33 protein-coding genes and 2 pseudogenes (1 of these 35 running past the window's edge) are annotated in these 57671 nt (G+C 45.9%); 19 read left to right on the top strand and 16 right to left on the bottom strand.

The annotated features are described in order from the left end of the window. Both map and NC994_RS15925 read right to left on the bottom strand, forming a co-directional pair. Window positions 1-102: the start of a type I methionyl aminopeptidase gene (gene map, locus NC994_RS15930; protein ID WP_190438996.1), read on the bottom strand. 660 nt of this gene lie to the left of the window's left edge; the window shows 102 of its 762 coding nt (coding positions 1-102); its start codon is at window positions 100-102; its stop codon lies beyond the left edge, outside the window. Window positions 103-252: 150 nt separating this feature from the next. After that, window positions 253-703 (bottom strand): annotated as a pseudogene (locus NC994_RS15925) (methyltransferase domain-containing protein). Between the two features lie 90 nt (window positions 704-793). Between NC994_RS15925 and hemH the strand changes: the two are divergent. Continuing rightward, on the top strand, window positions 794-1957 hold the full coding sequence (gene hemH / locus NC994_RS15920; protein WP_190439105.1) for a ferrochelatase: 1164 nt from the start codon (window positions 794-796) through the stop codon (window positions 1955-1957). Window positions 1958-2040: 83 nt separating this feature from the next. Here the strand turns inward: hemH and NC994_RS15915 are convergent, their stop codons facing one another. Beyond that, the gene (locus NC994_RS15915) at window positions 2041-2619 is read right to left on the bottom strand and encodes a DUF4126 domain-containing protein (RefSeq protein ID WP_190438995.1); all 579 of its coding nucleotides are present in this window, start codon (window positions 2617-2619) and stop codon (window positions 2041-2043) included. A gap of 660 nt (window positions 2620-3279) precedes the next feature. Here NC994_RS15915 and NC994_RS15910 point away from each other — a divergent pair. From NC994_RS15910 to NC994_RS15890, 5 genes are all read left to right on the top strand, one after another. Next, window positions 3280-4578: a Glu/Leu/Phe/Val dehydrogenase gene (locus NC994_RS15910; RefSeq protein WP_190410109.1), complete on the top strand. Its 1299-nt coding sequence runs from the start codon at window positions 3280-3282 to the stop codon at window positions 4576-4578. A 288-nt stretch (window positions 4579-4866) separates the two neighbouring features. Then, window positions 4867-5874, top strand: coding sequence for an ATP-binding cassette domain-containing protein (locus NC994_RS15905; protein WP_190410110.1), 1008 nt, complete (start codon window positions 4867-4869; stop codon window positions 5872-5874). After that, window positions 5871-6662 carry an ABC-2 family transporter protein gene (locus NC994_RS15900; RefSeq protein WP_190438992.1) on the top strand — a complete coding sequence of 264 codons (792 nt, stop codon included), beginning with the start codon at window positions 5871-5873 and terminating at the stop codon, window positions 6660-6662. Before NC994_RS15905 ends, NC994_RS15900 begins: the two co-directional genes overlap by 4 nt. Window positions 6663-6755: 93 nt before the next feature. Beyond that, on the top strand, window positions 6756-7538 hold the full coding sequence (locus NC994_RS15895) for an ABC transporter permease (protein ID WP_190410112.1): 783 nt from the start codon (window positions 6756-6758) through the stop codon (window positions 7536-7538). 163 nt (window positions 7539-7701) lie between these two features. Then, complete coding sequence (locus NC994_RS15890) at window positions 7702-8571, top strand: aldo/keto reductase (protein WP_190438989.1); 870 nt, start codon at window positions 7702-7704, stop codon at window positions 8569-8571. A 185-nt stretch (window positions 8572-8756) separates the two neighbouring features. Here NC994_RS15890 and NC994_RS15885 read toward each other — a convergent pair whose 3' ends face one another. Beyond that, window positions 8757-9512 carry a ferritin-like domain-containing protein gene (locus NC994_RS15885; protein ID WP_190410114.1) on the bottom strand — a complete coding sequence of 252 codons (756 nt, stop codon included), beginning with the start codon at window positions 9510-9512 and terminating at the stop codon, window positions 8757-8759. 337 nt (window positions 9513-9849) lie between these two features. Here NC994_RS15885 and NC994_RS15880 point away from each other — a divergent pair, with 337 nt between their 5' ends. The 4 genes from NC994_RS15880 to NC994_RS15865 all read left to right on the top strand — a co-directional run bounded on the left by NC994_RS15880 (window position 9850) and on the right by NC994_RS15865 (window position 14172). After that, a complete protein-coding gene (locus NC994_RS15880; RefSeq protein WP_190438987.1) occupies window positions 9850-10560 on the top strand; it encodes a DUF2259 domain-containing protein in 711 nt (236 codons plus the stop codon). Window positions 10561-10592: 32 nt separating this feature from the next. Beyond that, window positions 10593-12188 (top strand): gamma-glutamyltransferase family protein, encoded by a 1596-nt coding sequence (locus NC994_RS15875; protein WP_190438985.1) that lies wholly within the window; start codon window positions 10593-10595, stop codon window positions 12186-12188. Window positions 12189-12311: 123 nt separating this feature from the next. Further along, window positions 12312-13007 carry a fasciclin domain-containing protein gene (locus NC994_RS15870; protein ID WP_190438982.1) on the top strand — a complete coding sequence of 232 codons (696 nt, stop codon included), beginning with the start codon at window positions 12312-12314 and terminating at the stop codon, window positions 13005-13007. 448 nt (window positions 13008-13455) lie between these two features. Further along, entirely contained in the window at window positions 13456-14172 is a 717-nt protein-coding gene (locus tag NC994_RS15865) for a heme oxygenase (biliverdin-producing) (RefSeq protein WP_190429697.1), read from the top strand. A 142-nt stretch (window positions 14173-14314) separates the two neighbouring features. On the opposite strand, the gene NC994_RS15860 is transcribed toward NC994_RS15865, so the two are convergent. Next, window positions 14315-14776, bottom strand: a complete 462-nt coding sequence (locus tag NC994_RS15860) for a DUF4332 domain-containing protein (RefSeq protein WP_190438980.1) — start codon at window positions 14774-14776, stop codon at window positions 14315-14317. A gap of 312 nt (window positions 14777-15088) precedes the next feature. Here NC994_RS15860 and NC994_RS15855 point away from each other — a divergent pair, with 312 nt between their 5' ends. Then, window positions 15089-15508 carry a DUF2267 domain-containing protein gene (locus tag NC994_RS15855; protein WP_190429698.1) on the top strand — a complete coding sequence of 140 codons (420 nt, stop codon included), beginning with the start codon at window positions 15089-15091 and terminating at the stop codon, window positions 15506-15508. Between the two features lie 881 nt (window positions 15509-16389). On the opposite strand, the gene NC994_RS15850 is transcribed toward NC994_RS15855, so the two are convergent. After that, window positions 16390-19596 carry a DUF4157 domain-containing protein gene (locus NC994_RS15850; protein ID WP_199299748.1) on the bottom strand — a complete coding sequence of 1069 codons (3207 nt, stop codon included), beginning with the start codon at window positions 19594-19596 and terminating at the stop codon, window positions 16390-16392. Between the two features lie 757 nt (window positions 19597-20353). On the opposite strand from NC994_RS15850, the gene cobW reads away from it, so the two are divergent. After that, on the top strand, window positions 20354-21403 hold the full coding sequence (gene cobW / locus NC994_RS15845; protein ID WP_190438979.1) for a cobalamin biosynthesis protein CobW: 1050 nt from the start codon (window positions 20354-20356) through the stop codon (window positions 21401-21403). Between the two features lie 294 nt (window positions 21404-21697). Here the strand turns inward: cobW and NC994_RS15840 are convergent, their stop codons facing one another. Continuing rightward, entirely contained in the window at window positions 21698-22060 is a 363-nt protein-coding gene (locus NC994_RS15840; protein WP_190410141.1) for a Mo-dependent nitrogenase C-terminal domain-containing protein, read from the bottom strand. Window positions 22061-22649: 589 nt separating this feature from the next. Next, on the bottom strand, window positions 22650-26147 hold the full coding sequence (gene mfd / locus NC994_RS15835) for a transcription-repair coupling factor (RefSeq protein ID WP_190438977.1): 3498 nt from the start codon (window positions 26145-26147) through the stop codon (window positions 22650-22652). 281 nt (window positions 26148-26428) lie between these two features. Here mfd and NC994_RS15830 point away from each other — a divergent pair, with 281 nt between their 5' ends. Then, the gene (locus NC994_RS15830) at window positions 26429-27751 is read left to right on the top strand and encodes a hemolysin family protein (protein ID WP_190438974.1); all 1323 of its coding nucleotides are present in this window, start codon (window positions 26429-26431) and stop codon (window positions 27749-27751) included. 177 nt (window positions 27752-27928) lie between these two features. Further along, the gene (locus tag NC994_RS15825; RefSeq protein WP_190438971.1) at window positions 27929-28693 is read left to right on the top strand and encodes a class I SAM-dependent methyltransferase; all 765 of its coding nucleotides are present in this window, start codon (window positions 27929-27931) and stop codon (window positions 28691-28693) included. Between the two features lie 26 nt (window positions 28694-28719). Here the strand turns inward: NC994_RS15825 and NC994_RS15820 are convergent, their stop codons facing one another. Continuing rightward, the gene (locus tag NC994_RS15820; RefSeq protein ID WP_190410125.1) at window positions 28720-29793 is read right to left on the bottom strand and encodes a low specificity L-threonine aldolase; all 1074 of its coding nucleotides are present in this window, start codon (window positions 29791-29793) and stop codon (window positions 28720-28722) included. A gap of 79 nt (window positions 29794-29872) precedes the next feature. Then, window positions 29873-31876, bottom strand: coding sequence for an ATP-binding protein (locus NC994_RS15815; protein ID WP_242032581.1), 2004 nt, complete (start codon window positions 31874-31876; stop codon window positions 29873-29875). Between the two features lie 266 nt (window positions 31877-32142). Between NC994_RS15815 and treZ the strand changes: the two genes are divergently transcribed. The 3 genes from treZ (at window position 32143) to NC994_RS15800 (ending at window position 38536) form a co-directional block, all read left to right on the top strand. Then, window positions 32143-33969, top strand: a complete 1827-nt coding sequence (gene treZ / locus NC994_RS15810; RefSeq protein ID WP_190438968.1) for a malto-oligosyltrehalose trehalohydrolase — start codon at window positions 32143-32145, stop codon at window positions 33967-33969. Window positions 33970-34113: 144 nt separating this feature from the next. Next, a complete protein-coding gene (treY, locus tag NC994_RS15805) occupies window positions 34114-36912 on the top strand; it encodes a malto-oligosyltrehalose synthase (RefSeq protein ID WP_190438966.1) in 2799 nt (932 codons plus the stop codon). A 100-nt stretch (window positions 36913-37012) separates the two neighbouring features. Next, window positions 37013-38536 carry a trehalase family glycosidase gene (locus NC994_RS15800; protein ID WP_190439096.1) on the top strand — a complete coding sequence of 508 codons (1524 nt, stop codon included), beginning with the start codon at window positions 37013-37015 and terminating at the stop codon, window positions 38534-38536. 110 nt (window positions 38537-38646) lie between these two features. Here NC994_RS15800 and NC994_RS15795 read toward each other — a convergent pair whose 3' ends face one another. From NC994_RS15795 to NC994_RS15775, 5 genes are all read right to left on the bottom strand, one after another. Beyond that, the gene (locus NC994_RS15795) at window positions 38647-40575 is read right to left on the bottom strand and encodes an alpha-amylase family glycosyl hydrolase (protein ID WP_190438964.1); all 1929 of its coding nucleotides are present in this window, start codon (window positions 40573-40575) and stop codon (window positions 38647-38649) included. 586 nt (window positions 40576-41161) lie between these two features. Then, a complete protein-coding gene (locus NC994_RS15790) occupies window positions 41162-43021 on the bottom strand; it encodes a GGDEF domain-containing response regulator (protein WP_190438962.1) in 1860 nt (619 codons plus the stop codon). Then, window positions 43021-49482 carry a PAS domain-containing protein gene (locus NC994_RS15785; RefSeq protein WP_190438961.1) on the bottom strand — a complete coding sequence of 2154 codons (6462 nt, stop codon included), beginning with the start codon at window positions 49480-49482 and terminating at the stop codon, window positions 43021-43023. Before NC994_RS15785 ends, NC994_RS15790 begins: the two co-directional genes overlap by 1 nt. Before the next feature lie 565 nt (window positions 49483-50047). Next, window positions 50048-50215, bottom strand: coding sequence for a hypothetical protein (locus NC994_RS15780; protein ID WP_190438949.1), 168 nt, complete (start codon window positions 50213-50215; stop codon window positions 50048-50050). Between the two features lie 555 nt (window positions 50216-50770). Next, a complete protein-coding gene (locus NC994_RS15775) occupies window positions 50771-53377 on the bottom strand; it encodes a CHASE2 domain-containing protein (RefSeq protein WP_190438947.1) in 2607 nt (868 codons plus the stop codon). A gap of 201 nt (window positions 53378-53578) precedes the next feature. Between NC994_RS15775 and NC994_RS15770 the strand changes: the two genes are divergently transcribed. Then, window positions 53579-54448 carry a shikimate dehydrogenase gene (locus NC994_RS15770; RefSeq protein ID WP_190439094.1) on the top strand — a complete coding sequence of 290 codons (870 nt, stop codon included), beginning with the start codon at window positions 53579-53581 and terminating at the stop codon, window positions 54446-54448. Between the two features lie 629 nt (window positions 54449-55077). Then, entirely contained in the window at window positions 55078-56373 is a 1296-nt protein-coding gene (locus tag NC994_RS15765; protein WP_190438944.1) for a glycosyltransferase, read from the top strand. A gap of 32 nt (window positions 56374-56405) precedes the next feature. Here NC994_RS15765 and NC994_RS15760 read toward each other — a convergent pair. Beyond that, window positions 56406-57236, bottom strand: a pseudogene (locus tag NC994_RS15760) (IS5 family transposase). Window positions 57237-57671: the final 435 nt, after the last annotated feature.

Below are 57671 nucleotides of genomic sequence, written 5' to 3'. Positions count from 1 at the left end.
CATCGGTTCTAGATGGTTGAGGAGTTCAGCCGCCAAGCGTCCAGCCTGGCGCATTTTATCTAACTCCCGGTTTGACAACAGCTCAATTGTTTCGCTTTTCATCTGTAATATATTTCCTTGATTTTCTAGTGGCGATTAGCTGCTTGTGAGGCAAGAGAAGGCGTCTCATTTGCAGCTAATTCGTGTATCTGGGAATGCAGAGTAGAGGCGCTGCTTCCCCCTGGCTCTGTTTCTGGTGCGTTCTGGAGTAGTTTATTTCTGGGCGTGAATCACCTGCAAACTTCCACCTGCATGGAGAGTCGGTTCTTCCACCAGATTAAACCCAATCTCCTGCAACAACCCAGCCAAATCCGTCTTTAACAGCTGCCAAGCGGTTTCTGTTTCAAACAGCCACAAAAATAGGGAGATTGGAGGCCAAAATAGCGGATTTGTGGGACGATGAAAATCGACCAAGGCAAAGATACCTCCCGGTTTTAGTACCCGGTAAACTTCTTGGAGAATTTGCCGCAATCGATCGGGTTCCATTTCATGCATAGCAGCACGTTTCTGAATCGATCGTTAACCCTTGCAAAGGTAGTTGACGAAATCTTGCTTCCCCGCCTACACTCACAGCAGCTAAACGAGCGATCGCATCATACAGCCACTGGTGTTGATAACTCCAAGTCCTTAAAATAGTAGCCCCTACTCCACCCGTAGTTAAAATCTGTATCTCTTATTGCAGACCCGAACCTTTAAAAGAATATTATTGTTAAAATCAGTAACGAAAATGAAAGATTTGGAAACTGTAACCGCTATGGGTCGTGTAGGAGTTTTGCTACTAAATCTGGGTGGGCCGGATGATTTAGAGGATGTTGGGCCTTTTCTGTTTAATCTGTTTTCCGACCCAGAGATTATTCGCATACCCTTTTCTGGGCTACAGAAACCCTTAGCGTGGCTGATTTCCACCTTAAGAACCAAAAAATCCCAAGAAAACTATCGGGAAATCGGGGGCGGCTCCCCACTGCGGCGGATTACAGAAGCCCAAGCAGAAGCGCTTCAGGCAAAATTGCAGCAACAAGGACAAGAAGCGAATATTTACATCGGGATGCGTTACTGGTATCCCTTTACAGAAGAAGCGATCGCCCGCATCAAACGCGACGCCATAGAACACCTGGTAATTCTCCCCCTCTATCCTCAATTTTCCATCAGTACCAGCGGTTCCAGCTTCCGCCTTTTAGAAAGACTGTGGCAGGAAGACCCAGCACTGAGCCGAATCGAATACACCGTCATTCCCTCCTGGTATCACCAACCCAGCTACCTGCAAGCAATGGCTGAGTTGATTTCCCAAGAACTGGGCCAATTTCCCAATCCCGACCAAGTTCATCTCTTTTTTAGCGCTCACGGTGTTCCTGTCAGCTACGTTGAAGAAGCCGGAGATCCCTATCAAAGAGAAATTGAGGACTGCACCGCTCTAATTATGCAGACCCTCAATCGACCCAATTCCCACACCTTGGCTTATCAAAGCCGAGTCGGGCCAGTCGAGTGGCTTAAACCCTATACCGAAGACGCCCTAAAAGAACTGGGGGCCAAGGGAGTCGAAAATTTGTTAGTTGTACCGATTAGCTTTGTCTCCGAGCATATCGAAACCTTACAAGAAATTGACATCGAGTACCGCGAACTGGCAGAAGAATCTGGCATCCACGACTTCCGCCGCGTGCCAGCATTAGATACTCATCCCCGCTTTATTGAAGCAATGGCGACTTTGGTGATTGATGCTCTCGACGCCCCCAGCTTGAAGCTATCCCAAGTCACACAGCTCAAAAAGAAAGTCAAAATGTATCCCCAAGAGCGCTGGGAGTGGGGCATGACCACAGCAGCAGAAGTCTGGAACGGACGTCTGGCAATGCTGGGCTTTCTTGCCTTGGTAATCGAGTTAATTAGCGGTCGCGGGCCTCTACACTTTGTTGGGCTAATGTAAAAACTAAAAATAAAATAAAAAAGTAAAAAAGCCAAACTAAAAACAAACAATCCTTTCTTTTGCCTTTTTACTTTTGCTTTCCTTTAATCGGGTTGCTGATAGTGCCCCTTAGAGCGTTTTTGTCCTCGATACCAGCGATACCATTCCTTGGAGCTGCGAATAGCTAGCCACAACAAGAGTAAGGCGATGAGTCCTCCATGTTTGGGCGCATCGAAAGCGAAGACGACCAAGACAACGCACAGAACATCTTGCAAAAAGACGACCCACAGCGGTAAACGCCGCAAGCGATAGAACCAGCCGACCTGAACTAGCTGGAGGACGAACGCTAATAAGCTGCCCACCACAGCAACTATCCAGAGAAGCCCAGTGGAAGCGCCAGCAATTTGGGCAACGGCAACGCCCATAATCGCTCCGACAATTGGGCTGAAAAGTAGCTGGATCAGTTGCAGTACGCGCTGACCCAACAGCTTTTTCGAGGCGAACAGCTCAAATAACGACCAGCTGGTTAGCACTCCTAAAACCACAGGAGGAGGAAAGCGCGACAGTAGGGGCACGCTTGACCAGAGATTGGTACTATGCAATAGACCAATCACCAGCAAGGGAAGAGCTACTCTCATTCCTGCCGCCGCAGATGCAGAGAGTGCGGCTAAGATTTCAATCATAAGAATTCAGCCGACACAAGAACTGATTGCTTGACATCAGGGCAGACGAGAATTATTTCCTCTGTTTACAGTTTCACACTGCTTTAGAGAGCTTGCCACTAATTTCCAAGATATTTCATAAACAGCGATCGCGCTGATGGGTCATCCCCCCTCATCCGCTGTCCCAAACTCCACTTAAACCGGAATTGTGTCGCTTATTCTTAAAATGTTACATATAATACAGTTTTTTTTATGTTTTAATGTTGGTAGGGAAAGTTAAGCGTCTTCCAAGAAAGAAAATTAATTGCAATACGTGCGACGCGCACACTTATTAAGTCGGTAAAAATAAACAAAAAATCCTCACTTTGCTGAGAAACTCGACGATGAGCAACTCGCAAAATTCCCTATTGAAAAATAGGTTTAGAGGGGGTTCGGTTTTTGCCTACTTAATTAAGAACCCTAGCCAAAGCAATCGTTTTCTATTGCGAGAATCTACTGAAGCAGGTGGTGTAATTAAACATTACTTGTAGGGTTTGTAATGGGTAATTGGTTATGCTTCATACCAGTTAACTTTTTACTTTCAGTCCTCAAGAGTTATCTTAATTTGCACCATTCTGCTTTTCTTAAAGTGAAATTTGTATTTGCATACCAGCTTGATCGTGCAACAGGAGGAATCGTGGGATGTCAGACTCATTATTTGCTGATGCTAGCCAAAGATTAGAACAAGCCCTAAAATTTGTTTCTATTTCCGACGATGCAGCCGAACACTTAAAATATCCAAAAGCCAGTTTAGCCGTTTCAATTCCTGTCCGGATGGATAACGGCACTTTGAGGATTTTTCAGGGCTATCGTGTCCGTTACGATGATACCAGAGGGCCGACTAAAGGAGGGGTACGCTATCACCCCAATGTTTCAATGGATGAAGTGCAATCCTTAGCCTTTTGGATGACTTTTAAGTGTGCGGTATTAAATTTACCGTTTGGCGGAGCGAAAGGGGGAATTACGCTGAATCCGAAAGAACTCTCGAAGATGGAGTTAGAACGGTTGAGTCGGGGTTATGTGGATGCGATCGCAGACTTTATTGGCCCTGACGTGGATATTCCAGCACCCGACGTATACACCAATCCCATGATTATGGGTTGGATGATGGATCAATACAGTATTATCCGCCGTCAAATTACTCCAGCCGTTGTCACCGGCAAACCGTTAACGATGGGGGGTAGTTTAGGTAGAGATACTGCTACTGCTATGGGTGCTTTCTTTGTGATTGAAAGCATCATGAGCAAAGTTGACCGACTCCCTCAAGAGACAACCGTAGCCGTTCAGGGATTTGGGAATGCTGGTGCAGAGATAGCAGAATTACTCTACAAAGCTGGATATAAAGTTGTTGCGGTTAGCGATTCCCAAGGTGGTGTCTATTCCAAAAAAGGTTTAGATATTCCCAGTATTCGGCAATATAAAGTCTCCAGCAGAGGTATTAAAGCCCTCTACTGCCAAGACACCGTTTGCCACATGGATGAACACGAAGTCATCAGCAATGAGGAACTTTTAGCTTTAGATGTGGATGTCTTGATTCCCGCCGCCTTAGAAAATCAAATTAATGAGGCGAATGTCAAGGATATCAAAGCAAAGTATATCTTTGAAGTTGCTAACGGCCCGGTTAGTTCAGCCGCTGACAGAATTTTGGAAGAACGGGGAATTTACGTCTTTCCCGATATTTTAGTTAATGCGGGCGGCGTTACAGTCAGCTACTTTGAATGGGTACAAAATCGCAGCGGACTTTATTGGACGCTCAAAGAAGTCAATCAACGCTTAATGGAAAAAATGGTCGAAGAAACTGAGAAAATTTGGGCAATTTCTCAGGAACTAGCCATTCCAATGCGAACAGCAGCTTACGTCCATGCTTTAAATCGGTTGGGAGAAGCTATCAACGCCAAGGGTACGCGAGACTATTATCTCAACGGTCGAGTTTATGCATAGTCCGTAAGTTAATGAGAGGCGGCGCTATCTAGGGCAGGGGATACCTCTGCCCTATTTCGTTGATATCATCCATCTGAAACCCCCAGTCATCTGCAAATCCTAGACCTGTGCAACTCCCAGTTGCAGTTTATGAGGCAGATAGACAAAAACGTAAATACCTTGGTATTGGAAAAGCTCAGGCTGGAATTGAGAGTCATGTTGGATACCCATTAAAGTCTTGCCATTGGATAGGGACATCCAGCCGCTTTTTAGAGTATCAAGTTAGATTTATAGAAAAAGCTAATTGCAATGCCTATTGTCTCGGCTGAGAAACTGAGCAAAGTCTACCCAGTGGCGGTCAAAGAACCCGGACTTAAGGGGACATTACAGCACTTTCTGCGCCGCACCTACCGCGAGGTAAAGGCGGTTCAAGATGTCTCCTTCGAGATTGAACCGGGGGAAGTAGTGGGGTTTTTAGGTGCCAATGGCGCGGGAAAAACGACGACTCTGAAGATGCTCACGGGGTTAATCCATCCCTCCGCAGGGAATGTAAGAGTGGCGGGACAGGTTCCTTTCCAGCGTCAGGCGTCTTTTTTGAAACAAATTACGCTGGTGATGGGGCAAAAGCAGCAGTTGCTCTGGGACTTGCCAGCGATGGACTCGCTGAGGATAAACGCCGCTGTTTATAACATCTCCGACAAAGAGTTTCGGCGCATGGTGGGGGAACTAACGGAGATGCTTTCACTGCAAGGCAAGCTGAATCAGCCGGTGCGGAAACTTTCTCTAGGGGAACGAATGAAGGCTGAGTTGCTAGCCGCTCTCCTCCACCAGCCTAAGGTACTGTTTTTGGATGAGCCGACGCTGGGGCTGGATATCAATGCTCAGGTGGGGGTGCGGGAATTTTTGCGGGAGTACAATCAGCTCTATGGAGCGACGATTCTCTTAACCAGCCACTACATGGCAGATATCACGGCTTTGTGTCAGCGGGTGCTACTGATTCATCAAGGTCAGCTAATTTATGATGGTAGTTTGGATGGACTCCTAGACCGCTTTGCCCCCTACCGCGAGGTGAAAGTAGAGTTGGCGCATCCGCTACCGAAAAATGATGTAGAAAGGGGAAGTTTGGCATCTTTAAAGTCTTATGGTGAAATCAAAGCGGTAGAAGGTCAAGTGGTGCGGTTGCTGGTGCGGCGGGAGGCACTGACGCGCACAGTCGCTAAAATTTTGGCGGAAATGGATGTATTGGATTTGGCGGTGACTGACCCGCCGATTGAAGAAGTAATCGGTCAGGTGTTTCGTGCAGGAGTCGTTGTATGAGTTCAGCAATTAGAACCGCCAAAACTTTGCTGATAGCTTATTACGCTCATATGCTGGAGTATCGGGCAGAACTATTTTTGTGGGCGCTATCGGGTTCTGTGCCCTTCATCTTGATGGGGATTTGGATGGAAGCAGCATCGCAAGGTGGACAATTTGGACTGTCGCCAGTAGATTTTGCCCGCTATTTCATTGCAGCTTTTCTGGTTAGGCAGTTTACGGTTGTTTGGGTGATTTGGGAATTTGAGAAGCAGGTGGTACAAGGGACGTTGTCTTCTCGACTGCTGCAACCCTTAGACCCGGTGTGGCATCATGTCGCTTCTCATCTTTCCGAACGCCTTGCCCGTTTACCGTTCATTGCGGGGTTGATAATCTTGTTTTTCACTCTCTACCCGAAGGCTCTTTGGTTGCCGAGTGTGGGGACAATTTTATTATTTTTCGGGGTGTTAGCGATCGCCTTCACTCTCCGCTTTCTCATCCAATACACGTTTGCTCTGTTCGCTTTTTGGACGGAACGCGCTAGCGCCATCGAACAATTCTGGTTTCTGCTGTATCTGTTTCTTTCTGGCGTTGTGGCACCCCTAGAAGTTTTTCCGCCAGCGGTGCGTGAGGTGGTTCTGTGGACGCCATTTCCCTATCTGGTGCATTTCCCGGCGGCGTTGTTGGTAGGGTTGCCAGTGGATTTAGGGCGGGGTTTGTTGGCAATGTTCGGCTGGTGCTTGCTGTTTTTTGTCTGGAATCGTTGGATGTGGCGGCGGGGATTAAAACAATATTCGGGGATGGGGGCGTAGGAAGAAAGAGGGGAAGAGTGCGATCGCTTTCGCCGTGTTGCTATCCGCAAATCGCGTTACTTTCAAATTGGCACACCTTGCAACCTTGAGAAGATGCAACGATATCTACGGGTACTAAAGCTATTTTGGAGTACAGCGATCGCTGCCGAACTTGAATACCGGGTTAATTTTGTTCTAGCAGCACTCAGTAGTTTGGGAAACCTAGCCGGTAGTATGTTTGGGTTGTCCTTGTTTTACCGCAATGGTTACACCTTTGAAGGGTGGAAATGGGAGGAAGCTTTGGTTGTGTTGGGAGTTTTTACGATCCTGCAAGGCTTTTCTAATAGCTTTTTGGTGCCTAATTTAAACCGGATTGTCGATCAGGTTCAGCAAGGGACATTAGACTTTGTGCTGCTGAAGCCAATCAGCAGCCAATTTTGGCTTTCTACCCGCGCCTTTTCTCCTTGGGGACTGCCAGATTTAGTCTTTGGAGGGGTGCTGATTGGCTATGCTGGGGCGCGGTTGGGTTTGAGAATCAGCGACTATTTCTTAAGTACGATACCGCTACTATTCGGTTTCGCAATTCTGTACAGCCTGTGGTTTATGCTGGGGGCGACTAGCATCTGGTTTGTGAAAATCTACAACGTCACTGAGGTACTCAGAGGCTTTTTAGAAGCTGGGCGATACCCAATGGTTGCTTATCCCGCGGCTTACCGTTTTTTCTTTACTTTCATAGTGCCAGTAGCGTTTTTAACGACTATCCCAGCGGAGGCGATGCTGGGGCGCGTCGAGGTGGGTTGGATAGTGAGTGCGGGAATTCTGGCGTTGGCGCTATTATTCGCTTCGCGGGTTTTCTGGCGGTTTGCGTTGCGATTTTATACGAGTGCGTCGAGTTAGAATTGCCCTTTTAGACGTATGGACACGCTAATGCTGTGTCCTTGCAAGGTGTTGACCAACAGAATTTGCGATCGCTTGTTGAGAACTAACCGTCAGACAGACGATTTCCATCCGGCAATCTTCAATCAATTGAAGGGGTAGAAGACGAAAGCAAAATCAAACAATGAAAACGAAAGAACTAGGACATACAGGTGTCAAAATCAGCGCGATCGCACTGGGTGGAATGCCGATGTCTTTAAGTAGCAGACCCCCAGAATCAGAATCCATCAAAGTCATCCATCGCGCCCTCGATTTGGGCGTGACGCTGATTGATACCGCTGATTCCTACTGCAAAGATGAATCAGATAAGCACCACAACGAAGGCTTAATTAGTAAAGCGCTTTCCTCTTATTCAGGTGATAAGAGTAATGTTCTGGTTGCCACTAAGGGCGGACTGATGCGCCCTAACGGTAGCTGGACGCGCAACGGCAACCCCAAGCATCTACGAGAGACAATTCGGATCAGCTTTGAGACTTTGGGGGGAAAGCCGATAGATATTTGGCAATACCACGCACCCGATACAGATTACACGATTGAAGAGTCGCTGAAACCAGCCAAAGAAGCTGTAGAACAAGGAACGATCCGGTTTGTCGGCGTCTCTAACTTTTCAGTAGAGCAAATTAAACGCGCCCGTGATGTGGTTGAGATTGTCTCTGTACAAAATCAGTACAATCCTTGGAATCGTCAGCCGGAAGAGGACGGAGTGCTGGAGTATTGCGAAAAGGAACAACTAACGTTTTTACCTTGGAGTCCGTTGGGTGGTAGCCGTCGCGTGGGCAAACTGGAAGATATTGATGCGATCGCTCAACTTGCCCAAGAAAAAGGCGTTTCTGTCTACAATATTGTCCTAGCATGGCTGCGGGCAAAATCTCCAGCCATTGTGCCTATTCCCGGCGCAAGTAAAGTTTCTAGCATTGAAGACTCTGTGCGTGCTGTCGATGTCAAGCTGTCAGATCGAGAAGTTGACCAAATCGACCGCGCTACAGCATCCTGATGATTGTAGGGGCTTACGCATTCCAGCGAAAAAACGCTTGCTGTAACAATAGTTGCTCCGAAGGCTTCGCCCTTCCCACGGCTAGATTGAGGGCGAAGTCTTCGGGTTCAAAAATCAGGGTGTGTAACAGAAGTGTTCGCCTAAATGCGAAAGCCCTACAGGAAATCAGAGAACGAGAAAATAGGTTAAGCTACCGCTAGTTCTGCTTCCTCAGACATTTCTGTGGGAACGCCATCCTGAACCAGAGAAGGCATCTGTCCGCTTTTCTGCATCAGATTTGTCACCATTGCCAACAAAGCATTCACCTTGCGAGTCCGCCACGCATCCACCATCTCTTCTACTGCTGCATCTGGGAGGCGACGCTTTAGCGCTTCTAAAAGATAAGCGGCGTGTCCGGTTTCGTCGTGGGCGATACTGAGGAGTCCCTTTTTCAAGCTAGCGCTGTTCGGTTCATCCTCTGGTAACACATTAGCCATGCGAACGAAGTCTTTGCTGGCATCCAGTTCTAGGATATACGTGCTAGCCATGAACACCACCCAGTCAATATTCTGCGGTTTCAAGCTTTCTTGGGAGTATCCTTCAAAGTAAGCTTCAAAAAAGGGACTGCGGCGGCGTTCATCCGGCTTACCCTCTGGCTTAGCTTCAGCGGCTTTCTTGAAGTCAATGACTTGCTTATTCAGCCGCTTCAGCGCTTGGGCAAAAATTTGACCGTGACGCTTTTCATCAGAGGCGTGGCGGGCAAGTTTTTCAGCTAGCCACGTATCGCCTTCAGCAGCGGCGCGATCGCTCAAGGCTTGCAGAAATGGAACTGAACCAGATTCTGCCAGTTGGAACCCGGCGAGGACGTTTGGGCGCGTTAAAGGATCGCGAATTTGGCGGGCACCAATGTAAGCCCCAGCACCCGATCCGGCTAAGTGCAACAGGTAGGTAAAAAAGTTCATGCTGAAATTTTCTTGAGTGTTTAGAGCTAACGGATGATATTCTATCGCTGTTTTTTTAAATAGGGGGTTAGAGAGGATGCTTTTGTTGTTGCCAATGTGGGGTTTGCTTGCTGACTCTAAACTCCTAGCTTTATTAAGCAAACATACTAAAAAGCATCCCTCCCAGGAAATATCTATTACAGTTGACTCTAAGGAATTTTAGGGTGCAGAAGCTTCTAGGCTGAGCGGGCAACAGTTTAACAGGAACTGAGTGTTTCGCTAATTTAAAAGAAATTGTCAATCCTCAAGTAAAAATTTAAAATCAAATAATCTCTGCATTCAAAAGAATAAAATTGCCATGAAAAGTTTACCCGTAATTTCACTGAGTTTTGTTGCGTTTGCGACGATTTTCATATCTTCAGACGCACTCGCGGAAATTTTCAAAACCAGTCTTAGACTATCAGGTTTCTCAACTGATAGTCGTCACTATATTTATCTAGAAAGTTATCGTAACCCGATTACGGAAACGCCTAAAGCACAATTGCAAATCGTAAATGCACCTACAAATTCTTGCGTTGAATATGGCTGTATAGAAACAGAAAATACTCAGGAATCTTCAAGCCCAACGACTCAAGCCGCTGAAACAGAATTACTCAAAAAAACAGCGGAAATTCGGTACAAATTAAAATTAAATCGTCCAGCGGCAGGAAGAAGACTGCCTGCTCTTTCTCGCGTCACCAACCCAGATGGAAGTGAAGTTTATACCTTTTTAGTGAAGAATAAGAAAGACCCTCTACAGGTATTAATGCGGCAAAAATATATCCCATCAGTTGCGTATGGAGGAAATGCGGATACAGATCGTGCTGCCCTCCAACTTGAGATTATTTACAACAATCGGAGACGTACCTTGAGCAGCCTGAATACATACCGCGATAATACGATGAAATATGCGCTCAGAGAAGTGCGCTTAGCCCCAAATGGACGCAATGCGGTTATTCTAATGAATACGATCGAACCGGCTGAACAGGGGGCAGTACAGACGACTTTGGTACAGAGTTTCCCGCTTTAATCCAGCTATAAATTGCCCGGTTTAAAAATACAATGCCGCCAGAAAATTTAACCGATTATCCCTACTTTAGTGCCCGACGAGTGGTGATGGGGCAGCGAGGTGCTGTGGCAACTAGCCAACCTCTGGCGGCTTTGGCTGGGATGGAAATGCTGATGGCTGGGGGAAATGCGGTGGATGCCGCGATCGCGATGGCGATCGCGCTGACTGTCGTAGAACCCACCTCCAACGGCATCGGTGCAGACGCTTTCGCTTTAGTTTGGGATGGGCAATTGCACGGATTGAATGCTTCGGGGAAAAGTCCCTACCATCTCAATCTAGACGCTTTTGCTGGGATGCAGCAATTTCCCGATTTGGGTTGGCTGACTGTCACCGTACCGGGTGCGGTGTCGGGATGGCAAAAATTATGGAAGCGTTGGGGAAAGCTACCGTTTGAGCAGCTATTTGTCCCGGCGATTCGATACGCTGAAGAAGGTTTTCCCGTGTCACCGGAGACGGCACGGGCGTGGAAGCGAGCCGAGGCAATCTATTTGCCGCTGATTGCACCAGAGTTTCAGCCATTTAAAGAAGTATTTTTTCCAGAAAATCGGGCACCCGCCGCCGGGGAAATTTGGCGGAGTCCGCTTCATGCCAAAACCCTAAGAGCGATCGCCCAAACTGAAGGGGAAAGCTTTTATCGAGGGGAAATTGCCGAAAAAATCGCTAACTTTGCCGCTAAAACCGGCGGTATTTTGACAGCATCTGACTTGGCAACCCACTCCTGCGACTGGGTGCAGCCGATTTTCACTAACTACCGGGACATTACCGTCTGGGAAATTCCTCCCAATACTCAAGGCATCGCAACGCTAATGGCTTTGAATATTCTCGAAGGTTATCCCCTACCCGATTACCCCCGCGAATCAGTTTCTAGCTACCATCTGCAAATTGAGGCGATGAAGCTGGCTTTTGCAGATTTACATCAATATATTGGCGATCCTCGGTTTATGGAGGTGCCCCTAGAACATCTCCTAAACAAAGCTTATGCTGACGAACGACGCTGTTTGATTGGAAAAGAAGCTGCGATCGCTCAGCCTGGTTTACCCAAGGGAGGCACCGTCTATCTAGCGGCGGCTGACGGCGAACTGATGGTATCTTTCATCCAATCTAACTACAGTGGCTTTGGCAGCGGCATTCTGGTTCCCGATACGGGCATCGCCCTGCAAAACCGGGCATCGGGATTCACCCTAACTCCGGGACACCCAAATCAAGTGGGAGCCGCGAAACGCCCCTTTCACACGATTATTCCCGGCTTTCTTACCCAAGACAATCAACCTTTAGGGCCATTTGGCGTCATGGGGGCACCCATGCAACCGCAGGGACATCTGCAAGTCGTTGTCAACCTCCTAGACTATGGGATGAACCCCCAAACAGCGCTGGATGCACCGAGATGGCGGTTTGTCGCTGGCAAGACAGTGCTTTTAGAACAGATGGTACCCCGGAATATCACTTTAGCGCTCGCTGAACGCGGTCATGATATCCAAATCAGTGCAGAACCCGGAATGTTTGGCAAGGGGCAGATCATCTTGCGGCAAGGCGGGGTACTGGTTGCCGCTTCCGAACCCCGCGCCGATGGGCTGGCATTAGCCTGGTAATACCTTTCCTTAGAGAGACGCGATCGCATCTCTAAATACCTCCATAGGCTGAGAAGCTCTTGACCAATTTATTATTAACTTTTGTGAATAGCTCTGTAATTTATCTTTACCAAAAGGCCATTCATGAAAAGTTTAGGAAAACTGTTGTTCAGCGTCATCGGTGTTGGTAGCCTGGTCGTTCTCTCTGCTTGCGGCGGTCAGCCTGGTGCAAACACAGCGAACCAAGCTCCGGCGAGCGATTCGACCGCAACAACCGAATCACCAGTTGCTGAAGCTCCTGCAACTACTACCTCACCCAGTGCTGAAGTTTCTCCTACTGCCTCCCCTGGTGCTGAAGCCAATGGTGCGGCAACCGAAGACAAAAACCTGGGAGAACTGGCACAAACAGCAGCCAGCAATGGTTCCTTCACCACTCTCACCAAAGCAGTGCAAGCAGCAGGCTTGACTGACCAATTAAGTGGAGACAAGCCATACACGGTATTTGCACCGACTGATGCCGCTTTCGCCGCTTTACCAGCCGGTACTGTGGACAAACTTCTGCAACCAGCAAACAAACAAACCCTAGTTAAGCTTCTGAGCTACCATGTGGTGCCAGGTAAAATCTCTTCCACCGAACTAAAATCCGGCGAAGTGAAAACCGTTGAAGGTACCCCCGTTACCGTTAAGGTTGATAGTGCCAGCAGCGAAATCACCATAAACAACGCCAAAGTGATCCAGCCGAATATTCCAGCCAGCAACGGCGTCATCCACGTTGTTGACAAAGTAATTCTGCCTCCGGATATTCAAGCAAGTCTTGGTTCTAGTCAGACAGCACAGTAGGACTTGACACTCCCCTGACTGAAGCGGATTTTTCTAGATATCTATCAAAGCCTTGTTTCAATACAGATGTATCTACCTGAATTCCATCGTTTCAAGCTTTGGCATTCAAGCTTTTAAATGTGGGTAACAATGAGGCATCGATTAGCCTTTCAGGGCGGGGAAACCCGCCCTTTTTAGTGGGTTGATTTCCCTAATCCCCAGAAAATGAGAAATTATAAAATGTTTACGGAGAGCCTAGCGGCTGCTTTGTAGCGACGTTTTAGCCCGATCTAGAATTCCAAATCGTCGCTGCCTTGCTTCCCCGCGACTTAGCCTCAAGAGCTGCCGATGTTCAAAATTCTTAATGAAAATTCTCAGCAAATCAGTCTAATCTAACGTTTTAGCGGTTTTCAAGCCGTGGAAAAGATCGGTACGCTCCTCCGTAGACTTTAGGGATAAGAAATTTAGCATGAGCAGCAATTTAGCAACCAAATTGCGTGAGGGAACCAAAAAATCCCACACAATGGCGGAAAACGTTGGTTTTGTCAAGTGCTTTTTAAAAGGCGTTGTTGAGAAGAACTCTTACCGGAATTTGGTCAAGAACCTCTACTTCGTCTATTCCGCAATGGAAGAAGAGATGGAAGGGCACCGGCAACACCCCATTCTGTCTAAGATTTATTTTCCCCAGCTAAACCGGAAAAAGAGCCTAGAACAAGACCTCGCTTACTACTACGGCACCAACTGGCGCGAACAAATCTCTGCCTCGCCTGCTGCTGAAGAATACATCCAGCGCATCCGCGAAGTCTCGACTTCGGCTCCAGAAATGTTAGTTGCCCATTCCTATACCCGCTACCTTGGCGACTTATCCGGCGGTCAAATCCTCAAAGGCATTGCTCAACGGGCGATGAACCTCACGGATGGGCAAGGGACAGCTTTCTACGAATTTCAAGAAATTGACGATGAAAAGGCGTTCAAGGCAACTTATCGCCAAGCCATGAACGATCTGCCCATTGATGACGCCACAGCAGACAAGATTGTGGATGAAGCCAATGATGCTTTTGCCATGAATATGAAGCTGTTCCAAGAATTAAATGGCAACTTGATCAAGGCAATTGGTCAGATGTTGTTCAACACGCTGACACGCAAACGCACTCGTGGCAGCACTGACCTCGCAACTGCCGAATAATAAGTTGACGCTCCCTCAAGACTCTTAAACTACAACACACGATTTTCTACAATCCTGGAGGCTAGGTGATGGTGAAGCCATTATCATCAAGCTTTCAGGATTGTCAGCTTTTATCGGGCATCGTGGTGATAGGAAATGTCTCTTAGACGCGACTGCAAGAAGGCGATCGCGCAGCTGCACGCGCTTGGTCGATCCATTGTGCGATCGCGCCCCGCGTGGGACAGAGATCCCGGCGTTGTAGAGTGGCGACTTGGAGCCGCAAAATTTGTTGATGTATCCTTTCAACGGGCGTCTGGGCGAGTTGGGCACAAGAAGCAATTCCGGCATGAAGCAACAGCCCACAATATTCGCAACCCACACCCGGAAGGCGAGACAAGTCCGCCAAAGCCACCCATTTATTGATGTGTTGAATATGAATCTGTAACTGGGTAGCTAAGGCTTGTCTTTGCACTGGGCTACTGGCTTGCTGGAGTAGTTGCAAAGTGGTTCTTATGCCACAGTCTATTAGTCCAGCTTGATTTTCAGCACTTAATCCAGGCAGTTGCTCGATTCGCCAATTGCTAGAAATGAAGCGATTTGGACGCGAGGGATGAACAGGTTTCATTTTCCGAATTACAAAGTGCATGGACTTTTAAGAAATCTACAAGATTGCAGCGGTTGTATCAGCGCTTCCACACACCGAGAAAGTCACATCCCGCTTGGGAGGTAATATTTTTTACTCTATCAAATGGCTAATAATACAGCAACTAACGATTTAATTGGCTGAAAATTCAGATAAAAGTTACGTAAAATCATTTACTTCTTCAGAGAGACGTAAGAACTAAATTCCTTTTATAAATTAACTAGAGTTTGAGTGTTCCCATTTTGAGAGCGCTTATTTAACCAAGTTTGATAATTTTAGGGTTTGCAGAGAATTATGGCATCACATCACGCATTTTTAGAGAAAGTCAAGGCAAAGGGGAACTTAAACGATCTGGATGAGGCAAAAAATGCGACTGAGGTAGTCTTCCGCACCATGCGCGACGTAATGACGAATGAAGCGGTGGAGCGAGTCGAAGAAGAACTGGACAAGTCAGCAACTGATGAAGTGGAAGATTTGTGGGAAGACACAAATCCAATTGTCAGTTTCTTAAGCAAGATAAGACCCCAGCTAAAAATCAAGCCGGAGAACTTTTTAGTTCGACTGAGGCAAGAGGGCAACTTACCCGGAAGAGACGCAGAAACAATTATTAAAGCCGTATTTTCTGCAACCAAAGAGGAGCTGTCTTCGGAACGAATTCAGGAAGTTGCTAGCTATCTCCCAGGTGAAATTCAAGAGATGTGGCAACAAGCTTAATCAAGTAGGATGGCACAAATCAACCTGATTTAATAAGACGGTTCATAGTTCATTGAGGGATAGAAAATTATTTGCGAACTATGAACCACGAAGCGCAAGCGTGAGTCATCTTTATCTTTAGCCAGTAGCTTATAACTCATCCAAAAAGTCCTTGGCTTAAGTGAATATCTGCGTTCATCTGTGGTTTATAGCGGTTCTCACTACTGGCATCCAATACAACTTAGAGTAGGCGCATAGCTTCACAACGCGCCTACGAGTGTCTTTCGCTCAAATTGAGAACCGCTATAAACACTTTTTATCTTATTTTGCTTTTGCGGATAGGCTCTAATAACCGATCGCCTAGGGTGCGTTAGAATTACGTTGCGCCAAATTGCTACCGCTTGCGGGTGGTTTTTGGCTTTTTGGACAGTTGTAGCTTGTTGAATTAGCTGTTCAATAAGAGAAGCATTTGTGATTTGGGGAACTGTAAGCAAAGATAAACGGAGCAGCTGAGTCAAGAACTGGAGCCATCGCATCCTCTGCTGATTCCTCAACAAAGTAAACGCGATCGCATTTCGTAGGGTACATTGAGACGCACCCTACAAAATCAGCGATCGCACTATGCTATTGCTTAAATTGTTGTTCTGTGGAGGTGAGCGCTCGCAATATTTTCTGGAATTAAGTTGGGATGACGATAAAGACTTACCGGATGATGTGGAGTGAAGGCGATTAATCTTTTTTGGAGGAGTAGAGGAGTTGAGGCAAGGTCTTTTCTTGTCAAGAACACGGTTCATATTCTCAGAGTACCCAACTCCCTGGAGTTTAGACTAATGCCACAGTAGTGCTTTTTCAGGAAAATTGTCGCCTAAATTCCCTACATATAGCGTGGTTTTTGATTGAGTCTAAAATTCAGAACTCCGCTCAGCTACTTTTTTATATGACTCAATGACATTTTTCAAATTAGCAATACCCTCCTCGAAAACATTAGTTTTTCCAAAAACTTTGGCGTATTCTTTATGTTCCAGTACATTATTCACTATCTTTTCTATCTGCTCTATTAACTTATTCAAGGCATATATATCAGCTTCTAATTTTGCCGTTACTTCTAAGAGAATCTTACCAAAAGCTTTCAGTTTTTCAAGAGGAACTGAATCTATAGCATCAATACTGTTTACGATTGTGTCGAGGTATTTGTTGAGGAAATTGGTTCTCCTTTCGAGAGTAAATTCATTATTTATAATAAGTTGCTTAAAGCGGGCTACCTGCACGGGATACATCGCCTTACTTCTAATCCTTTCATGATTAATGACTGAAATTTCCTTTTCTGCCTCATTTAACAACTTGTCTGATACATTAGAGCCGTTAGTTGCCATAGGTGTAGCGATTTGTTCCCGAACCTTGCCTTTAATGCGTCTTGCTTTCCAGTTCTTGAGCTGACTAAATCTATGATTGCTACCTTCGATTTGCTCTGTATCTTTAATTTCTTGCGCTGATTTCAAAAGCTCATCTACCTCAATCTTTTCTAACGATTCAAATTTACTAGGTAGTTCATTAATTAGCTTTTGTAGAACCTTCAAATTTTTAGCTTGTTGCTGTTCTCGAACAATTTGTTGCCGTTCTTGAACAATTTTTTGGCGCTCTGGTCGAAGTTGGGTCGAGCGTTTCTTGATAGCTTCTATAAACTCTGGATTGTCCATGATACTTGGAGCATCGCCCTGTTTTTCACGTTCCTTCTTTAGCTCCTCCTGACGCTCTTTGTCACGTTCTCCCAAAATTTCGTGGACATTAATATAGTTTGTAAAAAGATCTGGTCGGTTTGTAGGGGAGTCAACACCTAAAATATTGTATAGCTGACTAGGTGCAACTTTTTCGTCTGAATCCTGTCTTGTTTGTTGCCTTATTTTTGACTTATATTCATCTTTTGTTGCTTGGCTCCTTTCAGGATCGAGAACCTCATCTACTTTATCTCTAGCATTGTATAAGTCAAATACTTCTCGGAGGGAGATTCCACCATATTGCTCTGCTTCCCTAATTAGAAACTGAATATCTTCTAAGTTACGTAAAGCTTTTGCTTCATCAAATACCTGTTGCTTTTGCTTATCTTTTGGTTTATTGTCAGATTTATCTTTGTACGTAGCTGCCTTAAGTACTTTTTTTAAGTGTTCCCCATCCATTTCCAAAATGCGTTTTTTAGTATCCTCAGTAAGAAGTTTATTGGCGTTAGGTAATCCAACGGGAAATGAGCTTGAATATACTCCAGTATTATTCCTATCTACTTTTCCTATCCCATAATCATCATTATCAATTTTTTGTAAATTACCCTGATTAAACATATATTGAGTATAAGAACCATCTTGATACTGAAACAGCATATCGAGGATGACTACATCCTGAATTTGCTGCTCATCTACATCCAGCTCCTGAGTTTTCTCGCTTGTAAATTTTTCATAAGCTTCAGATGCTTTTTGATTAAATCCAAATTCTTTTTTGAGTTGATTTTGTTTTTCCTCTGAAATATTGGCTATAGATTTCCCTGTCTTCTCTTTTACAAAATTTTCAAAAGCTGTATTTATTTCTTGAAAATCGGGAAAGCTTTCTGCTATTTCACGCATCTTTTTGCTGCCATCTTTTCCTGGTGCTAGATTAGAAAGGACATTATTCTGTTTGTTCTGTCTATTATTATCTATCTGGCTCTCTTGCGGCATTGATGTAGAAAGCGGCATATGCGTAAATCCCAACTCATGAGCAACTAAAGGGATATATATAGCTCGCTTACGTTCGGCTTTTCGTTCATCATAATCTCTTTCACCAAGGTTTTCTTTCTTAATTACATGAGTGGCAGGATCGCTATCTGAACTTCCTGATTTTTTATAGGGAACCACTGTCCCAAAAGTCCCTTTACCTACGGGCCAAATACTTGCTTGTTTGAGGATATCTTTCCCAGTTAATTGTTCAAGTTCTTGATATGCTTTAAGCGTTTCTGGATTTTGTAGAGTTTTTAGAAACTCATTCGTTCCTTCTGTTCGTCCCAGATTAGTCAAGGTTATGTCTTGTTCGGAATCGCTAGGTTGTTTTGCTCTTTTCTGCTTCCTGTTATAAGGCGTTAAACCTTCTGGTCTCGGATTTTTCTTCACCCATTCTGCTGCTTCTTCCTTCCCCTTTCCTTGCTCCACACGCTGAATTTTGGCATTTTGCGTATTCTGCTGCACCACATGAGTCAACTCATGAGCAAGCAACTCCTGCCCTCCCCGACTCCCCGGATCGTATGCCCCCTGGCGAAAGAAGACATCCTGCCCCGTTGTAAATGCCTTCGCCTGAATGGATTGATTCATCTGGTCAGACTGAGCATCTGTATGAACCTTGACGCCACTGAAGTCAGCCCCAAATGCCTGTTCCATCGGTTCTCGGATATTGTCCGAGAGTGATTGTCCCCCACCTTTAGCCTGTTGAATAGATGATTCTAAGTCAGGCGTAGCCGCCATTGGTTCACTATCTGATTTACGCTGCATCTGAAGTTCTTCATCTTCGGGCATTTCCTCGCGCTGGAGAGTGCTAGATGCGGGTTTCATCTGAAGTTCTTCATCTTCATTTTCAGGCATCTCCTCACGCTGGAGAGTACCGGATGCGGGTTTCATCTGAAGTTCTTCCTCTTCGGGCATCTCCTCGCGCTGGAGAGTACCGGATGCGGGTTTCATCTGAAGTTCTTCCTCTTCAGGCATCTCCTCGCGCTGGAGAGTTTCACCTTGAGATGATTGCTTGGAAACTGGTGCGTTAATCTGATTTACGACTCGCTGTGCCGTTTGGTCAGCTTCCTGCTCATATTGATCTCCGGGCTGACCAATGGTAAGCTTCGCTTGAATCGGTTCTAGCTCCTCTTTGCCCGACTCTTCCTGACGCTGGACTACTCCTGCCCCTGACAGACTCCGCATCAAGTTATTATTAGTCGCCCAATTAGCGGGTAGTGGAGTGTAACTTGGTAGTTCCTGCTCTTGTGGCGACGCAGAAACTGGTTTAGCTTGCACTGGCATCGCAGGGGTAGTCCAGCGAGAATCTTTTTTATGGATGTGAGAATTCCCAGAGGAGCGTTTGGAGACTCGTTCGTAAGCCATAAATTATTGACCTCTACGTGCCAGTGTCAGGAATTTTTTCAATAATATCTTTAGATAAATGGATTGAGTATTCATGTGCATGAATATTAATATTTTCTCATCAAAACAAGTAAAAATAATGACCTCAATATCTTTCTTTGAACTAAAAAAATAAGTAGCTATGTATACAAATTTTCAATATTTTTTCGTGTAAACAAGTAAAAATCATTGGCTTGAATGACGCTTCTGTACCAGCGGTGCAGGAGAAGTGGTGATGATGAAACATAGGCGGCAAGCGGCTAAAAGCGAGTATTTGGAATTGGAGCGATCGCTTACTGATGCTGAGGGAAAAAGCTGGAGCTAATATAGAGCCACCTGTATCCACCATCAACTATCTTTAAGCCTGTGAAGGGGTATCCATTCACCTTGCACTGGCTGATGGCGATAACTGTATCTTATTTGTTGTTAATAGACTCACGTTGCCAAAAGAACAAGCAGATTGCCTGTCAAGGTAGTACGGAAAACGTCTCTTATTTTTGAAATAGCTACTACACAAGGGGTTCAAGCATTTAGTTTTTATATTTATCTAATGATGAGATTCTGCTGGGGAAAGACATCCAGAGTTTAGCTGCGATCGCGCCATCCACCTAAATTTCAGCTTTCAGCCTAGAATAGTCAATCGTGTATACAAGGCACTTGTAAAGAAACAGAGATACACCCTAGCTGCCTTGGTACTGAATGATTAATTCAAAACTCAAAACTCAACACTTTTCAAACAATGGCTACCAAAATTCCCGTCACTGTTATCACCGGATTTTTAGGGAGTGGTAAAACAACGCTGATTCGCCACCTGCTACAGAACAATCAAGGACGCCGCATCGCTGTTTTAGTCAACGAGTTTGGCGAATTGGGGATTGATGGCGAATTGCTGCGTTCTTGTGGCTACTGTCCAGAAGAAGAAGCCGACAGCACCAGCAACATTGTTGAATTAACCAATGGTTGCTTGTGCTGTACGGTTCAGGAAGAATTTTTGCCGACGATGCTAGAACTGCTGAAGCGCAGAGATAGCCTGGACTGCATTTTAGTGGAGACATCAGGATTGGCGTTACCGAAGCCGCTGGTGAAGGCGTTTCGCTGGCCCGAAATTCGCAATGCAGCAACGGTAGATGCTGTGATTACCGTCGTGGATTGCGAAGCGGTGGCGGCGGGAACCTTTGCCAGCGATCCCGAAGCGGTGGACGCACAGCGCCAGGAAGATCCCAATCTGGAACACGAAACCCCATTGCAAGAACTTTTTGAAGATCAGCTGGCGTGTGCCGATTTGGTGGTGTTGAATAAAACCGATCTGGTGAATGCTACGCAGCAAGCTGAGGTCGTGAAGTTGGTTGAACGAGAACTGTCTCGTGCTGTCAAGATGGTACCGAGCGATCGCGGAAAATTAGATCCGGAGGTTCTCTTGGGTTTCCAGAGTGCCGTAGAAGACAACTTAGATAATCGTCCCAGTCATCACGACACTGAAGAAGACCACGATCACGACGAAGAAATTACCTCAACTCAAGTGATTTTAAACCGTACTTTCGATCCCCAGAAGTTGCAAGAACAGTTAGAAGCGTTGGTGCAACAACAGGAAATTTATCGAATCAAGGGATTTGTGGCAGTTCCCAACAAAGCGATGCGGCTGGTATTACAAGGAGTGGGAACGAGGTTCGATCAATTTTATGACCGTCCTTGGCAACCACAGGAAACCCGGCAAACTCAGTTAGTCTTTATTGGTCAGAAGCTCAATCCCGATGAAATTGAGTTGCAGTTGGCAGCGTTACCTGGCTAAAATCTTTCATCTTGTAAGTGCAAGGCATCCTGGCGGGAGTTACTCAAGTCGCCTTTGGCCTTTTGCACTAGCCTTCCATCTTCCGGCGTTACAGTGACATCCTCTTCTAAAAACTAGCAAGTTTCCGGATCGTCGTAGGTTTAGGAAAATTCGGAAACTTCTTTCATCCACATGGGTCTAGCGGAGACGCCCAACTGGGTGAGATGCGATTGACTGAGTTGATGAACCTTTACTGTCATCTGGCGATCGCCAGAAAGCGTATGCTTGCCTTAGTACAATTTGCTCTAGCTTTTTCTAGATGTAGGACTGGATATCCACACCACATTGATCGACTAGATAACAAAGCGCCCGAAAACGCAATCCTACCAGTTGGTCATAAAACGGATTCAGTTTGCACAACGGAGGAATATGTCCTACTTTGTGACCAAATAGCTTGATATCACGCTCAAAGGGGCACTGTGCCGGAATCGCCTTTGCGAGAAGCTCAGCCATCTGACGGTCAGAAATCGCAATTCCGTCCAGCCATTGACGGAGTGGGCGCAGGATATCGAATTGCTGCTTTTTAGGCGAGCGAACGACTTTAGCTGCTTGTACGCTTTCTGCTGAAGCGAGTGCAATACTTTCTAGGGTATTCGGCTGTTTGTCTGTGCAGATCATACTCATTAGGTTCACCCTTGTGTTTTCCAATTGCTTGAGTATTTGCTCATCCCTATTTCCAAGATACAAACCCTAAAGAAATGTTTCATAAAACTACGAACAAATTCTATCAGGATTTTTAAAGATTTGATGAAATAATCACCAATTAAACAAATGCCACGTCAAAATACCTAAGCTGGGATTGCTTAGAGACTGAATTTAGTTTATTTCTCGACTGGTTAAAATCATGAAATGCCAGCCCAAGCCAATTTTAGAAGAACAGAATTAGATAAGTTAAACAAATGTTCCGATAATTCTGATCTAGGAGATTTACAGAGTTAGCTTGGCTGTACTGCATTCATTAATTACATTAAAACTAAGTATTCAGTCAAAGCGGAAGTACCCAACGAGGTAATTTTTTTGAGTGCAATTTGTTCATTATCTTTCCTGAGATTGATAGAGGATTGGTAGCAAAAATAACAAAAAATTTGCAGGGAGACAGGAAGAGGTTTTGACACTACCGATTTGCCCGATCTAATCGCAGACAAACTTAAAGACAAATTTCAACTCTTCGACCCTGCAAACCGAGCTGTCAGTACTGATATGTAAATTAGACGAGTGCCGGTTCTGGGAGTGCCCCTTGCATCTTACCCAACCAAGTAATCAGATGTTCCGTCTGCTGCTCGGCAGGCAAGACGCCCAAACCGCGAACGGTGACTTTACCGGAGGTGTAGACAAAGCGAGTTTTCAGGTGTTCTGGCAGATTATCTTTGAGCAGGTTCCAGGCGGGTTCCTCCATCGGTGTCTCTAGGATAACGTGTTGTTTGCTTTCTGGTTTAATCCGGCTGAAGCCGAGTTTTTTCGCCAGTTGTTTCAGTTCCATTACCCGCAGCAACTGAGTTGCAGATTTGGGGATACTCCCGTAGCGATCGCTCCATTCTGCGGCAATACTCACTAATTCTTCCTTAGAATTCGCCGCAGCCACTGCACGGTAAGCGCTCATCTTTTGATCCAAATCGGTGATGTAGTCCGCGGGGATAAACGCCGTCAGCTGCAAGTCAATCTGCGTATCGTCAACTTGGGGAATTTCCTGTCCGCGAATTTCGCGAATCGCTTCCTCCAACATTTCCATATAAAGATCGAAACCAATGGCATCCATCTGTCCCGATTGTTCCGCACCCAATAAGTTACCGACGCCTCTGATTTCCATATCGCGCGTGGCAAGTTGATAGCCAGAACCCAACTGAGTGAATTCCTGAATGGCTCGTAACCGTTGCCGTGCGGCATCTGAGAGCGCCTTGTGCTTGGGATAAAATAGCCATGCGTGAGCTTGGATGCCAGCACGTCCTACCCGTCCGCGCAATTGGTATAGCTGGGATAGACCAAATTTATGGGCATCTTCAATCAGGATCGTGTTGACTCTGGGGATATCTAAGCCGGATTCAATAATCGTGGTACAGACGAGGATATCCGCTTCGCCAGCGCTGAAGGCAAGCATCGTCGCTTCTAACTCAGATTCGTCTAATTGACCGTGAGCGATCGCTAGTCTCGTTCCTGGCACCATTTCCCGCAACTTCGTGGCAGTTTCTTCAATTCCCTCGACTCGCGGGACGACATAAAACACCTGTCCCCCTCGGTCGAGTTCTTGCCGAATCGCCGTGCGGATCGCTTCGGGATCGTAGGATGCCAGGTGAGTTTTAATCGGACGCCGAGACGGTGGCGGCGTGGTGATCAAACTCATTTCCCGGATTCCCGACAGTGACATATAAAGCGTCCGGGGAATCGGGGTGGCGGAAAGAGTTAGCACATCCAACTGCGTTCTCAGAGATTTGATTTTTTCCTTCTGGTTGACGCCAAATCGCTGTTCTTCATCCACCACCAATAACCCTAAATCGCGGAAACGAATTTCCTTACTTAAGAGTTGGTGAGTGCCAACGACGACATCTAATTCACCCGTTGCCAGTCGTTTGATAATATTGCGGCGTTCCTCAGCACTGCGGAAGCGGTTGAGTAAACCCACCTCAATTGGGTAGGGGGCGAAACGCTCTTTTAGGGTGTGGTAGTGCTGTTGAGTCAGAATCGTCGTTGGGGCGAGGAACGCAACTTGCTTCCCGGCGGTAATCGCTTTAAATATGGCGCGGATAGCGACTTCCGTCTTGCCGAAACCGACATCACCGCACACCAACCGATCCATCGGGCGATCGCTTTCCATTTCCCGCTTCACATCCTGCACCGCCTTCAACTGATCCGGCGTCGGTTGATAGGGGAAAGAATCTTCTAATTCTTCTTGCCAAGGCGAATCCGCTGGATAAACGAAACCTTGTTGTTGCGATCGCTGAGCATACAACTTCAGCAAGTCCACCGCCAATTTCTTAATCGCCTTGCGGACTTTATTCTTCGTAGATTCCCACGCCTTCCCGGACATTCTATTGAGTTCCGGCGGTTTCCCCTCCGTGGCGCGAAACCGAGACATCGCACCGACCTGATCTGCCACTACTCGCAGCAAACCATCTGCGTACTGCACTACCAAATACTCGCGGGTTTCGTTATTAACAGTCAGACTTTCCAGCCTGAGAAACTTACCAACCCCGTGATTTCTGTGAACCACATAATCACCGGGGCGCAACTTGTTGGGATCGACTTGCTTAGACGCCGCCCGACGACGCTTGCGGATATAGCTGGGACTTGTCAGAGAATGCTGTCCGAAAAACTCCCTGTCTGTCACCACCACCAATCGGAAGGTTGGCAGGATAAATCCTTCCAGTTCCGCGATCCCCGAATATTTTACCGCCACCGGCGTCTTCTGGATTTGCAACTTGTCAATCGCCGGATAATCGTGGGGATTGGGGACAAATTGCGCCGGACAATCGTGTTCTTGGAGCAACGATACAGAACGGGAAGGCTGTGCAGAAACGATCCAGATCGAGAAACTGCGATCGCGCTCGTTTCGCAAAGTTTCCGCAATTTTAGCAAACTGATGCGGCGTTACCGGAACCGGACGACTAGCTAGATTGAGTGCGGAGGACTGAGGATTGAGGACTGAGGACTCAACCAATTCTGATAAATACAGCCGCTTAAAGCGTTCCGCCGCCGCTAAAGATTCATCAAAATTGCGGTGAATTTTGGGTAATTCCTCCTTCCTATTCGCAATTGCCCATTGTTCTTCAGCGTGTTCCACCCAGCGATCGCTATGGGCGCGACATTGCTCCGGCTCATCAATCGCAATCAGCGTATTTTCCGGCAAATAATCCAACAAAGAAGCCGGTTTCTCAAAAGCCACCCCCAACAACCGCCGCGTACTCTTCTCTGGTTCTTCTTCCCTCTCTTCCCTCTCTTCCTTTGCGACCTTGGCGTCTTGGCGGTTCGTATCTTCTAACGCCGCCCGAACAATCGGACTAAAATCAGTCGGAGTTAGCACCAGCCGCTCAATCTTATCTAGCGATCGCTGCGTCGCCGGATCGAATTCCCGCATCTGATCCAGTTCATCCCCGAACCATTCCAAACGCACCGGCAACTCAGCCGACACCGGGAACACATCGATAATATCCCCGCGCCGACTCCATTGCCCCTCCATTTCCACCAGAGGCACCCGTTCGTATCCCAGAGTCGCCACCTTCTTGCTAAAGGCGTCTAAATCCCAACTCTGTCCGCGTTCCAGGGTGATGCAGAAAGGCTTAAAAGCTTCAGGAGGTGGCAAATGAAGTTGCAGCGCCCGTTCCGTCGCCACAACCGCCATCTTTGTGGAAGACTGAGGATTTCCTTTTACCTCAGTCCTGACTAAATCTGCCAAGACCTGCATCTGTCCCCAAGTCATTTCCGATTCCGGATCGAATGGCTCGTAGGGCGATGCTTCAGAAGTCGGATAAAAATGTACCGTCTGCCAACCCATCGCTTCCAGTTGAGCGCAACAGCGGCTGACTTCCTCCAGGGTGGCACACACCACGAACAAATTCTGTCCTTGGGCTTGCGCGAGGGCAGAAGCCACCAATCCCTTTGGCAAACGGGGAATGCCGTTGAGCTGTAGATACCGTTGTTGGTCGAGCTTAGAAAGGAGTTCTGTCGTGAGAGGCGATCGCCCTAGGGCACGAATAATAGAAGAAAATGCCATCAGTTGGAGGAAATGCTTAATTCGTTCTGACAAAAAGGCAGGAGTATACCTCCCTACTTCCATCATTTTAGAAGGCAGTTCAAATCGAGACTGCTCTACCGATAGATTTCTGCTTTACACAAAATGCTACTTTCTCTATAGCTACTGCTTTTTTGGGGAACCCCAGCTTTTGATATCGGGGTGGGCACATTGGTTCTCTGGTTTTCTAACCATCCAACTTCGGGTATCGCCCCTACTTCCATCTAAGGCACCGTTCGCCGATATTACTGACACATTGACAAATGACCCCTACTACCGAATTTCTGATTGTTTTGCTACTGATCGTTGCCAATGGCATCTTTGTGATGTCAGAGTTAGCTATCGTCTCGGCTAGGAAGGTGAGGCTGCAACAGCTGGCTAACCAAGGGGATGTCAAAGCACGCGTTGCCTTGGAACTGGCGAATTCCCCGAATCAGTTTTTGGCAATTGTTCAGGTGGGGATAACCCTCCTAGCGATTATCTCCGGTGCTTTCGGCGAAAAAACCATCGCTAAAAGCCTCACCCCTCTACTAGGGTTGATTGCCTGGATCGCCCCGTATAAAAACGCGATCGCATCAGCGATCGCCATCCTGATCATCACCTATCTGACACTGATTATTGGCGAACTAGTGCCCAAGCGGCTGGCTTTAAACTATCCAGAACGGATTGCTTCATCTGTTGCTATCCCGATGCGGATGTTGGCTACTATTGCTGCCCCAGTTGTTTATCTATTGAGTACCTCCACAGATATGATGGTGCGGCTGTTGGGCATCAGACCGTCCACCGATGGGGAAATTACCGAACACGATATTACAGCCTTAATCGAGCAAGCCACGGAGGCGGGAACCTTTGAGGAAGCAGAACAAGACATGGTGGAACGAGTGTTTCGCCTGGGAGACCGACCCGTGAGTGCGTTAATGACACCCCGACCGGATATTGTCTGGCTTGACCTAGAAGACTCCCAGGAAGAAAATCAACGCAAGATTATAAACAGCGCCTATTCCCGATTTCCCGTCTGTCAGGGGGCGCTGGATAATGTTTTGGGCATCATTCCCGTGACTGACCTATTAGGGCGCTGTCTGTCCGGACAACAGCTTGACCTGACGCTCTCGTTGAAACAGCCGGTATTTGTGCCTGAAAGTACCGGAGGGCTAAAAGTTCTAGAATTATTCAAGCAAACCGGCACTCACATGGCGCTGGTTGTAGATGAATACGGCGTCACTCAGGGAGTAGTTACGCTCAACGACATCTTAGTAGAAATCGTTGGTGATGTAGAAATCGATAGTACAACATCTCCTCCAGCCGTACAACGCGAAGATGGTTCCTGGTTGATTGATGGAATGTTGTCGGTGGAAGAGTTTTTTGAAATATTAGATATTGAGGAATTGCCGGGAACGCAAAAAGGAAACTATCACACAATGGGCGGTTTTATGATTACCCATTTAGGGAAAATTCCTACGGCTGCCGACCATTTTCATCTGGGTAGTTGGCGTTTTGAAGTGATGGATATGGATGGCAATCGCGTTGATAAGGTCCTGGTGATGCCCGTCTCTAGAGATGCCGCTGATTCCGAGTCTGGCGATTGAGATGCTGAAATTGCTGGGTTGAGCGTGTTTTAACGCTTTGCGTGTTATCGGCATTGCCTGCATCGTGCGTTGATGTTGACACAGAAAGCGATCGCTTCTCAATCCGATTGGCTTAGAGCTAAAAACACTAATTCCACCGAATTTCCATCCTGTCCACACCTATTTTAGGAGCCAAAAATGCAGCCAGAAGAAGCAATCCGAGAGCAATTTGACCGTGCAGCAAATGCATACAGTACATCACCCATTTTCGCACAAGGGCACGATCTGGAGCTGATGGTGCAGGCAGGTGAACAAACATCAGAGATGAGTGTACTTGATGTAGGGTGTGCGGCAGGACATACGGGGTTTGCTTTCGCCCCCCATGTCCGCGAAGTGATTGGCATCGACTTAAGCCAGAAAATGTTAACAGAGGCATCGCGGCAAGCAATGGCACGAGGCTTAAATAACGTGTATTTTCAGGAAGCCAATGCTACAGCACTCCCCTTTTCAAATGAGCAGTTTGATATTGTGACTTGCCGCTATGTCGCTCATCACTTCCCCAGCTTGGCACCCGCGCTGAGTGAGGTTTTTCGAGTGCTAAAACCGGGTGGAAAGTTCCTGGTTGTGGACATTATTTCGCCGGAAGATATTGCACTGGCAGAGTTTATCAATCAGGTGGAGAAACTACGCGATCCTTCTCATAGTTGGGATTGGATGATATCGGAGTGGCAAGCGGCTGGCGAAAGTATTGGGATGCCCTTCACCGCGATGCAACAGTGGCACCTACCGATTGATTTTGCAGATTGGACAGCACGACAGCAGACACCACCAGAAGCAGTTCAAGAACTGGAAATATTACTGGATAATGCTTCTTCACAAGCAAAATCGGTATTCTCCATTGTGGGTGCGCCGCAACGTTCATTTTGCGAATACTCGGCTCTCCTGCGGGGAACAAAATCATAAACTAGGGAAAGAAATTTTGCCCTTCCCTACTGAAAATTGAAGGTGGAAACTAGAGGTGAAGAAACCACGTTGCAGTGTGCCCGTGCCGCCTCAATCAAGGCAGTAACATCCTCTTCTTTAGTGTTGAAAGCTGTTACTAATCGGACGGTTGATGAATATTCCCCCTCCCAGGGATAAAATTGGAAACCATCGGCAAGAAGCCCTTGGATAACTTCCTCCGGCAACTGAATAAAAATTTCATTTACTGCAACCAGGTAGCACAGGTTCATTCCTGGTAGCGCTGTTAGCCCGTGCGCTAATTTCTTAGCCATCTGGTTAGCATGGGCAGCATTTTTCAGCCACAAATCATCTTTAATGTAAGCTTCCAACTGGGCAGATAAAAACCGCATCTTTGAAAAGAGATGCCCGCTGCGCTTGCGACGATAGGCGAAAGTTTTTGCCAAATCTTGATTGAAAAAGATGACGGCTTCTGCTGCCATCGCACCATTTTTAGTCGCTCCAAACGATAGCACATCAACCCCAGCCCGCCAAGTGATATCCGCTGGAGAACAACCCAAATTAACCACCGCATTCGCAAAACGGGCACCATCCATATGTAAACCCAAATTGTAGGAATGGGCAATTTCGGCAATCTGGGAAATTTCCTCTGGCTGATAGATCGTTCCAGCCTCCGTTGCTTGAGTCAAGCTTACAGCCGCAGGCTGTACGTGATGGACGACGCCAGCGCCCGATTTTGCCAGCACAGCAGCCAAGTCAGCGGCGTGAATCTTGCCATCTGCGCCATCCAGTGTCACTAGCTTCGCGCCGCCGGTATAGAATTCGGGTGCCCCGCATTCATCCAGGTTGATATGAGATTGGCGATGGCAGTAAATCGCCCCAAAAGGGGGCGTAATAACAGACAGGGCGAGAGCATTGGCAGCAGAACCCGTGGCGACGGGGAAAACGGTCACATCTGTCTCAAACAATTCCTTGAACCGGGCTGACAATCGCTGGGTATATTCATCATCACCATAAGGCATGGTGGTACCCTGATTAGCGGCAGCGATCGCTGCCATAATTTCCGGCGAAATCCCGGTGACATTGTCGCTACAAAAGTTCATCTGTTCGTCTCGCGTTTCTCAATACTCAACTCTATGCTAATCGCCTCTACCGACATAGATCCTCGACTTCTGGAATCATTTAGAGTTGCGATATCTTGTTCTGCGAAATCGGAATCTTAATGACGAACTCTGCCCCCTCTCCGGGTGCAGAAATACACTCCATACTGCCACTATGTTTTTCTACTACAATCTGATAACTAATCGATAGCCCTAAGCCGGTACCTTTCCCGACTGGTTTCGTTGTGAAAAAGGCATCGAATAGATGAGAACGGACTTCTTCTGTCATGCCTGGGCCGTTGTCGGCAATGCGAATCACCGCTAGCTTTTCGTCTTCAACAGCGGTGCTAATTTTAATACTGGGTAAAAGACAAAATATTTCCTCCTTAGCGACTGACTCTTCTAGTGCATCAATCGCGTTACTCAGCAGATTCATAAACACCTGATTCAACTGTCCCGCGTAACATTCAACTAATGGCAAATCGCTATATTCTTTGGTCACGGTGATCGTGGGACCGCCAGCGATCGCTTTCAGGCGATACTGCAAGATTAGCAAGGTGCTATCAATGCCTTCGTGAATATCAACCGGCTTCATTTCCGCTTGATCGACGCGAGAAAACGAACGTAAGGACTGAACAATTTCCCGAATTCTCTCAATTCCTAAGTGCATTGATTTTAGTAACTTTGGCAAATCTTCAATAATAAAATCAAGGTCACTTGCTTCAATTTCTTGGTCAATTTCAGGTGTAGGGGGGTATTGCTGTTGATAAAGGTGCAACAAATAGAGCAAACTATTCGCATAGTCACAGGCATAATTGATATTGCCGTGAATAAAGTTAATTGGATTATTTATTTCGTGAGCAACTCCAGCCACTAATTGACCGAGGCTGGAGATTTTTTCAGTTTGAATCAGTTGAGCTTGAGTTTTCTGGAGGTCAAGCAGAGTCTTTTTTAGCTCTTGAGATTTTTCTCGATAACGATTTTCACTTTGCTTGCGCTCAGAAACTTCAAGCAATAACAGATCGTTGGTCTGTCTAATTTCTGCTGTTCGTTCCTCAACTCTCCTTTCAAGCTCAACATTGGAGCGGTGCAACTCCTCTTCTACTTGCTGACGCTCAGCGATTTGTTTTTGCAGCTCAAGATTAATCAGTTCTAACTGCTTGGTTTTATCTAATAATATTTTTTGTGTGGCTTCTAATTTGTCAACGGTTAAAGCTTCTTCGTGAAGAGTATAAATATACTCCGAACTTAAGCCAATAAATGGGACGAGGTAAGCAATAATTTTAATGAAATGGGCAATATTGAAATGGTTGTCGAATAATGCAGTTGACCCAAAAGCCATGTGGAGTTGAACGGCAATTTGGGGAATCACGCTAATCGCTAGCGCTAAAGAAAAATGGCTGGGATAAGCATCATAAAAGCGAGGAAAAACAAAAATACCTGCAAAGATAAACAATAAGAGGGGCGGGACATCCCAAGGACGAGTGACAAGCGCGTTCGGGAAAATAGTTGCCGGTATGGCACTATGGGTACAGAAATAGACAATTGTATAAGAAGCAACAGCAAAAGATACACTAGCGATCGCAACAAAACCCGCGCCTCCCTTCCACTTTCCTGGTTTCGTCGCCAGAAAAATTCCCGCGCCTCCCAGCAGAATCAAAGCATTAAAAAGTCGGCAGACTGCCCAAGTCAAAGGAATTAGGTTTTGGCTATCTGCTATCCCCTGGCTCAATCGGTCGGCGGCTAAAGCATGAAAGGTGTCCATGCACCCCGCGCAAAACATTGCCACGCCAATTATGAGCGTGACAGCATCGCGCTTCAGGCTGAAGTGAATCAAAGACAAAATAACAATGGACAGAGCAATACAGAACGCACTCCACTCCAGAATGGTGTGCAGAAAGCTTCCGGAAAGCGTGTACTGCATCGCTTCGACAAATGCGCGGGGAGACATTCCCACAACAGCTGGCACCTCGAAGGGATGCTTCGGTGAGGCAAAATCCACTCCCAACAAATTCAGCAAGCTAGGCAGCACACAGATCGCTACCACTACCCAAATCAATTGAAAAGGAATCCTCATTGTTTCCATAGCATTTTTCTCAATCCCCCTATTTCAAGATGCCACTAAAGCTTAGCCACAAGTACAGAGGCAGTCATTTCTGACTCTACTAGCGTGGCTTTTAGCCTTCTGCCATTGCCAGAGGTCAGTAAGCTGATATGCGCGATCGCTAATTGAGTAAATAAAAATACACCTTATGGCAGTTCTACGTAACTAAACGTAACTATATTCTGGGATACGTTAACGTGACTTCGCCATTAGGCAAAAAATACTCTTAACAGCGAGGCTAATTAAAGGTGAGAATTGGCGCTTGTTACTTGGGCAACGGAAATTGTGAATTTACCGTTTGGGCACCCACTCTTCATACAGTAGCCGTACAAATTGTTTCTCCTGAAGAACGCCTTCTCACAATGCAACAGGATGAAGAAGGTTACTGGAAAGTTAAAGCTTCAGGCATTGAACCAGGAACGCTTTACTACTACAAACTCGAAGGAACAACTGATAGACCAGACCCAGCTTCAAAATACCAACCGAAGGGGGTACACGCCCCTTCTCAAGTCATCGATCCTAGCACTTTTGCCTGGAATGATACTAATTGGTCTGGCATTCCCTTAGATGAAACTATTATCTATGAATTACACGTTGGCACCTTCACTCCAGAAGGCACCTTTGAGGCAATAATTCCCCGACTTGCTGAATTAAGCGAGTTAGGGATTAATGCCATTGAAATTATGCCAGTTGCTCAATTTCCCGGTGAGAGAAACTGGGGATATGATGGGGTGTTTCCCTTTGCCGTGCAGAATTCCTATGGTGGTCCCGAAGGATTAAAAAAACTCGTTGATGCTTGTCACCAACACGGTATCTCAGTCATTCTCGATGTCGTCTACAATCACCTAGGTCCTGAAGGAAATTACTTCCGAGATTTTGCTCCCTACTTCACTACCAAATATCGCGGTGATTGGGGAGAGGCGATGAATTTTGATGACAAATACAGCGATGGCGTCCGTAATTTTTGTTTAGAAAACGCTCTTTACTGGCTCCAAGAATATCACATAGACGGTCTAAGATTAGATGCCATTCAGGGCATTTTTGAGATGGGTGCTAGACCCTTATTACAGGAAATGGCAGACCAAGTTGCTAATTTTTCCCAGCAACAAGGTAGAAAATTTTATCTGATAGCCGAAAGCGACTTGAACGATGTCCGAGTCATTCGACCCAAAGAAGTGGGCGGCTATGGAATAGATGCACAGTGGAATGACGATTTTCACCACGCATTGCATACCTTACTCACCGGAGAGAACGATAGGTATTACGAGGATTTTGGAAAGGTTGAACAACTCGAAAAATCTTTCAAAGAAGGCTTTATTTACTCCGGACAATACGCTTCTCATAGAAAGCGCCGTCATGGTAGTTCTTCCAAAGACGAACCAGGATATCGATTTATTGTTTTTACCCAGACTCACGACCAAATTGGTAATCGCGTCCTGGCAGAAAGGTTATCTCAGCTTATTTCCTTAGAAGGGTTGAAACTAGCTGCGGCTGCTATTTTTCTATCTCCTTTTGTCCCCTTCCTTTTCATGGGTGAAGAATATGGTGAGGAAGCGCCTTTCTTTTACTTTATCAGTCATTCAGATAAAGATTTGATTGAAGCAATCCGCAAGAGTAAAGAAGAAGAATTCAAAGTATTTGTGGGGCGAGGCGAAATGCAAGATCCCCAAAGTCCTGAAACCTTCCAGAAGTGTCAGATTAACTGGGAAAAACGAAAAGAAGGAAAACACAAAGCTCTTTGGGAATTTTATCAGCAACTTATACATCTACGCCGAACAATTCCTGCTTTGAAGAAACCAGACAAAAACACCCTAGAAGCGTCCAGCATTGAAGCCGATAAAATCTTATTCCTTCGGCGTTGGAGTGAAGCTAGTCAGATATACTCCATTATGAACTTCAATCAAAAAGAGGTCACTTTTACAGCTAATCTACCAAGTGGCAACTGGCAAAAGATTTTAGACTCTTCCGATACTCAGTGGATGGGTTCTGGTTCCACTTTACCGGAAAAACTCACGCCAAACCAAGAATTGACCATCAAACCACAGAGTATTGTTCTCTACGAGATAGCAGGATAATAGACGAGGCAGAGCCTTCCAATCCTAATTATCAAACTGATGATAACGAGACGATTGAGGCTTTGCTTCGCCAGTCGTCACTGTAGAGCAAGCACTGTTCACCTGACAAAATTAGAAAAATCATTGAGGAATTAAAATTACATCATGCGGATTCCAGCAGCTACTTACCGAATTCAATTTAATGCAGATTTTCCCTTTGATTCAGCCAAGAAAATTATTGCTTATCTCGCTGAATTAGGAATTTCCGATCTTTACGCTTCGCCCATTTTTAAAGCAAGAGAAGGTAGCACTCATGGCTACGATGTTGTTGATCCCACACAACTGAATCCCGAACTAGGAACACCGGAAAAATTTGAAGCATTGGTGAATGAAATCAAGAATTACGACATGGGATGGGTACAGGATATTGTTCCCAACCACATGGCTTATGATAGCCAAAATCAGTTCTTGATGGACATCCTCGAAAATGGACCAAATTCCGAGTATTTCGATTACTTCGATATTGACTGGAATCATCCTTATGAAAACCTGAGAGAGCGCGTTCTTGCCCCAATGTTGGGTAATTTTTATGGAGATTGTTTGGAAAATGCCGAAATTCAACTCCAGTACGATCAAAGCGGGCTGAGTGTTAACTACTTTAGCTTAAAACTTCCTGTAAAAATAGAATCTTATGCCCCGTTTATTACTCATAACTTAGGAAAACTAGCTAAATCTCTGGGAAGAAATCATCCAGATTTTGTTAAATTACTAGGGATTCTTTACCTGCTTAAAAACACGCTAGTAGAACCAAAAGGTAAAGAACGATATGACCAGATAGCCTTTGTAAAAGGACTTTTGGGGGAACTTTATACCCAAAATCCAGAGGTTCAGGAGTTTATCGATAGCAACATAGAGTTTTTTAATGGGGAGAAGGGCAATCCAGAAAGTTTTAATTCTCTTGATAGGTTGCTTTCAGAACAGTTCTATCGCCTTTCGTTTTGGAAAGTGGGTGCTGAAGAACTGAATTATAGAAGATTTTTCACCGTCAACGAATTAATTTCTGTCAAAGCCGAAGAAATCAAGGTTTTTCATAAAACTCATAATTTTATAAGTCAGTTGGTTGAGTCTGGAACAATCACAGGACTCCGAATCGACCATATTGACGGACTCTACGATCCAAGTGAATATTTGCAACGGCTGAGAAACAAAGCTGGAGATGTCTATATTACGGTTGAAAAAATTCTGGAACATAAAGAAGATTTACCTGCTTACTGGCCTATAGAGGGAACCAGCGGCTATGACTTCTTAAACTATGTTAACGGTATTTTCTGCCGAACTGAGAGCGAGGAAGGGTTTACTGAGATTTACTCTAGACTGACAGGTTTAAATACCCCCTACGAGCAGCTTTTTATGGATAAAAAAAGGCTGATTGTAGAGAAAAATATGGCGGGAGATGTAGATAATTTAGCCCATCTTTTGAAACGAGTATCGGGGCATTCTAGAGTAGGAATCGATTTTACTCAGCATGGTCTGCAAAGAGCATTGGCTGAGATTCTGATACTGTTTCCCGTTTATCGAACTTATATCAATCAAGAGGGATTAAGAGAATCGGATCGCTTCTATGTGAAGGAAGTCATTGAAAAAGCTAGAGAGCAAGTGCCGTTGCTTTTGAAGGAACTGAACTACATTGAAAAACTCTTGTTGCTAGAAGAGGAGGACTCTTTAAAGGCAGAACAAAGAGAAGTACAGCGTCACTTCGTGATGAGACTTCAGCAGTTGACTGGCCCATTGATGGCGAAAGGAATTGAGGATACGCTTTTATATGTTTACAACCGACTTTTATCCCTGAATGAAGTGGGTGGAAATCCGAGCCAATTTGGGGTTAGCGTTGCAGATTTTCACGAGTTCAACCAAAAGCAGCATGAGCGTTGGCCTCATAAAATGAATGCCACGGCAACCCATGATACCAAGCGTGGGGAAGATGTCAGAGCTAGAATAAATGTGCTTTCAGAAATTCCCGATGAGTGGGAAGAACAGGTAAAAACTTGGAGTAAAATTAACGACTCTAAAAAACGCCGCATGAAGGGTCGGGTTTTTCCTCAAAAGAATGATGAATATTTCTTTTACCAAACGCTGGTTGGTGCTTTTCCGTTTGCTGAAAGCGAGCGATCGCACTTTGTAGAGCGCGTGAAAGAATATGTAGTGAAAGCGGTTCGAGAGGCTAAGGTTCACACCGCTTGGCTCAGACCGGATACTGATTATGAAGATGGCTTTGTTGCTTTTATCGAAGGAGTCCTGAAGCCTTCCACAGATAATCAATTTCTCCAGGAGTTTCTGTCCTTCCAACAATCGATAGCTTACTACGGAATTTTCAATTCTCTCTCTCAAACTTTGCTAAAAATTACCGCTTCTGGTGTACCTGATTTTTATCAAGGAACGGAGTTATGGGAGCTGAGTTTAGTAGACCCAGATAATCGGCGTCCAGTGGACTTTGAGCAGCGGCTAGCATTCCTTAAAGAGATTAAAGAGAAAGCTAAGGCAGATGTTCTGAAGCTGATTGATGAGCTATTTACGAGTAAGGAGGATGGAAGAATTAAGCTTTTCTTGATAGCTAGGGTTTTAGAGGCAAGAAAACAAAATTTGGCAGTTTTCCAAAAAGGAGATTACGTACCGCTAGAAGTGGATGGGAAGTTTCAGGATCGGATTGTTGCTTTTGCCAGAAGTTATGAAAATCGGGTGGCAATTACAATTGTCCCGCGATTGCTGACGAACGTTGTCCAAGAAGGAGAATATCCTTTGGGCGAAGTATGGGGTGACACCCGGTTGAAGCTACCGCAGGGAATGCCATCTGCAATGAAAGATGCAATTACTTCTCAGTCCCTGATCGCGAATGGCACGGTGTTGATTGGGGACGCCTTAAAACACTTTCCGGTCGCTTTATTAATTAGCGAAAGCGATCGCTAATATCGATTCCCCTTTGTCATACTGGACATCAGATACTGTTGCCCCCCATCGATCGGGGGGCAACAGACAGATTTATTACAAATACTAAGGAAAAATCGTGATTAATCAATCATTACCTCAAACCGAATTGTTTCCCTCCCTAGAACAAATTCAGGCAGTAAAAGCCTACATTAAAAAAACTTGGAAAACCCTCTATCGCTCTCACGAGCATATTTTGGATGCTGCCCGCGACCCGAAAATTGGTCATATTCCCGGTAAAGGTTGGCCTATCTATGTCTCGCAATCAGAAGATCGAGCGCTCATTGAGGCATCTTTGCGGGAAGTTTTGAGCAACGAAGAATTTAATCAAATTGAAATTCGCACGTTACCGGCAGAAGTTGATCAAATTGAAGATCACGGGTTGCTCTATTTACCTCATGCCTATGTGGTTCCGGGCGGTCGTTTTAATGAGATGTACGGCTGGGATAGCTATTTTATCCAGTTAGGATTGTTGCGAGATGGAGAAATAGAATTAGCCAAAAGCTTGGTGGAACAGCTAATTTATGAAATTGAGCATTACGGCACGATTTTGAATGCCAATCGTACCTATATGCTGACGCGATCGCAACCTCCCGTCCTTACGCCGATGATTTTGGCTCTCTTCCAGCACACGCAGGATCGGGACTGGCTGCAATCAGTACTGCCAACCGTTGAACGTTTTTACTACTATTGGACATTACCCCCCCACCTGAATCAAGCAACCGGACTTTCGCGCTATTTTGCATTAGGTGAAGGTCCAGCGCCGGAAGTGTTAATTTCCGAGCGGGATGAAGAAGGGAGAACTCATTATGATCGGGTACGGGAATATTATCGGACGTTTGCAGTTGAAGCTTACGATGTCAACTTGTATTATGACCGCCAGAGCGATCGCTTAACTGATTTATTCTACAAAGGCGATCGTTCCATGCGAGAATCTGGGTTTGACATCAGCAACCGTTTTGGCCCATTTAGTGTAGATATTATTCACTATGCGCCTGTTTGCTTGAATGTTTTGCTTTATAAAACAGAGCAAGATACCGCCCAGATAAACGATATTTTGGGATATGAAGAAATTGCTCATCAGTGGCGCGATCGCGCTCGCAACCGCCACAAATTAATTGACCGATTTCTTTGGGATGAAGAAGCTGGACTTTACTTTGATTACAACTTCCATACTGGCAAGCGTCGCCCCTATGAATTTGCCGCCACATTCTATCCTTTGTGGGCTGGAATTGCATCTGAAGAACAAGCCAAAAGAGTAACCGAAAATTTACCCGAATTTGAGGCACCGGGAGGATTACTCACCAGCACTCATGTAACCGGAAATCAATGGGATGCTCCCTTTGGTTGGGCACCTTTACAGTTAATTGCAGTTCAAGGACTTCATCGCTATGGTTATCACGAAGACGCCGATCGTTTAGCGAAAAAATTTATATCTCTGCTAGTGCAAGAGTTTGAAAAATACGGAACGCTGGTAGAAAAATATGACGTTTGTAATTGCTCCGCCAATGTTTCCCATGAAATTCTCTTTGGCTACAGTTCCAACGAAATCGGCTTTGGTTGGACAAACGGAGTCTTCCTCGAACTCTTAGCAACCTTAGAATAACTTAAAATTTATAACGCAGAGTTACTAAAGGAAATCACCAAGGTACACAAAGTTAAATATTCCTTCGCGTACCTTTGGGATTTCCTTAGCGTACCTTTGCGTTTAAATGCTTAAGATTCCCGTCCTGTTGCCCATCTATCGCGCCATTTTACTGTCCCTTCCGTGGCAATAACCCAGCGGCGACCGACAGTATTTTCGCGCAAGGGTGCCTGACCTTCACGCCACAGTGCATACTTGTAAGTAATTAACTTTCCAGCACTTTCATCAAAGGGAATTTCCCCAAACCAAGTATTAGTATTGATGAATTCTAGCGGATACGCCTTAGAGATATCCCAATTGCCTAACTCCGGACAATCTCCGATTACCACAACAGTTTCACCCGGCTGTGTCTGCACTCCATTAAGTTGCACCCGCACAATCGTTTGCCCCTTGATGCGTTCCCCAACATGACTGATGACAATTACATCCCGCGCGTCTAGTTCCAAGTCTTGCAACTTTCCGTCTGTAACTTCAAACTTGCGCCGCATTAAAATATCGGTATGTTCGCCGTCTGGTAACTCCGTATCAATTGCTTCCAACTTAACAGCTTCCCCTCGATTCATCGCTACAAACAAAACAGAATCGCGGTAACGGCGTACATAACAATAAACGTCAGGCGTTAGATATTTTTGCCATTGACTCCCCATCGATACAGCTGGATTTAATCGCCGCAAACCTGATAGCAACCGGATATCTCGATAGAGGCGTGACTCGGTGTCCCAATTTTCCATCATCGGACGGTTGTAAGGATCGTTCCCGTCGTTGGTATCGTCGTGGAGATACTGTTCTGTACCGTAGTAGATACAGGGAATCCCACGGGAGGTCATAATCACAGCGATCGCTACCCGCAGCATCTCTGGATCGGGATTTAATGACTGGAAGCGGGGCATATCGTGATTATCAATAAATGTAATCAACTCCGTCGCCCCGCAATAACGATGATCCAGATCCAGAACATCTTGAATCAGGTGAAATCCTCCTTCAGCACCCTGCGCCAAAGCCGCTCGGATTGCCAAACAAAAACCAAAATCTAGCATTGTCATGCCAGATTCATTGGCGAATTCTACCGAAAGGTCGCTTCGAGGGTCGCTAAAAATCCACTCGCCAAAGATAAAAACATCTGGTTTGTGAGTGGTAATATCCGCGTTAAATTCTTGCCAAAACCAGATCGGCATATGCTTTACAGTGTCAACCCGTAAAGCATCAACTCCCCGGTCTAGCCATTGTTTAATGGCTGATTTAATGTAGTTTCGGTACTCGACGTTATTTTCGTTAAAAGTTGCTAAACCAGACAATTCACAATTTTGAACTTGCCATTCATCTTCCCAATTGGTAACTTCACCATAGTGGTGATACCAGTTATCTTTATCGTCATTAAAATCAGCAATTTTTACTCCATCGTCGTAGAGTTCTCCCTTCTTCCCGCTGAAATCTGGATTGCTGTGATTACACACAATATCCAACACCAGTTTCATCTTGCGTTTGTGTAACTCAGCAACTAATCTGTCAAAAACTGTATCTTTTGTATCTTGAGTTTTATTGAGCGAAGGTTCTTCATCCTTGCCAATAAAGCGAGGATTAATCCGTTTAAAATCCTTCGTCCAATAGCCATGAATCGCAGCTTGCTCAACAAATAATGCTTCCACTTGCTCAAACAGGGGGGTAAGCCAAACTGCGGTAACTCCTAAGTCCTTTAAGTAATCTAGTTTTTCAATAATTCCCTGTAAATCTCCACCCCAATATTTACCCCAATCTTTTCGCTCTGGATCGTAAAGTTCTGGGTTTGGCCCTTCGCTATTGTCAGGATCGCCGTCATAGAAACGATCTACAACAATGAAGTAAATGGTTTCCTGGCGAAATTCAATATCTCTGGTGTATAGAAACTCTAAATCAATATCACTTTCTGGTTTAGCTTCGATAACCAAAGACTCGATTTCTGCTTCTGAATTAGTAACTTCGTATTGAGATGACGAAGCTTGAGATGGAGGAGTTGATACCATAAAGTTTAGTGCGGCTAGTGTTGATAGAGGTGCGATTTTGGAAAGGTCTGTGCTGTCCGGCTAAGGAGTTTAAGCCTTCAGACTAACTTTTTATAAATCTAACGAATTGTTTCCTTTTTTGTATATATATCTGAAGATAGTAGACTAATGGGACAAACTCGTGATAAATAAAATAATTTTGTGGGAATTTTTAAAGCAACGAAATCTGCGGTTGGTTTGAAGGATTAGGTCTTACCCAACCGAACAGGGTGTTGGATTGAAGGAAGAAAGCCAACCTACAAAATACTTTACCCTCTTTTAAAGGCTACCGTGGACACACAAGTCTTCTTGAACTTGCAAGCGTCGTTTTATTCTCATAACCTCCCTTAAACAAGGGAAAAATCAAGTTAAAATCTCCCAATTTATTGGGGGGATGCCAGGGAAATCAATCAACGTTTTGCAACTTAACTAAAGACGTGCGAACACCGTATCTTTTAGCCGAAGGAGAAATACAAACAGATGTACACTCCCCCGATTAAATTTATTTTGTATGCTCCGCAGATTAAATTTAATTTTTAAAATAAAAAGAAATTTTCCTAGAGAATTGTTACCACTGAGGATCTGCTTCAATTAGTTCTGAAGCTAATTTACTTTCTACAGGTTTGGAAAAAAAATATCCTTGACCAAAATCACAATTGAGCGCTCTTAGTTGGGCTAATTGACCGGAAGTTTCTATTCCTTCAGCAATCACACCTATCCCCATCGTATGAGCCATTCTCATAATTGCGGGAACCAACCCTATATTTTCTTGACTACTTTCCATACGGTTAACGAAAGATTTGTCAATCTTCAGGGTATTAATTGGAAAGCAGTGCAAGTAACTTAAGGAAGAATAACCTGTTCCGAAGTCATCAAGGCTTAACTGAATTTGACGCTTCTTGAGTTCCTGAATAATTGCCATTGCTGATTGGCTATTATTTATCAGGACACTTTCTGTAATTTCTAATTTTAAGCTTTGTGGATTTAGTTGAGTTTTTTGAAAAATTTCGTCAATTTGCTCAATTAAGTTTGATTGGGAAAACTGCCGACCTGAAAGATTCACGCTAATTGTTAGGGGTTCTTGCGTGAGTTTCTGTTCTTGCCAAATCTTTAATTGCTGGCAAGCTTCCCGCATGACCCAAGTATCAATCTGAGTAATCAAACCTGTTTCTTCTGCAATTGGAATGAAGTCCAATGGAGAAATAAATCCCCGATGGGGATGATTCCAGCGCACTAACGCTTCAAATCCAGCAAGTTTGCCCGTATTCAGTGCAACAATCGGCTGATAATAAACTTGAAATTCTTGTTGATTTATAGCCTTTCGCAGGTCGGTTTCTAGCTGTAAAAGCTGGATAGCTTCCTGGTGCATGGCTGGATCGAAAACGTGATACCGAGCTTTGCCACATGTCTTTGCATGGTACATAGCAGTATCTGCATCCCGCAACAAATATTCAGGTTGTTCATAGTTAATGTTTCCCAAAGCGATGCCAATACTGGCGCTCATGAATACTTCATGTCTGGATAGTTGAAAAGGATACATGAGTTCTTGAAGAATTCGATCGGCAACTACGGTAGCAGTGCAGGCATCATTAATTTGTTCAACGATGATTGCAAATTCATCACCTCCTAATCGCGTTAGCGTATTGACGATGTTCAAACAGGGTTCGAGCCGTCTGACAAGAGCCTTTTGGACACGCTTGGCAAATGCAATCAGCAGTTCGTCTCCCACCAGATGACCGAGAGAATCGTTGACGACTTTAAAGCGATCGCAATCGAGAAATAACACCGCAAACTGATAATCTGCCTCTTGCTTAGTCCGGCTGAGTGCGTTTTCGAGACGCTCCATGAAGACAGCCCGGTTGGGCAAGCCAGTTAACGGATCGTGCAACGCCATATCTAGCAGTTGGCTCTGGATTCGCTTGCGCTCAAAAATTTCTTCATTGAGTTCTTGATTCGTCCTTTCTAACTGACTGGTACGCTCCTTGACCCGATTTTCAAGCTCTGCGTTCAGTTCCAGAACTTTTACTTGTGCTTCTCTCAGAGCCAGTTGATTCTTGACGCGGACTAACACTTCTTCTACCTGAAACGGCTTGCTGATGTAATCGATTCCGCCAACCGTAAAAGCTTTTACCTTGTCAATCGCCTCATCGAGAGCGCTTAAAAAAATTACAGGAATCTCGCGGGTTTGCTCGTTAGCTTTCAGTTTTTCGCAGACCTCATAGCCATTCATTTGAGGCATATTGATGTCGAGCAAAATCAAATCCGGCGGTTTTGCCTGACACGCTTTTAGAGCAGTTTGTCCGTTCGTTACGCTGCGAACTTTATAGCCCTGATGACTTAACAAATCGGATAACAGCCGCAGATTGTTTGGCGTATCGTCAACAAGTAAAATATTTCCGTTTAGTGGAAATACGCGATCGCTATTCATTAGATAATTTGTTCGATTAAATCAGTGATCTGTTCAAACTGAAAGTTGTTGACACAATCCACCAGAGCATTGAATATTGGAGCCTTTGACTCCGCGATTTGCTCGGCGAGGCTCAAAATCAACTCCGCATCTGCCTCAATAGCGGCTTGATAGAGAGCTGCAATCCACTCAACAGGCATCTCTTGAAAGAACGAAGGACTTAGGAGAAACGATGAATTGGGTGCTGAAATTTCCGCACTCCCCCTAGGTCGGGGGGGGAAGCAACTTCCGCCTTCTAATGACTCTTCATAAAGATAACGTACCCCTAAATGTTGAGCCATTTTTTCAAAGATAATTTCATTCCGGAAAGGTTTGCCGATGAAATCATCGCAGCCTGTTGACAAAATCAGGTTTCGCTGATCTTCAAAGGCACTAGCCGTTATCGCAATAATGACTACCGCCTGACCATTCACATCTGCTTTAATGCGTCGGGTAGCTTCATACCCGTCCATCACTGGCATCCGCATATCCATCCAGATCAGGTGCGGTTGCCAAGTCTTCCACAGGGCAAATGCTTCTAGACCATTTTCGGCTTCGCGCACTTCAAATCCAACATCTGTTAAGAGTTTGACTAGCAGGATGCGATTTTCCAGGCGATCTTCCACAACCAGGATGCGATATTGAAGTTGGTTCGGGACTAAACCAATCACCCTGGGTTGCGGCTGTGTCGTTTGAATATCAGTCGCTTCAGCTTGACGAATCTGGATATCAAATGAAAATCGCGTTCCCCGATCTACTTGGCTGCTGACTGCAATATCTCCTCCCAGAAGTTGCACAAATTTGCGGCTAATTGGTAGGCCTAATCCAGTTCCTTGCTGAGATTGCCGACCTGTTTCTGTTTGGGAAAAAGCTTCAAATAGTTTGTCTACTTCTTGTGGGGAAATACCAGGGCCGGTATCTTCGACTTCAAACACCAAACGGTGATTGGGAATGGATAATGGGGAATGAGATTTCTGCGGATTATCGATTTGATGTCTAACTCGCAAGGTGACACCGCCGGATGAAGTAAATTTGATGGCATTTCCGAGGAGATTCATCAAGATTTGCCGCAATTTACTTTCATCTGTTTGCACGTATTGAGGAATATCTGGGGCATAGTCTAAGATAATCTGTAATCCCTTGGATTTCGCTTTTAATCGAAACATCTCTTCTAGGTTGTCCAAGAGGCGAATTAAGTCAAAGCAATTTTCATGAATAGTCGTTCTGCCTGCCTCAATCTTGGACATTTCTAGAATGTCGTTGATTAATTCCAAGAGATGTTCGCCACTTCGATTAATGATTCCCAAATATTCCTGATGAGTTTTGGATAAAGATGAGTCAAGGTTCATCACTTGGGTAAAGCCGAGGATGGCATTGAGTGGCGTTCTCAGTTCGTGGCTCATGTTGGCGAGAAATTGGCTTTTGGCGTGGTTGGCAACCTCGGCAGCTTCTTTCGCTCTGCGTAATTCTGCCTCAGCCTGAAAGCGATCGCTAATATCGATCATCAAACCATCCCAGAGAATATTCCCATCCGCTTGCTTTTCCGGTCGAGAATCCCCTTGAATCCATTTGATGTTCCCTTGCACAATAATTCGCCAGATGCCATGCCAATGTTTTAGCGTATTCGCTGAGACAGCGATCGATTCAATGACATTGGGTAAGTCATCTGGATGAACGACATCAAATATTAAAGATATATTCTGCTGAACCGCTTCTGGAGAAAGACCAAAGATTTCTTGGCAAACGGGACTGATATACGGAAAACTCATCATCCCATCCGGGCGCATCATAAATTGATAAATCATGCCCGGTATGTTTGTTGCCAAATTTTGATACCGACTGTTGCTCCGTTGCAATGCCTCCTCGACCCGTTTGCGCTCGATAATTTCAGTGGTGGCTTTTTCAAAGAGCGTGCATTGCTGGATAGCGATCGCCAATTGCACAGATAACTGTCTGAGACATTCGATTTCGGAGGAGTGCCACTCCCTTGCGCCTTCACAGTGCTGGGCAATCAGTAATCCCCACAAATTTTCTCCTTGCAAAATCGGAACCACCAAGTTCGCTTTCACCTCAAACTGGCTGAGTAAATCAATATGGCACTCATTTAGACCCGCGTTGTAAATATCCGCCATCGCTCGAATGCGACCTTGCTGGTAAAGGGGGACATAGGTTTCCACAAAGCAGCCGTCTTGAATATTGCTTCCGACAATTGGCGTCCAATCCTCGCCCACTGACTCGACAGCCACAACCCCGCTCCAGTCTAGATTAAAGTGGTAAATAATTGTCCGATCGGTTGCCAAAAATTGTCGGACTTCATCCACGGCTGTTTTCAAGACTGCCTCTAGGTTAAGAGAGGAGCGAATGCGTTCTTGGATAGTCCCCACCAAACGTTCCCGCAAAAATTGCTGTTGCAAGGCAATTTCCGCTTGTTTGCGATCGCTAATGTCCCGGCAGATGCAAACCCGAAATCCCTCTTCGGTATAAGTCAGAGAAATTTCTAGGAAAAAGGTGCTTCCATCCTGCTTTTTACCGATTGCTTCTCCACACCATTCTCCCTCTCGTAACAGAATGGGAACAACTTCTTGAGCCAAGCGATTAATTTCATCTGGGTAAAAAAGTTTGTGCCAAGTCTTACCCAAAAGGTCATTGATGTTGTCGTATCCAAAAATCTTGATATGAGCATCGTTCAGATAGATGTACTCATCCTCGGCATTGAGAATCGCCATACCATCCAATGCCGACTCTACCGCGACTAACTGCCGCCGCAGTTCGCTTTGAGCATTGACAAGCTCTTCTTGTGCCTGTTGACGAACTCTAATTTCTTGCTGTAGCTGTTGATTTTGGCAGTCGAGATAGGCACGGTGTTGTTTTTCCTGCTCTAAGAGGGAAGCTTGAGCGATCGCAATCCCGACTTGAGCCGCAACAGACTCTAATAGTTCAATCTCGTCTGCTGTCCACTGACGGATGCGATCGCACTGATGCAAGCCAATTGCTCCGTTCGGTTCTCCCTGGTAAGAAGTCCGCACTGCTAGCATCGACTTTAGACCGATCTGGCGGCAAAATGGCTCAACCGCTTCTAAAAGAGGCTCAGCATAAACATCCGGTGAGGAAATGGCAGCATCTTGTGCGAGCATTAGCTGGACATGGGGATTGCCAACGACAGGGATATCCAAAGACAGTAGCGATTGATAACCAGGAGCCACAAACTCAGCGACTATCGGAATTCTGAGTTCCGGTTCCACCACGTAGGTATGAATGAGGCAGCGATCGATCCTGAGTAGCTGAGAAATTTGTTCGGCGGCGGTGGCAAAGATGTGCTGAGGTTCTAAACTAGAGCGGATTTCTTCGGCAATCTGCTTGAGCAGGACAGTCCGGCTAAATTGATTGGTCAGCGCTTCTACTGCGATTCGCTCCTCGGTGATATCCGCTTGAATCCCCACATAGTGAGTCAAGCACCCTAAAGCATCTCGCACTGGAGCAATAGAAAATTCATTCCAAAATAAGCTGCCGTCTTGGCGATAGTTCCGCAGCACAACGCGACACTCTCTTGCTTCGCGCAGTGCCAGCCGCAGCTCCTCAAGAGCGGGTTGGGTGGTGTCGGGTCCCTGTAAAAAGCGGCAATTTTTGCCCAGAGTTTCTGCTGCCGAGTAACCCGTGATGGACTCAAAAGCTGGATTGACGTAAATCACTGGCGTGTCGGGCAGTTGGGCATCGCTAATGACAATACCATTGCTAGAAGCGGCGATCGCTCGCTCCAGCAGTCGCAGCCGATCTTCTGAGTGCTTGCGATCGCTGATGTTTAAGGAATACCCAACGCACTCAATGGGATTACCCGCTTCGTCTTTGACCAATTTCATCTGATCGTAGAGCCAGCGATAAGTTCCGTCCTTGTGCAAAAAGCGGTATTCGTAAGCGTAATCTCCTGTAACAAACAGTCGCGGTAATTCAGCAAAGACGCGACTAACATCTTCTGGATGGATGTGGCTTGCCCAAAAAGTTCCATCTTCGAGAAATTCTTGGGCTTCATAGCCTAAAACTGTCTTGATATTCTCACTGACAAAGGTGATGTCATAATTCCCCGATGCCTTGCAGCTATAAATAATTCCCGGACTAGAGGTGAGCAGATGTTGCAGGCGTTCGGTCGCCGAGCGCAGTGCCACCTCCGCTTGTTTACGAGCAGTGATTTCCATCACCACTCCCCCAACGCCAGAAAGCCGATTATCCTCGTCTGGTATGGGAAAGAAAGAAACCATCCAGTCTCGAACAATACCCGGTTGGCTCGGTACTTCACCGCTGATTTCTTGGTTGAGAATAGATTCGCCTGTTGCGAACATTCGCCGATAGAGAGGTTCCAGCTTAGGGGCGATATCGGGGATGACTTCACAGAGGCTCTTGCCAATCATGTCACCCGCAGGGAAACCATTCACCTCTGCCAGGAGTTCGTTGATTTGCACGAATCGCAGTTGCTCGTCCATGATGCTCAATCCGACAGGAGCCGAGCTGAAAAAGGCATTCAGGCGAGCTTCCCGCAAGGCGAGTTCTCGTTCTAAGGCAATGCGAACGACTTCGTCGCGCTTCGCTCCGCTAACGTCTTTATGCGTCCCCGTCATCCGCAGCGCCACACCAGAGCGATCGCGCTCCATCACCTTACCATGACACAAAATCCACTTCCATTCGCCTGATTTTGAGCGCATCCGCAATTCAATTTCGGAAACGGGTGTTTTACCTTCCCGATGCAAGGTTAAAGAGTCTATCGCCCTAGAGGTATCCTCTGGATGTACTAGCCGCTCCCAGGACTGGTAACTGTTCTCAATCTCCTCTGGCTCATACCCCAGCATCTTCTTCCATTGCCGGTCGAAATACATCTCTCCGGTCGTTAAATTCCAATCCCATATCCCTAAGGCACTCCCATCTAACGCCATTTGCAGCCGTTCTTCGCTGCTTCTGAGAGCGGCTTCGGCAAGTTTGCGCTCAATCAGCCAACCTAACTGAGCCGCAACTGCACTTACTAGCTCAAACAAATGTCGATCTTCTGCACTTTTGCCACGCTTAAAGAAAACTAAAACTGCCAACACTCGCTGATTGGCGAGAATTGGCACGCCCAAACCCGTCTTTAATCCAACTTTTGCGGCGATTTGCGATCGCACAAAGGTTTCCTGGGTGGCTTCGGAAACATCTTCGACCCATTCTGGTTGCTGCGATGACCAAACGCGCCCTGGCAGACCCACGTTGGCTCTAAATGTGACTGTTTCGCTATGGCGTCGGAATTCTTCAACCGAGCTATGTCGCAAAGCGACGACCGCTTCGCGATCGCACCCGTACCAACCCGGACTATTTTTTAAAACTGTACCATCATCAGACGGAACCCAAGTTTCTCCCAAATCCCAGCCGATTGTCGTACAAATTAACCGCAAAATAATTGCTAAAGCAGTATCAACGTCAACAGAACGATTGATGGCTTGGGTTGCTTCCAGCAACAGACGAATTTCAACTTCTGCTTGCTTTCTTTCAGTAATATCGCTGGTCGTGCCGAGAATCTGCTTCACCTTGCCGTCAGCGGTTCTCGCAAACAGAGTATCCCGATTGAGCAGAGTCCGCCATTCTCCATTTCGATGCCTCATCCGGTACTCATTCTCAAAGATTTCGCTGTCAGCGGCGTCCTCGAATTGTTGGAAATATTCCGGCAGTCTGGCGAAATCGTCAGGGTGCATCAGGTTTTGGAAACCTAACCCCATTTCTTGAATTTCTTGGGGCGTATACCCTAAAGTCGCGCCGATTTCACGATTAATATAAACATTACGCTGCTCGCTCAGATCGTAGAGAAACAAAACATTGGGACTGGCTTCAGCAATCCGCTCAATGAAATGCTGACTCTGGAGTAACTCCTGCTGTGTCTGTTTATGGTCGGCGATTTCAGATTCTAGATTATGCAGCGTTTTTAATAACTCGGCGGTGCGATCGCTGACCCGAATTTCTAACTCATCGTTGACGCGGCGTAAAGCTTCTTCTGCCTGCACCCGGATTGCAATCTCGCTCTGGAGTTCCTGGTTGAGAATCTCTAGTTGTTCGGGCGTTTCCAAAGCCAGGAATTGCGGCAGCAGCGTTACCATTTGTAGAGCCGTGTAGCAGGAAACCAAGGCAGTCATCGCTTGCTCAATTCCTGTCAGCCAGTAAACTGGATGCCAAAGCGTCCAGATTTCCATCAGGTGCCCGGTACCGCAGAGAATAGTAAAGGCTCCAAATAAGGCAAATATCCCTTGAAAGGGAATATCTTTCCGCTTGTGGATGAAGTAGATGAGCATCGCCGGAATTGAGAAATAGGCGATCGCAATCAACAAGTCAGAAACCAGGTGAAGCCATACCAGTTTCGTTTGCCAAAGGTAGCAGTGACCGTGAGGGATAAATTGTCCTGAAGAAAACAATTCTTTTAAAAGCTTCCACATATTACGATCTTTGGCTATAATTCGGAGTTATTCCCGATGCATAAAGATACGGTTAGATAAGCTTCCCAGCTTTAGCTTTTGCCGCGACCCCTCAAGCGCATTCGACTCAGAGTTGAAGCTCAAACTGATGGATAGCTGAGTCTTGGGTTTCCATAACAGCGAGTAATATGCAGAAGAATCTGCTAGAGATTGAGCAAGTTGAGTCAGTACAACACTTGATTCAAGATTGATTCCCCATCTTTAGATAGATATTCTTCATTATTAAACATGACAATTCTATTTGGGTAAGTCAAGGGAAGAATTTAGTTTTATCTGTCTGTCTCGAACCCCTCTTCCCCCCAGATCAGCTAAATTTGCTTGTGCATACTTGGTGGGAGAGGCAGTTTAAGGTTTATGAATTTTGTTTGTATACGTGACAACAACTATTCTAGCGATCGCCTACATAAAGCCTTTCTTCAAAACTGCTTTTATCAAGCTAAAACGGTTGAGGCAGATTCTGGTGAATTTGCCAAGATTTAGCTGGAATCTCTAGATTGCCCTAAATTGGGCATTGCTAAATCAAAGTTTAATTCAGCAATGTCAGGTAAAGGATCGCGATCGCAAAACGGTTGTCACCTTGCAACCTCGCTTTGTAAATGTGGAAAAAGTGAAACTTGCCGCTGAGTGACAAGCTATTAATTAAAAAATTTTTCTTCAGTCGATGAGAGACATAAAAGCCCGATCCCTGACTCACTCCTCGCAGAAACTTGGTTAGCAAAGTCCATGTGAAGCCAAGCAATCTTCAACTAGCAGCAAAAAGATATAGAAACATTTAAGAATCTGCTCAAATACTGTTGAGAAATCAGGTTAAGGGTAGACTGATTGATGGCAGCGATCGCTCTACAACTCAGGAGTTGCCATTGGGGCAATTATACGCTGATCGTGATTGACTCTCCCGACTGATAGGGCTGGGGTGTCGATTCATTAAGTGCGAAAGGTAAATTAAGATTCAAGGCAGTGTGGAAGAGAAAGCGATCGCTGGTCAGCTCGCTCTAGAGTCTCTTCCCGGTTCATCTGCATTTAAAGCTCAGCGAGAGGAGCCAGCGGCACAGACACAGACCCATTAAGGCGCTCCAATTCACTGCTCGTTGCTATACCAATTCTCCATGATTCGTGAAGGAAAAATCGGGGAGCTAAATCCTCCCATCTCACTACTGAACTAGGATTCCTATATACCCATAATTGTGCAATTCATTAATCAATCAATTAACTATTAGCAATCTCAAGCAAAACAAACTCAATAAATCTTTTAGCCGTCTATCCTTGTCTCTGTCAAACTATTATTGCTGTTCAATTGAGAATTTGTGAGAATTGTCGGGTTTGAACTTTCCGTTGCATCGTTTCCGACATCAAAACTGACCGTATAAACAGATGCATCAGGCGCGTACACTTCAATTTTGTAATTGCCAGCAGAAGGCAGCAATGCTTGCCACTGTGCGCCATCGGTAATCGTCCCGACCGTTTGCCCTTCCGGATCGATTACGGTGATATTGACGTTGCCTTCTACGGCTGCCACTGTCAATAGCTGCCCCTCAGTGGCGGAAAGAGAGAAAGAGTGGCACTGATTAGGTTCTAAGTTGCCACCCATCGTTGTTTGTGTAGAACCTGAGTGGAAGCTGATTTCCTGAGTGAATAGTGTATCTGCTGGGATTGACTCCTCTGGGGGGCAGTTATCTATCGGTGCTGAAAGCGTCTCTTGGGGAGTTTTAGGTTGCTCTTGTTTTCTTCTTTTTGGAGCCAGCCGACAGACGATCGTGGAGCCGCCGCTACCTAGCAAACCCAGCGCTGGTGCTGCGACAGGTACCCAACCTGCCTGCATAAAGAAATAGAAGCCGGTAACGAACAAAATGCCCAGCGTTGCAGTTCCAACCACAATCAATCGCAGGGGATGACGGATTCGCCAAGCTAAAATGCCGCCAACGGCTGCCCATCCCACAATCCATAGCACCTCAACCCATTCCGACCAAGACCAAAACAAAGGTCGCTTGTCTAGAACAACGCTGAGGATTTGGCTGACGGTCTGTGCTTGCACCCTTACCCCAAACATCTTACGACTGCCCCCGTAGGGAGTATAAAAAACGTTATCAACTGTGGGTGAGGTGACACCAATCAGAACAATGCGATCTTTCACCCAATCGGGGTTAATCTGACCTTTCAAAACTTCAGTGAGCGTTACCTGCTGGGCGATATTATGAGCGGAGCGATAATCGAGCAGGATCTGGTAGCCGCCTGAATCTGCCTGCTGGTATCCTCCAAAATTGGCTTCTAGGGGTTTGAAGACAATTGAATTGAGCTGGAGATAATTTTTTGGGTGCGGTTGTGCCTCGATTCCCAGTTGTTCCAGGTAGCGCAGTGCCAGACGCGCACCGAGGGAGTAGGGGGTCTTACAGGCACCGACATCGGAAGTCGCAAACAAGAGACTGCGGCGAACGGCGTTATCGGGATCGATCACCAAATCGTCAAAGCTAAGGCGGTCTTCCGGGACAATTTTTGGCGGTGCAACTCCAGGATTATCGATATCGCTGATTTTGCAGACGGTAATGATGCGATCGCTCTTTTGTAATTGCCTGGATAATTCTGCATGACCAGGTTCCATCGGGATGTCGCGATAGATATCCAAACCGATGACTCGTGGTTGATGCCGTTCTAGTTGCGCTAACAGCTGATGCAGAGTCCGATCGGATAGCGGATATCTGTTTTGAGCTTTGATATCTGCTTCGGTGATTTCAACGACCAAGAGGCGAGGATCTGGCCCTTCCATCGGGGATGAACGATCTAAGTCTCCCAATACCCGCGTCGCAAATCGTAACCGCACCATCTGATCGAAGGTTGCTAGTTCCAAAGACTGCAAACCTCCCAGTTGTCGTACACCCAGCAGCAAGCCGGTAGCAAGGATACTGGCGATCGCTAAACGGATCGGCGATGCCTTTTTCTCAAGGACACCCGCGCGATCGCTAATTTTTTTCCCGCTTTTGTCGGCAATATTTTCTGGATCAAATTTTTCTGCAACGGGCCTATTTTCAGATAACGATACCTCTGTCAATGAAGCGATCGCTTGGCTGACTTCTGTAGCGGACTGGTAGCGATCGCGGAAGTGGTATCGTACCATCTTGTCTAAAATTGCTGCTAGGCGATCGCTGACCTTTACTTTATCCCGCCAAATAATCTCAGAGGTTTCAGGATCTTCTGGTAGCTGGTTCGGTCTTAACCCAGTCAGCAGTTGGATGGCAGTGATCCCCAAGGCATAGATATCGCTGCTGTATTTTGGCTTACCCGCTAGTTGTTCGCTCGGCACATAACCTTGAGTGCCAATTCCGACTGTAATGCTAGTCTGATCGGTTCCACTCGTCAACTGGGTGCGGATTTCCTTGACCGCGCCAAAGTCAATTAAAACTAATTTGCCGTCCTGTCGCCGCCGGATCAAATTGCTCGGCTTGATGTCGCGGTGGATGACTTGATAAGCATGAACAAACTCCAGGATGCCCAGTACATCCTGCAAGAACTGAATAATTTCAGATTCGCTCAGTCGCGTACCTTGGTGCAATTCATCGCTCAGCGGCGAACCTTCAATGAACTCCTGCACCAGGTAAAATTGTTGGTCTTGTTCAAAGTAAGCTAGCAGATGAGGGATTTGTTGGTGGTGGCCCAGTTTTTCAAGCGTTTTTGCCTCGGTTTTGAACATCCGTCGAGCCACCTGCAAAAAAGCAGGATCTTGACGAGCAGGTTTGAGGTGCTTTACAACACACTTAGGGTTTCTCGGTCGCTGCGTATCCTCGGCAATGTAAGTTTGACTAAATCCTCCAGCTCCTAGGACTTTGACTACTTTATAGCGCCCTCCCAGTTGTGTTCCCAGCATGGTCGCTCAGTATGCATCAATCCTGATTTTGGCATACAACTCAGTTTTGCTGAGCTTGGTTATTTATCTGTTGTCAGTTGTCGGTCGTTAATGATTTTTCTCATCCCCGTGACAAGTCGCTCTTAATTGCTTGTCAACAAGATTTCCGATAGCCGTATGGTAGTAAGAAGCGATGCTTGTTACCAACTTTTCCAAATGCAGATGATTCAAGGTACAACCAAACTTTTAGGGGTGATTGGTCATCCCATCGGGCATTCCCTATCGCCGGTGATGCACAATGCGGCGATCGCTCATTTAGGATTAGATTGCGTTTATGTACCTTTGTCGGTCGCGCCGGAAGATTTAGAGAAAGCGATCGCCGGTTTTGCCGCAATGGATAATTTTGTGGGCTTTAGCGTTACCATTCCCCACAAACAGGCAATTATCCCCCTGCTATCAGAAGTATCCGACATTGCCCAAGGGATAGGAGCCGTCAACACCGTTACGAAGACGGATAAGGGATGGGTTGGCACGAATACGGATGTTGAAGGCTTCCTCGCCCCTCTGGAAGCTGACCAGGGCGATTGGAGCCAAAGTGTAGCGGTCATTTTAGGCAATGGTGGTGCGGCGCGGGCGGTGGTTGCCGGTTGTAAAAAACTAGGTTGTGCCCAAATCCATGTTGTTGGGCGAAACCGAGAGAATTTAACCGCTTTTCAAAATAGCTGGCGCAATTCATCCTTACCAGTAGAAATTAGAATTCATTCTTGGGAAGAACTCCCGAATCTGATTTCTCAAGCATCTTTGTTAGTCAATACAACACCTGTTGGGATGTACCCAAAGGTTGACGAGTCTCCCTTAGATGCAGAAGCGATCGCCAATTTGCCAGAAGGCGCGATCGCTTACGATCTAATTTACAAACCCTACCCTACCCGGTTTCTGCAACAAGCACAAAGACAAGGCGCAATTATCGTTGATGGACTGGAAATGCTCGTCCAACAAGGAGCCGCCGCCCTGAAAATCTGGTTAAACCGCGAGCCGCCATTGGACGTGATGCGCCAATCTCTACAAAAACAATTAAAACTTAAAAATTAAACGCAGTGTGCAATTTTCTGTATTTCTCCCCAATTTATCGGGGGTTGCAGGGAGCTGACAAAATTTGCTTGACATTTTGCTCGCCCAACCCTTAAAAAAAGGGGCTAATAAAAAGTTGCACATGGCGTAAATTTAGCAAAAATGCACTGACGAGTAAATTTGCGGCTATACAAACCAAGCCGTTGCTTCGGCAGGCTTTTTTACGCGAATTTTTACTTAAATATTACAATTTATTGAAATTTTATCTTTAAATGCAAAATGTAGTGTTTTTCGAGTTTCACTTAACATATCCTATCCTTCTTCTACTTCAATTTCGCAGGATTTGTAGTAGCTTAGACATCACTTGACTCAATTTTTACAGATTGAGCCGTAAACCTACCCATTAATTTAAAGATTACGTAAAGATACTTTCATAAGGATGTGGTATTAAGTACTTGTTGCGTAGTAAAGAACAGCCCTAAAACCGTAAGATTTCCTACCTTACAGAAGCCGCTAATTTTTATGACTCTCAAGATTAGAAGGTCAGGCTTCAGGGAAGAGTGGGCTGGCTGAGTCAAAAACATCGCTCAATTTCTAAGTTTAGCTTCAAGTATTTGATTTTATTGACTTTGGAGAGGATTAAAGGGTATATGGTGGAAAGCCGCAAAGATATTAGAAACAATCCCACGCTTCCTGGATTGCCACCCCTATTGCGGGTTCCATCAGAATCATTGCAAATCTCTGGATTAGCTTCTCCCCCAGCTTTAGCAGGCTCTAAGAATTTCCAGAAACTAGGGGGCGATCACGGGTACGCACATACGCGCCCGATCCCGCGCCCAATCCGTTTTTCTTTAGTGCTTCCCACCTATAACGAAGGTGACAACATCCGGGAGATTGTCCGATTACTGACTCAGTTGTTGGATGGAGCTATCCCGAATGACTATGAACTGATTGTGGTCGATGATAATAGCCCCGACGGAACTTGGGAAATCGCTCAGGTTCTGATGTTGGAGTATCCGCATCTACGAGTGATGCGGCGGGTTGAAGAACGGGGACTTTCGACAGCGGTAATTCGCGGCTGGCAGGCAGCACGGGGAGAGATATTAGGTGTAATTGATGCCGATCTCCAGCATCCACCAGAGTTGTTATTGCAGCTGTTAGCGAAAATGGATCGGGGCGCAGATTTGGCAGCGGCTAGTCGTCATGTGGAAGGTGGCGGCGTCAGCGACTGGAGTATTGTACGTAGATTTTTATCTCGTGGTGCCCAGATCCTGGGGTTAATACTGCTGCCTGGAGTAGTGGGTCGTGTCTCCGATCCGATGAGTGGTTATTTTTTGGTACGCCGCGAGTGCTTGGTGGGAAAAACACTGAGTCCGGTAGGTTATAAGATTTTGATTGAGGTGCTGGGTCGGGGGGATATCCGTTGGATTGCTGAAGCAGGCTACGTGTTTCAAGAACGCCAAGCGGGGGAAAGTAAGGTCAGTGCGAAGCAATATGTAGATTATCTGCGACATCTACTGAGGTTGCGCCTTTCCCGCTGGCCCATTGGTCGATTTCTCCGATTTGGTGCAGTCGGTTTCAGTGGCGTATTTGTAGATATGGCAGTCTTTTATCTGCTGCGTACCCAAGTGGGATTGGGACTGACGAGCAGTGCAGCTTTGGCTTCGGAGTTGGCAATTATCAATAATTTCTTGTGGAATGACAGCTGGACTTTTGCTGACATTTCCAGTCGCCAACAGGGATGGAACAAGCGGTTCAAGCGGCTGTTGAAATTTAATCTGGTCTGTCTGAGTGGGCTGGTATTAAACCTTTTGATCCTGAATTTGCTGTTCAATGTCCTGGGTGTGAATCAATACGTTGCGAAGCTAATTGCGATCGCTGCGGTGACTTTGTGGAATTTCTGGATCAACTTGAAGCTCAGCTGGCGGGTAACGGAAACCAAGTAATGTGAGTCTTTAATCATTAAACCTCTTGCAAATTAAGCAGACTGGGATTGCTCATAGTTATACAAGGCAAGAATGAGGTTACAGCGCAATCCAAAACATCGTCGCCGATTTCGATACCGCTGGGCCAAGATTCTGAAGAGCTTCAAGCAGCGATTGACCTGCTCAATCACGACCCGTTTACGAGACAAAGCTCGATTGTTAGCTTTGTCTTAAGCTGTCAGTTGTCCCTTTCCAGGTTTCTTTTTCGGTAAGCGGCAGTTGGTGTGCAGTTTGTGTATCCCTTGATAGCCCTTGTCGTGCAAGCTCTGGATTTAGGGATGAAAGTGAACACCATCCGCTTGAAATAGTTTGAAATCATGCCGTCGTCCGTTGCCGAAAAAGGTGCAGATAATCCTGCCCGTGGCTTGTTCAATCACCAATTCGCATTTGAGGGTGTGCCGTTTCTTCTTGCCCCAATAGAACCGGCGTTGATGGCTTTTAGGACGCTCAATGGGCGTTTGGATGACATCGACCACTATGACTAATAGTTGCCAAAACCCCTGGACTAACTGCTTCTTACCCGGTAGGCGAAACCGACCGGAACTGATTAAGCGATCTTCAACCCAATGAACAATCCGACAGATACTAGCTTCGCTAATGCCCCAACTGCTGCCAATGTGGAAGTAAGTTCGACACTTGCGCCGATACTCCAATGCCACGAGTACACGCTCCTAAAGAACCAGCTTTGGCTTCGCTCCAGGTTTGGGTCGGGGTTGCCACACGGGCTTGAGGGTGTTAACTACCTGCTTAAACGTTTTTTGTTGAACCCCAAAGCGACGCTTGAAGTGTTCAGGTGAGATCGTTTGCGCTATTGTGTAATTCATCATCAGGACGCTTTTCAATTGCTATGTCCTGATTTTTCTACTTTTACAGCTTTAGCAACCAAAAAGCAACCTAATCTGCAAGAGGTCTATTTCTTCTCCAACAGTCGATTTATTATATTGTGTTGCTATATCTAACTCTCCGAAATTAGAAAATCCGTAAATATACTCTACTTACAGCGTGAGTTCTCGCTTAGGTTCTATCTATGAGCCTGATGGCTCTCAATTATTCCTTAACTGAACTAAATACAAGAAGTTATTTGTGACTATGGCAACGCGATCGCACGACCCCCAAAAAGCTCCGCAAAATTCTACTTTCGTACCCGTTAACAGCCAGTTTCAGCCGCGCCCTTTCCCAGTTCAGGAGAAACCCCAAACTCACGAAACACCAGACCTACAGGCACAACTAGAAAGTGCCCAGCGTTTTGGTCACAATTT

The organism is Trichocoleus sp. AS-A1 (assembly GCF_039962015.1).
Lineage (GTDB): Bacteria > Cyanobacteriota > Cyanobacteriia > Cyanobacteriales > FACHB-T130 > FACHB-T130.
Note: the sequence above shows the minus strand (reverse complement) of the source record. Positions and strands in the feature narration are given on the sequence as shown.

Bases quoted from the DNA above. Each gene is read 5' to 3' on its own strand.
- hemH (WP_190439105.1), top strand. From the start codon at position 794: ATGGGTCGTGTAGGAGTTTTGCTACTAAATCTGGGTGGGCCGGATGAT.
- NC994_RS15915 (WP_190438995.1), bottom strand. From the start codon at position 2,619: ATGATTGAAATCTTAGCCGCACTCTCTGCATCTGCGGCGGCAGGAATG.
- NC994_RS15910 (WP_190410109.1), top strand. From the start codon at position 3,280: ATGTCAGACTCATTATTTGCTGATGCTAGCCAAAGATTAGAACAAGCC.
- NC994_RS15905 (WP_190410110.1), top strand. From the start codon at position 4,867: ATGCCTATTGTCTCGGCTGAGAAACTGAGCAAAGTCTACCCAGTGGCG.
- NC994_RS15900 (WP_190438992.1), top strand. From the start codon at position 5,871: ATGAGTTCAGCAATTAGAACCGCCAAAACTTTGCTGATAGCTTATTAC.
- NC994_RS15895 (WP_190410112.1), top strand. From the start codon at position 6,756: ATGCAACGATATCTACGGGTACTAAAGCTATTTTGGAGTACAGCGATC.
- NC994_RS15890 (WP_190438989.1), top strand. From the start codon at position 7,702: ATGAAAACGAAAGAACTAGGACATACAGGTGTCAAAATCAGCGCGATC.
- NC994_RS15885 (WP_190410114.1), bottom strand. From the start codon at position 9,512: ATGAACTTTTTTACCTACCTGTTGCACTTAGCCGGATCGGGTGCTGGG.
- NC994_RS15880 (WP_190438987.1), top strand. From the start codon at position 9,850: ATGAAAAGTTTACCCGTAATTTCACTGAGTTTTGTTGCGTTTGCGACG.
- NC994_RS15875 (WP_190438985.1), top strand. From the start codon at position 10,593: ATGCCGCCAGAAAATTTAACCGATTATCCCTACTTTAGTGCCCGACGA.
- NC994_RS15870 (WP_190438982.1), top strand. From the start codon at position 12,312: ATGAAAAGTTTAGGAAAACTGTTGTTCAGCGTCATCGGTGTTGGTAGC.
- NC994_RS15865 (WP_190429697.1), top strand. From the start codon at position 13,456: ATGAGCAGCAATTTAGCAACCAAATTGCGTGAGGGAACCAAAAAATCC.
- NC994_RS15860 (WP_190438980.1), bottom strand. From the start codon at position 14,776: ATGAAACCTGTTCATCCCTCGCGTCCAAATCGCTTCATTTCTAGCAAT.
- NC994_RS15855 (WP_190429698.1), top strand. From the start codon at position 15,089: ATGGCATCACATCACGCATTTTTAGAGAAAGTCAAGGCAAAGGGGAAC.
- NC994_RS15850 (WP_199299748.1), bottom strand. From the start codon at position 19,596: ATGGCTTACGAACGAGTCTCCAAACGCTCCTCTGGGAATTCTCACATC.
- cobW (WP_190438979.1), top strand. From the start codon at position 20,354: ATGGCTACCAAAATTCCCGTCACTGTTATCACCGGATTTTTAGGGAGT.
- NC994_RS15840 (WP_190410141.1), bottom strand. From the start codon at position 22,060: ATGATCTGCACAGACAAACAGCCGAATACCCTAGAAAGTATTGCACTC.
- mfd (WP_190438977.1), bottom strand. From the start codon at position 26,147: ATGGCATTTTCTTCTATTATTCGTGCCCTAGGGCGATCGCCTCTCACG.
- NC994_RS15830 (WP_190438974.1), top strand. From the start codon at position 26,429: ATGACCCCTACTACCGAATTTCTGATTGTTTTGCTACTGATCGTTGCC.
- NC994_RS15825 (WP_190438971.1), top strand. From the start codon at position 27,929: ATGCAGCCAGAAGAAGCAATCCGAGAGCAATTTGACCGTGCAGCAAAT.
- NC994_RS15820 (WP_190410125.1), bottom strand. From the start codon at position 29,793: ATGAACTTTTGTAGCGACAATGTCACCGGGATTTCGCCGGAAATTATG.
- NC994_RS15815 (WP_242032581.1), bottom strand. From the start codon at position 31,876: ATGGAAACAATGAGGATTCCTTTTCAATTGATTTGGGTAGTGGTAGCG.
- treY (WP_190438966.1), top strand. From the start codon at position 34,114: ATGCGGATTCCAGCAGCTACTTACCGAATTCAATTTAATGCAGATTTT.
- NC994_RS15795 (WP_190438964.1), bottom strand. From the start codon at position 40,575: ATGGTATCAACTCCTCCATCTCAAGCTTCGTCATCTCAATACGAAGTT.
- NC994_RS15790 (WP_190438962.1), bottom strand. From the start codon at position 43,021: ATGAATAGCGATCGCGTATTTCCACTAAACGGAAATATTTTACTTGTT.
- NC994_RS15785 (WP_190438961.1), bottom strand. From the start codon at position 49,482: ATGTGGAAGCTTTTAAAAGAATTGTTTTCTTCAGGACAATTTATCCCT.
- NC994_RS15775 (WP_190438947.1), bottom strand. From the start codon at position 53,377: ATGCTGGGAACACAACTGGGAGGGCGCTATAAAGTAGTCAAAGTCCTA.
- NC994_RS15770 (WP_190439094.1), top strand. From the start codon at position 53,579: ATGATTCAAGGTACAACCAAACTTTTAGGGGTGATTGGTCATCCCATC.
- NC994_RS15765 (WP_190438944.1), top strand. From the start codon at position 55,078: ATGGTGGAAAGCCGCAAAGATATTAGAAACAATCCCACGCTTCCTGGA.